Raw genomic sequence first — 57,671 nt, 5'->3', positions numbered from 1 at the left:
TCAAATGCAGCATGGGGAGTCATGATCGCTTCAGGTAGGGTTTCATACGCGGCATTAAGCACTTCACCTGGGTTATGTTGTTTCAGGTAGCCAAATATCTTGTCTCCAAGCTCTTTCAAACCCATATTTCCGTATACCTCTGGGAAATCCGCAACGAGATCTGGCAATGCTTCTTCAAGCGGTGTGTCATCGTCGTAATGGCGCTTAAATGCCATCAAGGTGTTCACCAAGGTTGCCCACTTACCTTTAGTGATACCCATGGAGAACAGGAACATCACTTGGAAGTCTGTGGTACGCGTTGGCACGATACCAAAGCGACCAAGGTACAAGGTCACCAAGGCTGCCGGAACCCCTGTATCGAGAAGATGACCATCGTCGCCCATACCTGGAGCTAGAATGCTAACCTTGATCGGATCGAGCATACACCAATCGGCTGGCATATCTTTGAAGCCGTGCCAATTGTCATTGGGGTGCATGACCCATGCGTCTTGGTTTTCGCACAGTAGGTCCGCTGGCGCATCTTCAAATGCGTAGCTCTGACCGGACTTCGGATCTTTAACCGTTTCCGCATTCCACGGTTTGAAGAACCAATCACCGCCTTGATTAAATTCACGATTGAGTCGACCCATCGCTTGGCGGAAATCCACCGCCTCACGAATCACTTCCAGCGTCAGAGAATGCCCACGGTTACCATCCATCATAGATACAGCAATGTCATTCGAGGCGCATATTGCATATAGCGGAGAGGTCGTAGCATGCAGCATGTAGGCTTGATTAAATCGTTCGAAGTTAATCGAATTCTTACCATTTCGAACATGCAGGAAGGAAGCCTGAGACAACGCATTCAAGAGTTTGTGGGTTGAGTGCGTTGCAAACACCGTTGGTCCATCAGGATCTTCCACCGGGTCGCCACGCATGGCGAAGTGATCTTCGTAGATAGGATTGAAGCGCGCATAACCATACCATGCTTCATCAAAGTGAATACGATCACTGCTCTCTGCAAGAATGTCCTGTGCTTTTTTGGCGTTGTAGCAAAGCCCATCGTAGGTACAGTTGGTCAATACCGCATACACCGCGCGTTGGTCGGCATAATCTTTGGTCAGTGGTTCCGCTTTTGCGCGTTGCTGCAACACACTCTTCGACAATTGATCCGGGTAAATAGGTCCTATGATGCCGTAACGGTTACGCGTTGGCACCAGATAAACAGGTCTAGCACCGGAAATCATGAGTCCCTGCTCGATAGATTTGTGACAGTTACGATCACAAATGACCAAGTCATCCGCTTTCATACAAGCTGACATAATGGTGCGATTAGAACCCGATGTACCCGTGACTAAGGAGTAAGATTGGTGTGCGCCAAACACGCGAGCTGCATAACGCTCACTTTCACCGAATGCACCCGTATGGTCTAGCAAAGAGCCTAAACTGCCGCGCTCGATCCCCATGTCTGTACGAAACAGACCCTCTCCGTAGTAATTATAAAACCGCTGACCTGCTGGCGTTTTAGTGAACCCCACGCCACCTTGGTGCCCAGGGGCTGCCCACGAATACTCATGAATATCATCATAATTCATCAATGCTGCCATCAGTGGCGGCAGAAGCTGTGCACGATAGCGAGTGATTGCGGCCACTGCACGACCTGCAATGAAATCGGGCGTATCTTCAAGTATCCATGCGAATTCATCAACATTCTCCATCATCTCACGAGTGACATGAAGGGTGATTTTTTTACGCTCCGCCAGCAAGAAAACAGGGACGTTTTCCTGTCTTTTATTGAGTTTTTCAATCAGCACATAGAAACGTTCGTTTTCTTCACTTTGTGAACCGCTCATGGCCGATGTCAGCATGAGGCAATCTAGCGCTGTGTTGGAATTAATCATGGAATAACAATCATCGAAACTGTTTGCGACCATGACTCGGGCACCACTGTTTTCGAGTTCAGCAATCAGCCTTTCAATAGCGTTGCCGACGACACCCTCTCTATGGGCCTCTTCTAGGATCAATACGTTAAATTTCTTTCCATAGGTTTTCATAGCCCTGCTCCGGCACTGTACTTGAAGAAGAGTTGACTCAATTGTCGATAAGACATCTTCAACATAGAAGAGCGCGGGATAAGACAAAGTCGCAAAATAGACATTTTAAGTAAAAAGGTGAATAACAGCTTTTTGGGCATGGTCAGTTCAGAAATCTAGCACGCGATGGAACCTGAACGATCCGAGGATAAATTGTCCTCCCAATCGTTTTATCGCTGATCTGTCTTGTAAAAGAATCAATTTGTCATGATGACAACATCTACTTTCAATTCGACGGTAATCACGTTTTCACATGGTTTCTAACTCAGTTCTCGTTAACGTAGCAATGCTATGACCGTCCGGAAAATGATTAGAAAATAGAGTGTTACCGTATTTCGCACCAAAAATCACGAGGTGGAGAATTAGCATGGCATCTGAAAAAAATAAAATGGGATTGGTTGGTCTCACAACAATCGTGACCGTCAATATGATGGGGTCAGGCATCATCATGCTGCCTGCCAGTCTGGCCCAAACTGGGGCCATATCGCTGTTGTCGTGGATTGTGACTGCAATAGGCGCAATGTGTATTGCCTATGCTTTTGCTAAATGCGGCATGTACTGCAATAGAGATGGAGGGATGTCTGCATATGCTGATGAAGCACATGGAAAGTCAGCATTCTTCATTGCGTCATACACTTACTACGTCTGTTTGGTTATCAGTGCAGTAGCAATTGCCGTGTCTGCGGCAGGTTATTTGGTGCCCTTCTTTCCTTGGATCAAAACCACCCCCTATCACACTTTTATTGCTGTCGTGGGCATCCTTGTTGTCACTATGGTTGCTAATTTTTGGGGTCCAAAGCTCACCGGTCAAATCTCAGCCGTAACGGTCTGGGGGATTATCATCCCAGTGGTAGGTCTGTCTGTCGCAGGTTGGTTTTGGTTTGAGCCTAAGGTGTTTGCAGAAGCGTGGAACCCTCACCAAGATACGACGGTCACCGCGATATCTTCCGGTATAGCGTTAACACTCTGGGCCTTTTTGGGCATTGAATCAGCAGGGGCAAACTCTGGGGCGGTAGAAAACCCCAAAAAGAATGTCCCCTTAGCCTGTATGCTCGCCACCAGCTTTACAGCCATCGTTTACATTGCATCAACGTCGGTTATTCAGGGCATTATTCCCAATGAAGAATTGGCAAAATCTGACGCCCCGTTTGGGCTTGTCTACACCTACATGTTTAATGAAACAGTTGGACAAGTTATTACTGCCCTTGCGGTGATCGCATGTATTGGTTCATTGCTTGGTTGGCAATTTACCAATGCCCAAGTGTCAAAGGCTGCAGCAGATATTCGTCTTTTCCCTAAAATCTTTGGTGAAGTAAGCAAATCAAATGCCCCAATCAAAGGCATGTTGATCATGCTGGGTTTAGAGCTCGTACTCGCCATCATGACGATTTCGCCAAACTTGGTCAGTCAATTCAATATCCTGCTAAATCTGGCCGTGTTTATTAATATGGTGCCTTACATCTTGTCGCTCACTGGGCTTGAAGTCATTCTGCGCAAGCAAAATTTAAGTGCTAAAGAATACAAAACTGGGGCTGCTATCGGGACTTTCGCTGTCATCTACAGCATCTACGGTGTGTATGCCTGTGGTCAATCTGCCGTATTCTATGGCGCAATATTGACGCTGATTGGTTACATTTTCTATGGCTTTATTGCCGCGCGCGACACCAAAGATGGTTCAGTCGCCTAGGAGGTGCATTATGAATGACATGGCAAACCTCACTAAAACCAGTACACGATTGGCATTATTGAGCCTGTCGTTATTTCTGATGGGTGGCGTTTTTTCAGCGCACGCAGCTGAAGAAGTGGATGTGAGCGAAGTGGTTGAAGTGGAATCCGGCCCAATGACGGCAATCGAAGTTATCATTGGAAAACGAATTCCTGATACCGTAATAGAAGGCGAGCGACCGCCGCATGTTTATCGGCCTCGCACCCCGATCTTTCATCACCATCATCCTGAAAATGAGCCGGTTCCACCTAAGATCACCAAGCATTTGCTCGTCGACCATCCGGAACTGAACAACAATCAGGGAAGGATCATCCGTACCCCGCCAGACAGCGGTTCTACGGATTCAAACTCAGGTGATAGCTCGAATAACTAACGTTTTACGCGCTATGGTCACTAGATGACTATCTAATAAAAAACGCCAGCGTCTAACCGCTGGCGTTTTTGTTTCTTGTATGGCTTTTCACTATCGATGTTTCTGCTCGCTAACAGTAACAACTCGCTAGCCTTTCGCGGCTAGGTTTCGTTATCAGTAAACGGGCAATTCAAGGCCTTCAAACAACTTATCGACCTTCTCGCTACTGTTTTGCATCAACACACTTTCCATTAATATCTTGGTTAAGTGCGGCGAGAACGACAACAAGAAATCATACATATAGTTTTGCAGCAAAATATCTTTAGAAAAGCAGATCCATGCGCTCGATGGCTCAAACAAATGATCAAGGTTGATGTATGTCAGCCCGGTATTTTCGATGTCTCGAGCCGCTAACGTAGAAACGATACCAATACCAAAACCGAGCTGGACATATCGTTTGATGACATCGGCATCCATCACCGTCATAAAGTAGTTCGGAGAAATACCAAGACGGCCAAAGGCTTCATCTTGCGTTCTGCGCCCTGTTGAGCCCGGTTCATAACTCAAGATAGGATATTCCGCCAATTGCTTTAATGTTGGCTTGCGTACATGCGCCAGAGGGTGCTCATCCGGCACCACCAGCCCCAACGTCCAAAGGTACGCTGGCAACACAATCAAATCGTTATCCGCACCCACATCGTGGGCAACAATTGAAAAGTCAGAATGCCCTTTACTGATAATCCCTTTGGTTTGCAAAGGCAGAGTCGGATGCAGATGGAAATTGATATTTGGGTACTTTTGCGTGAAGTAAGAAACACTGTTTGGCAGTAAATATCGAGCTATCGTATGCGTGGTGTAAATATTCAGTGTGCCAACACTGGGATCAAGATGCTCATTCGCCAGCGCCTTTATTTTTTGCTCAAGTGCCAGCATGCGCTCAACTTGCTCGAGAATTCGCTCACCTATAGGTGTCACACCACTTAAGTTTTTACCACGTCGCTCAAAAATCCGAACACCCAATTCTTTTTCTAACAACCCGACTTGTTTACTCACACCCGGTTGCGTCGTGAACATCGACTGCGATGCAGCGGACACGTTTAAATTGTTGTCCTTTATCGCTTTTAGATATTTGAGCTGTTGAAGTTTCAATCCCTTACCTCACACAAAGACATTCGCTTTAGATCTTAAATTTATAAGAGCCGCCTATTTTAAACAAGCAGCATCCCCTAAAAATGATCTATTTATGGCAAATATTTCGCTTTTCTTGACTAGATCAGGCATAAAAAAGCCCGTATTTCACGGGCTTCAAATCTGTTAGTAACAAAAAGTGTCGATGGTTTTATTCAAAGTTGTCGAGAATGCAGTCACTCGCTTGCTCAATTAAATCCAGCGCATGTTCAAAACCGCGCTTACCGCCAAAGTAAGGATCAGGAATTTCATTTAATTCGCACTCACCATGACTGAGAAACAGAGATACTTTATGACGATACTCAGGCGGACAAATATCGATTAAATCAGCCAGATTCGCTTTATCGGCGGCAAGGATCAGATCAAAGCGTTCAAAATCTGCGACTTCAACCTGGCGTGATGAAATACCCGAAAAGTCATATCCCCTCGCCTCCCCAGCTTCACGACTGCGAGGATCTGGCTTTGCGCCAGTGTGGTATCCAATAGTCCCAGCCGAATCGACAATCACATCTAAACCACGAGCCGTCGCTTTAGCCCTTAAAACAGCTTCTCCAGTGGGCGAACGACAAATATTGCCCATACAGACGACGAGAATTTCCGGTTTATTATCATTGCTTACAGACATTAGCGACCCATTCCTTCATCACATTGCAAACACTGTAACGAATGAAGGAACGGAGAGCAAAGCAGGTCATGACTTGATATCAGAAATTTTGATCTAAGAATGTGCCAAATGTTGCCCATGAGCGTGAGTCTGCTGCCTCACGATAACGCGGTGACTCAAACACGGTAAATGCATGAGGTGCACCAGAGTAGACTTCTATCAGGTAAGGCACTTTTGCGGTTTCGAGTTGCACAGAAAGATCGGCCACATCCGTCATTGGGATTCCCGTATCTGCACCACCGTGCGCTATAAAAATCGGTGCCGTATTTTCAGGATAACTTTGCTGGGCTGGCGTTTTTAGCCCACCGTGAAATGTCGCATACCCATTAACACCTGCAGCTTTGCCAGAACGAGCGAGTTCTAGTGTTGCTGCCCCACCAAAGCAATAGCCCGCCACCACCACCTCTTCGACACCCATTTCACGTGCTTTGTCTAAGCCCGCTAAAATGAGCGTGCGCATTTTTTCCCTATCTTTGTAGAGCTTTCCTGTTTCGGCTTTCTTAGCGTTGGTATCAACAGGGCGATTACCTTTGCCGTATAGATCAACCGCAAACGCGTTGTAGCCCATTTCGGACAGCATGTTTACGCGCTTTAGCTCGTATTCTGTCAAACCATCCCAATCGTGAATCAGGATCACCGAACCTTTCGGTGTGCCCTGTGCTTTCGCGTAATAGCCCTCCAGATCCATGCCATCAGATTGATAGTCAATACTTTGACCTGCAAACGCATTGAACGATAATCCCAATATCACCAGTGCTAGTCGTTTCATCTCTTGATCCTCCATGCGTGCCTATCTCAATCGTAGTCGTTCAGCTTCTGTACGATGCAGAAAAGCAAACCGTTCAGTTACATGAGACATCATTTGCAACCGACAGCATTTCAACACTTCCAAATACGGTGAGGTTTGTTATGTTGTGATCCAAATTTCGAGGGTACTCATACTGTTTGAGCCAAATAAAAAACCGGCGATTTAAGAAAGGAATGTGAAATGAGCGACGAGCGCTATAAAGCCCGACAACAAAAAGTGAAAGAGAAAGTGGACGAGCGTGTTGCTGCTGCACAAATTGAAAAAGGCTTGTTCCTCGTTATCACAGGTAACGGAAAAGGAAAATCGACCTCAGGTTTTGGCATGATCACTCGCGCAACAGGCCACGGTCAGAAATGTGGCGTGGCGCAATTTATCAAAGGCACATGGGAATGCGGCGAACGTAATCTGCTGCAAAAATGTGGCGTTGAGTTCCATGTAATGGCAACTGGATTTACCTGGGATACACAAGATAAAGAAAACGACACCCGCGTTGCTCAAGAAATTTGGGCTGAGTGCAAACGCATGCTGGCTGACCCAAGCTACGATGTGGTCTTGCTTGACGAAATGACTTACATGGTGACGTATGGCTATATCGACCTTGATGAGGTCGTGACGGCATTGGAAAACCGCCCAAGCGAGCAGTCTGTGGTTATCACAGGCCGAGCAGCGCACCGAACGCTAACTGATATGGCAGATACCGTATCAGAAGTTCGAAACGTGAAACACGCTTTCGATTCAGGCGTTAAAGTGCGCAAAGGCATCGACTGGTAACACAAACAAATCACTAAAAAAACGCCCCGCAAATGCGGGGCGTTTTCATGTGAATCCAAACCTGTTTAGCGGGTTCGTTAGCCACTAACTGTTGATCATGATTTCGTCATATCAACCAATTCATCATGATAACAGTCGAATTCATTGCAAAGCAAAGCATCAATGTGCTGCCCGCCTAACAGTCGCATCCAAAGGGCAGGAATCTGTCTTGGTAGCAATGGGCCGGGGTCTAGCTGCTCTGGCTCAACTAACTGCCAAACCTGTTGAGCACTCTTTTCCGCCATCACAAAACGGAAGGGATGATACATCGCCATGCCCAAACGAAGGTCGGTCACCGTCAGTTTATCCCCCTCTTGTTTGAACTGAACAAAACCACGACTAAAGGCATTGAATTGTGACAGCAGCTCGGGCTCACTCGGAAACGGCCATTCTCCTCGAACCATTGGCATCCAATCAATGGTTGGGTCTTCATCATGTAATGACGCTAATCCTTCCCAATATTTATCATCATCAAGCACCACCACACGCCACAAGACAGTATTAAACGGGGTAGGTGAAATAAACACAGGTTGACCTTCCAGATGCGTGCCCGCCACGTTCTCTTCGACGCGATCTTGGATTTGCCCAAGCGCAACTAACGACCACATCAAATAAAGGCTTGATAGCGCCAAACCTGCCCCACACAGCTTGGCTGCACGGCTTCGCCAGATAAACGCGGCCAACACCGGAACAAGCAGTGGCAAGGTATAAAGGGGATCGATGATGAACATACTGGAAATCGCAACAGGTGCCACATCTAACGGCCAGAATAGTTGCGTACCGTAAGAGGTAAAAGAATCCAAGAGAGGATGGGTAATCAACGCCGCTGAGATGAGCGTCAGCAATTGTACAAAAGGCCATGACGGGACAAAGAATCGCTTCCAAACCAGAGTAAGCAGCAGCGCAAATGGGAAAAGCACAAACAAAGAGTGGCTAAAGCCACGATGTTTGATCATATTGGAAACAGGGTCACCATAGTCCAGCAGCACATCCAGATCAGGAAGTGTGCCCAAAGCTGCCCCTGCTATCAGTACTTTCGGTGTACACCGCTTGCCAGCGACTAAGCCTGCAACTGCAGCGCCTAAAGCTGCTTGAGAGATTGAATCCATTTCCGCTGATATTCCTTGTTGTTTTGGTTTTCGGGAACAGAACCCACGATTCTAGCGATCCCTGACGAGAGTGAAAGTCATTCCGTGCGATGAAACCGTTAATTATTGTTTCCGCCACATATACCCGAGCAACCTCAAGATGCTCAGGTATAAGTTCTGCGTTACGGCTCTCAACATCATCACTATACATTCTGTAGGTTTATATTGGTGTCACCTTAAATCACCCTATGGAGGATTCAATACGATGCCAGGAAAAGTTTCGGATTACATGACGCGAAAGCTGATCACCGTCAGCGCAGAGATGGGCGTGCGTGAAGCATACTTTCTTATGCGAGATAGCGACATTCGCCATTTACCTGTCACTCAAAATAAGCAACTGGTCGGTATTATCAGCGATAGGCAGTTACGTCGTCCAAACTGGGCCGATGAGGCACCCGATATTGAACACCCCTACCTTCTGTCAGACGACCTGACCGTCGGTGATGTGATGATTAAAGACGTCATTACGTGCAGAACGTATGAAACGTTGTCGAAAGCCAATCAAGCATTGTTAGATCACAATGTGGGTGCGCTGCCTGTTTTAGATAAAACCGACGAGCTAGTGGGTATCCTTTCTGCTGTTGACCTGCTTGAAGCACTTCAAGACATGCTCAAAAAAGAAAAAAGTGGCAAGAAACAACGAGCCTAAATGACGAGGACTCAGGCAAGTCACGTCGTGTGTGAGTCGGGATTGAGTAATAAAGGTAAACCAGTGGCGGTTATAGCGTTTTGTTAGCTGCCATTTCCATATATCTGCTGTCAAAACGAAGCTTCACATTATCAGCGTCTCCCATCACCTTCCCATCAGGAAAAGCAATACCAACCGTACTCTTACTTTCCACATCACCAATTAAGCCGTGCTGTTGGCAGAAGCCCAGCATTTTCTCCATCGCAATAGTTAACGATTTACTGCGTGTAATTTTGGCGGCTCTTCTGGGATTATGGAACATTTGTGTGGTCGAAAGTTGCTTGAGAATAGAAACGCGCGATGTTCCCGCACTTTCTGCCATGTTAGCTAAAAGTTTCGGGTCGTCTTTTGTTAGCATAGCCATCACTTCATACCATGCGCCTGTTAGTGCTTTCTTCAATCGTATATCTGATTCAGTTTGTGTCACCATCACATCAAGAATTTCACCTTGCAACTCAGATGAATTAAACAGCACCTTGGTGTTGGGTTGCTTAATAACATCTTGAAGTATTGGATTCCAAGTGACGATATTTCCTTGGGATAAAGCAGAAAATTCGTTATAAATAATGGTATCTGGCGTATCGATAATACGTATGTCCTTTTCAGAGAGGCCTACGTTATCAAGCGCTCTTGCCAATAAATAATGGGACACTGAGTATTTTACAAGAAGTACGTCTTTACCTTTTAGGTCTTGTACGCTTTTCACTTCACTGCTGACAATCCCATCATTACCGTTACTGTAATCGCCGATAATAATGATGCTGGTGTCCACGCCTTGAGCGGCAGGAATGGTTAATGCGTCCATTTGCGTCATGGTACAAGCATCGAACTCGCCAGCGGTAAATCGTTCAATGGAATCAACATAGCCATCCACTCTTTGAAGACTAATATCAATGCCGTACTTGCCTGCCCAGCGATCCAAAATACCGCTAGTATCGGCATAATGCCAAGGCTCCCACCCCACATAATGACTCCAGCAGACATTAAAACTATCACGTGCATTTGCCGTGTTTATCGACAAACAACACAACAAAAAAATGAAGTACTTTTTCATTTATTCGACCCTAAAAATGATAAATTGGTACTCTAAACATCGAGGAAGTTAAAAACTAATGCTTCAAAAAAACAATTTTAAACAAGGAGTTCTCGATAATTTTTGTTATTTCAATGGAGTATAGTTGAAGGTACTAACACCGAAGGATAAATCCACTGTTGATTTCAAAGAAGCGGCTTTCAAGGAGATTGCGTCAACACCCATGTGGACATCAAGTCAAAGAAGCATGAAAAAGCCGCACGAGGCGGCTTTGGATTCGAATCGATTATTATAGAAAGTAATATCAGTTAAACAGACCCTTTAACAGTTTGTCTGCCGCCTGCTTCACTTTGTCGTCTCCTGCTTTATCACCCAACAGTTTTTCCAAACCACGTTGAGCTTCTTTGCGCACTTTGTCTTCTAATACCTTGTTGTTGGTCAGCAATGCTTTAACGTCAAGGTTATAGCTAGGCGCTTGCCAAGTGCCACCAATTTCGACAGGAATGGTGACATCTTTTAGCTCATCGATATCTTTACCACCTTGTCCTTTACTGGTACCGACAACAGAAACAAACACGTCAAAATCCAGATCTTCTTTGACCAAGTTTGTTTGACCTTCACTGCGGATACGCAATGCTGGTGCTTCCATCTTCATATTGCGGGTCGAAGCAATGCCTTTGCCGAGGTTGAACGTGGCGGTTAATCCGCTGAAATCTGTTTTACGAGTTTCTTCAACGTAGTCTGCACGTTTACCTTTTAATGCTGCTTTGGCTTCACGGATCATTTCTGGGATGTTGATGCCGTCAACTGAGCCATCAGCAAAGTCGATAGCAACCGTACCGGCAATGCCCGTGCGAAGACGTTTTTCTGACAAGCCAACACCATTGACGTTAACATCAATACTGCCTCGACCAGATAACATGTCTTCATTGGCGGCATCCATCAGCAATGGTTGAACATTGATGTTCTTAATACCTTTTGTGACGTTATAACGCGCAGGTGACACGGTTGCATCCAATGAACCCTGTGCCGCTATCGTGCCGCCATAAAGCTTGGCATCAAATTGACTCAGCGTCACTTTGCCGCGATTCACTGCAAACGTTGTGATCACATCGCTGACTTTGACGTTGTTGGCCACAAATTGGTCAATCGCAATTTTGCCTGCTACATCCAGTCCTTTCAAGGCTGACAAATCCGGCTCTACATCACTCAATGGGGCTTTCTGTCCGGTTGGAGCTTGCTCAGCTGAACCAGATTCTGAAGGCTTGCTCGGTGTTGAATCTGTAGGTTTAGCCACCGCTTGTTTGTTACCAAGAAATGCATCGACATTAATGATTGGACTATGCAGTTCAAAACGCACGGCAGGAATATCGGCCAAAGCAACCGACGCACTGCCATCGACCACCAGCTCATCAAGGTTGGCAACAAGCTGACTTAACGTCAGTTTTTGTGCCTTGTTATCAAAGACAGCATCACCTTTTAACCCTACTTTCATCTCTGGACGTGGCAGTGTTGAACCTGCCAGCGTCGTGGCAACATCAATACCAGAGGCACGGATAATTTCGATGGCTTTATCAACCGTCACAGTCACCTTGCCTGACGTATCAAACGCCAAGTCACTCGCCTGACCTTTGGCTGAGAATTCAATAGCCGCTGGCATCGCCAAAGCCACTTGATCCGCAGTAAGCGAAACGCTTTCCAGTTTCATGCTCGCATCATCTAACGACGCCGAGAGCGAAAGCTTGCGAAGCTGAGAGTCCATCACCACTTTGTCCAGCATGGCTTCGGTACTGCCCTTGGCCGTGAACGCCATCGCGTTTTGCTTACCCTCAACATTAAATTCTACGGGTACCCAAAGGCCCGTTTCAAGCTTCCCAATATTCAGACTCAGCTTACTGATTTCACTCACTGCATGAGTTTGGTCATCGCGCACAATAGCGCTGGCATCGACCAAATCTACACCACCAATTGCGATCGTCCATGCGGTTGCTGTTCCAGTGTCTTTTATTGGTTCAGAAGCAGAAGAAGAAGCAGGCTCTTGAGCAGCCGTGTCCGTGTCTTTTTGCGCGGGTTGTGCGTCACCCGATAAACCGTCGAGGTTACTTTTGCCATTCGGCAACGTTTGAATGAATACATGCGCGCCATACAGACTGACCACACCAATATCGAGGGTGTCGGACATAAGGGGCATCACGGCGACTGACATATCGGCGCGATCAAGCTTGAGCATATCGGGCTCGGCGAAACCTTGTGGGTTCTTAAATGCCAGCTTTTCAACTGATAAACCCAGACTTGGCCAGAAGCGCCAGCTAATATCACCGTCGATCACCAGTTCGCGACCCGTTGCTTTTTTGACTTCATCAGCAATCAGCGGCTTAAAATCATTGGGGTTAATAACAGCAACAAGCACGCCTATCGCTACTACCACCAACAGCACCAGTCCTAAAAGGATGTAGAGAAGCTTTTTCATGATGACAATCAGTTCCTTGTGAGATGCATTTTAGATAACAGTAAAAGCCTAACGAATTATGAAGCAAAATGCTGCATCACATACTCTCGTTTCCGCTTTTTCGCATTACAAAACGCATAAAATCAATCTTATTGAAGCCATTAAGCCACAGAGCCCAGCTGATCTTAGTGGTTCACTTTTGTCATTTACGATTGGAGAGGCACTGCGGGAGAGCAGGATTTAAAACTCGATGCATTCTATCCGTTGAATACCCAAACGATTCGCTTAAAGTCACATTTTTCCGGCGCGTTGACACAGAGTCGTGTCATTACGTTTATCTCAGTAACAGATAGCAAAAAGCCGGACTTCGCCGGCTTCTTGATTATGATTTTAGCAGTTTCGCAATGTGTGCTTTCAGCACATCAATGGCAATGCGGTTCTTACCGCCGCGTGGGACAATAATGTCCGCATACTGTTTGGAGGGCTCAATGAACTGCATGAACATTGGACGTACTGTCTTCTGATACTGAGCCAGCACAGATTCCATGGTACGGCCTCTTTCTGCCACATCACGCTTAACACGACGCAGCAAACAAATATCTAATGGGGTATCCATAAAGATGCTTGCATGCATCAACTCGCGAAGACGAGGGTCTGTCAGCAACAAAATCCCTTCCAAAATGATCACCTTCTTTGGCGTCAATGTGGTGGTCTCGTTCAGTCGGGTATGCTCACCATAACTATATTGTGGCACTTCTACCGCTTTGCCTTCCATGAGGGTTTGAAGGTGCTTACAAAGCAAATCATGGTCAAGCGCTTGTGGATGGTCGTAGTTTGTTTTAACACGATCTTCCATGCTTAGATGGCTTTGATCGCGATAGTAGCGGTCTTCCGTGATAACACCGATCTGATGATCGCCGACTTTTTCCTTTAATTCCTGATAAATGGTGCTGGCGATCAGACTTTTACCGGATGCAGATGCGCCTGCAATACCGATAATGACACATTGGTTGTTGTCACTCATATATGAATACCCGGAAGTTTGGCGAGAAATAAACCGCCTGATTATAGGGAGTTGGATGCACGGATGCCATCTAAATATGTGATGAACATCTCAATTAAAAGTAATCCGTACAATGTTTCATCAACTCTCAAGTGATTTGCGCATCAATTCACTCTTTATTTACAGCCCTAATCCTTCAAGGTGGTAATCGAGATCTGCTCTGCGATGGGCTCACCGCTCCAGTAAAGATGGCACGCGATTCTTAGTGCAAGTTGACGATATACCTCAGCGTGTTCGCTTTCCGGTTTAGAAACGACTGTCGGGCACCCTGCATCGATGTCTTCGCGAATACTCATGTGTAGTGGCACTTGTGCGAGTATCGACAAGTCGAGGTTCTTCGCCATCTTTTCTGCACCACCCTGACCAAATATTGCTTCATGGTGTCCACATTGGCTGCAGATGTGATAACTCATATTTTCTATTACACCGAGCACCGGAACCGCCACTTTATCAAACATGGTCACACCTTTGATCGCATCAGCTAACGCTAAATCCTGAGGCGTTGTCACCACCACTGCGGCAGTGATTGGGAATTGTTGCGCCATGCTCAATGCAATGTCCCCTGTGCCTGGAGGCATATCTACGACGAGATAATCCAAATCTGGCCATCGCGTTTCATTGACCAATTGGGCAAAGGCTTTAGACGCCATAGGGCCGCGCCAGACCATGGCATTTTCGTCGGGCACGAGATAGCCAATAGAATTGCTAAACAGACCGTGCGATTCAACCGGCTCCATGTTTTTGCCGTCAAGCGTCACGGGCTGCTTGCCTTTTGTCCCCAGCATTATCGGTACGGATGGGCCGTAAATATCTGCATCCAAGATGCCGACTTTTGCACCCTGTGCGCTCAGTGCCAATGCAAGGTTCACTGAAGTCGTCGATTTCCCCACCCCGCCTTTTGCAGAACTGACAACAATCACGTTCTTCACACCCTTTATCGGGGATTTATCACCGGCCTTCAGTGGAACAACGCGCTGTTGAATCGAGATAGGAGGAATCACATGCCCATTGGCTTTTTGCGCCTCTAACCAAGCGTCTAATTCGGCAATCAGTTCTTTGGCAGCAAAGGGGAAAGTCAGCGTCATCTCTCCCTGTTTTGATTCGGTCACAATACCGGTGTGGCTAGCCCAGTCGGGGATCAATGCGGGGTGTTGAAACTGGTTAAGCAAAGCAATGACGTCAGACATATCAATCCCTCTATATATTGTTACGACCCCCACTCAAGGCAGTCGCGTTCTCCGTGTTCGAAGCGTAATTCATTCGTGTTCGTTGTTAGCCTAATGAAATTCAAACCAAATCGCACGGTTTTCGTTGCTTAAACCTACTGTCGATCTGCCGCATTCAAACCGCCTCTATAGAAGCGGCAAACTTAATGTGCGCTAGGCATTCCAACGTGTATCAGGTAATATTTGCGCCATTCTTTCGATTCATTTATCAAAAGCGAACTAACTAAATTATGGCTGCAAACCAACGTAAAATTCTGGTTACCTGTGCCCTGCCTTACGCGAATGGCTCTATCCATTTAGGTCATATGCTTGAGCATATTCAGGCAGACGTATGGGTGCGTTATCAGCGCCTACGTGGCAACATTGTCAACTTCATTTGTGCCGACGATGCACACGGTACTCCGATCATGCTGAAAGCACAGCAATTGGGTATTGAACCGGAAGCCATGATTGCGGCAATGCAGAAAGAGCATGAAACAGACTTCGCAGGCTTTGACATCAGTTTTGACAACTACCATAGCACTCACAGTGACGAAAACCGTGAGCTGGCTTCGTACATCTATACTGAGCTGAAAAACAAAGGCTTCATCAACAGTCGCACCATTTCGCAACTGTTCGACCCTGAAAAAGAAATGTTCCTGCCTGACCGTTTCGTTAAAGGCACTTGCCCGAAATGTGGCGCTGAAGATCAGTACGGTGACAACTGTGATAACTGCGGTGAAACCTACAGCCCAACCGATTTGATCAATCCTAAATCGGCGGTTAGCGGCGCGACTCCAGTCATGAAAGACTCGGTACATTTCTTCTTCGATTTACCGCAATTCGCAGACATGTTGAAAGCATGGACTACTTCTGGTGCGCTACAAGACGAAACCGCCAACAAAATGGCTGAGTGGTTTGAAACGGGCTTACAACAGTGGGATATCTCACGTGATGCCCCTTACTTCGGTTTCGAGATCCCAGGTGAACCTGGTAAATATTTCTACGTTTGGCTAGACGCACCAATTGGTTACATGGGTTCGTTCAAGAACTACTGTGACAAAAATAGCAACGTGGACTTTAACGAATATTGGAAGAAAGACAGCACCACGGAGCTGTATCACTTCATCGGTAAAGACATTGTCTATTTCCACAGCCTTTTCTGGCCAGCGATGCTTGAAGGCTCAGGTTTCCGTAAACCAACCAATGTGTTCGTTCATGGTTACGTCACCGTGAATGGCGCCAAAATGTCTAAATCAAAAGGAACGTTCGTGAAAGCGAGCACCTATTTGAAGCATTTGGATCCAGAGTGTCTGCGCTACTACTACACGGCAAAACTCAATAACCGTATTGATGACCTAGATTTGAATCTGGACGATTTCGTTCAGCGCGTAAACTCAGACATCGTGAACAAAGTGGTTAACCTTGCTTCACGTAACGCGGGCTTCATCGCTAAACGTTTCGACGGTAAGTTATCAGCAGAATGCGCAGAGCCTGAGCTTTACGCTGAGTTTGCTGGTGCGGTAGAACGCATCGGTGACATGTACGAGAAACGTGAGTTTAGCCGTGCAGTCCGTGAAATCATGGCGCTGGCTGACAAAGCGAATCAGTACGTTGATGAAAAAGCGCCATGGGTTGTCGCGAAAGAAGAAGGCAAAGATGCCGAGCTTCAAGCGATCTGCTCTATGGGCATTAACTTGTTCCGTGTGCTGATGGCATACTTGAAACCTGTGATGCCTGAGCTGGCGTTGCGTACTGAAGCGTTCTTGAATGAAACACTGACATGGGAAGGCATCGCACAGCCGCTGACTGACCATACCGTCAGCCCGTTCAAAGCGCTGTTCAGTCGTATCGATCCAAAGCATGTAGAGGCAATGGTTGAAGCATCAAAAGAAGATGCTGCAGCAGAGAAAGCGCTCGCGGAAAAAGCAGAGGCTGCAAAAACAAAAAGTCCGCTAGCAGATGAGCCTATCGCAGCTGAAATCGAGTTTGATGACTTTGCCAAAGTAGACCTTCGCATCGCGAAAATCATCTCGTGTGAATCTGTGCCTAAAGCAGATAAGTTGCTGAAATTCCAACTGGACCTCGGTGGTGAGACACGCCAAGTATTCTCTGGCATCAAATCTGCTTATAACCCTGAAGATTTGGTCGGTAAATACACCGTCGTCGTTGCTAACCTCAAGCCACGCAAAATGAAGTTCGGTATGTCCGAAGGTATGATTCTGGCTGCTGGCCCTGGTGGTAAAGACTTGTGGTTACTTGAACCACATGAAGGTGCACAAGCTGGCATGCGTGTGATGTAATCACACCGTCATTTGTCACGAATACAAAAACAAAGAGGGAGCCCGTTTGGCTCCCTCTTTTTATCTGTCATATCGCTTGATTCGGTAATAAGAACCAAGCCCTCTATACCCGAGTAATTCCAATCAGATTAAGCAAGCGGTCATAAATTTTCACGGGAAAAATCGTCAAGAACAAGGAAGAAATTGCAGTAACTGGTTATTCTACTTATAAAATCTCTGACGGAGCTATTGTCGATTTTGACCAGCAAGAATGGCTGAATACTTCTTTCTATTGGTATAATCTCACAAGGCGATTTGCCTATTTTTTCACACATTTATTGCACTGTATTGGTTCAATGATGCATCAGCGATGTTCAGAAAACAACCGCACCAAAAATAACTCGTTGTTTTTATTGATGCTAATAATTGGCATATCCCCTGCACTATCTGTACAGGCTCTCAATGTGAGGAAAAAGATATGTCTCTATTACGCACAATCACTCCAACTTGGTTAATACAGCTCGGCAAAAGTGTCTCTAGCACAAAAGATACACGTCGCGAACATTACCGTTCTCAGATCAATAGTCTTCGCTCTTTATTGTGGATGCTTCATGAGCACAATACGCGCTATGTTCGCTGCCCTCAGTCGCCGCAAGCATCAAAAGCGAGAGATGAGATCCGCGAATTTTGTGAAGAACTGCAAGCGTCTTGCAATAACCCACAGCGCCCTCTTTTTCGCGTTCTGAGTGCTCGGGTGGAGCAGGCTCTTTCGTCACTGCCCAGCCAATCAAAGGCAGGTTGGTATGCGATACATCACCGCACTTCTGACCACCTTATTTATATCATCGATGAAATTGCTCGTTCATACATTGCAGAGAGCAAACATGATGCAATGTATGAAGAGTATCAGGCATTTTGGCAAACATGGATTGATACGAAAGAGTCTCAACTGCGCTTTGAGCAAGCCACTATGCGCTTGGTCGAAGGTAAAACCGCGGCATGGCAATCTGTCAGCTTACATAGTCGAATTCTGCAAAAGCGCCTGTATCAACTGTCGCTGATATCGAGCGCTGAAGCGTCGCTTGCTTTTGACCGTATCGACAGCCGTTTTGACTCGGTGATTGGTTCTGAAAATGGGGATATTCCAGCGTCTTCTTTGGTCAAAATCTCCCAGGATCTTAGTGTTGTATTGCTCCACCTTTTTGATCGCGAACTGACGATACGCACCGACGATGCCTTGGTAGAAAAGATGCACGAAGCGAAGAACACAATACATCCATTACCAAGCCCTCGCCAAACTGCGTAATTCTCACTATCGTTTGGCGGCGACGACTGAATCAACAGAAACAAAAAAAGGCCAGCAATGCTGGCCTATATATTCTTTAACAAAAGTCCCGCTAAGATGTACGACGGAACTGCATCACTAATCGCTTCTGATCACCCAGCGCATCAAACAAATTTTGCGCTTCCACCACAGATTCTCGCGCAATATTAATGGTTTCCTGCGACAGCTCTGAGACCGACTGAATGTTACCATTCATTTCGTTAGACACAGCAGCCTGTTCTTGCACCGCAGTCGCGATTTGATGGTTTCGGTCATTAATGTCTGTGACTAGCTCTTGTGAACGACGAAGTACATCCCCCGCTTGCTCTGCGCTAGCGACACAATCTTCTGACAAGGTTGTTCCTCGTGCCATCGCATCAACAGCCAGTTGCGTACCGTTTTGGATTTTCGAGATAACATCTTGGATCTCTGATGTCGATTCTTGCGTACGCTGAGCCAGTGCCCGCACTTCATCAGCAACCACCGCAAAGCCCCGACCTTGCTCACCGGCACGTGCCGCTTCGATCGCAGCGTTCAATGCCAACAAGTTGGTCTGTTCTGCAATTCCTTGAATCACGTCCGATACTGCACCGATTCGCTTGCCGTGCTCTTCAAGTTCAGAAATAACACTGGATGCAGAGCTCAGCTGCTTCGCAAGATTTTGAATCGCATCAACAGTTTTACCAACAGTTTCCATACCTGCTAACGTCGCGTCTTGAGCTTCGGTCGCTGCATCAGAGGCACTTTGCGTGTTACCAGACATGTCATTCGCAGTCGCTGACATTTCATTGATCGCCGCGGCTATTTGATCGGTCTCAGCATTTTGCTTGTCAAGATTATCCGCCGTTCTTTGACCATTGCCTTTTGCTGTATTAGCAGCATCAAGAACCTGATCACTACCGTCCATGATTCGACCGACCACAGCATTCAATTCAGCTGCACGCATCTTCAATGCAAGCTCTACTTCTGACACATCATCAATCGCCCCATTGTAGATATATTCCATCAATGGGTTGTCATAGGCTTCTCTCGCCAACTTGGTAACCCTTTCTAATCGGCGAGTCAGCATGTAAATCGCCACCATCGAAAAGACCAATTGCACGGCAACTGACGCGGCGAAACCAGCAAAGAAACCCGCAGCCCCCGCTAAAATAGCCCCGGGAATAAACCACATGGCGGCTCGCTGCCAAAGGCGAGTACGTGGCATTTTCAATGCCGATGGTGTCTTCCCGGCTAGGAGAAGTGGGTAAACTTTTTCTGCGCGATCAACAGCTATCCGATCAGGTACCATACGCACAGACTGGAATTCGACAATCTGGCCGTTTTGTTTGATGGGGGAAGCAAACGCGTTGACCCAATAGTGATCACCATTTTGGGAACGGTTTTTCACCATGCCCATCCACGACTGACCATTTTTTATGAAGTCCCACATGTTCTGGAATGCAGCTGGGGGCATTGATGGATGGCGAACCTTATTATGGGGTTGCCCAATCAACTCTTCTTGAGTATATCCAGCGACTTCGCAGAACTCTTTACTTACATATTTAATGATACCGCGCGTGTCGGTGGTAGAGAGCAGGTTGTAATCAGCAGGAAAGCGTATTTCCTTGTCTGTTACCGGATTGTTGACTCGCATACAACGCTACCTTTTTTGTGAGTGATACATATCTCTAATAAGTAATATTAGTCCAATAATTTGGAATGAAATGATAAGGTTGCGCCTAATTGATGACTTACGTCGTACTTGAAGTGATAGTGTTTATTTTTCAATCATTTAAAAAATGCCATGTCCGGAAAGTTTGTTTACATCAATTCCATAGAACATGTGATTGCATGGAAAAATAAGAAAATAGTGCCCAACCCAAAAGGCATTCTATTGAATAACAAAATGGAGGTATAAAAAAACCGGCAATGATATGCCGGTTTTTTTAAGTGGATTTATTAATCAGCCAATCTGAGTCAAACCACCCATATATGGGCGCAGCACTTCTGGTACTTCAATTCGACCATCTTCTAACTGATAATTCTCTAGAATCGCAACCATGGTGCGACCAACCGCCAAACCTGAACCATTCAACGTATGAAGCAGTTCTGGCTTCTTCTCTGCTTTGCGACGGAAACGCGCTTGCATGCGGCGAGCTTGGAAGTCAGTCATGTTTGAACATGATGAAATCTCGCGATACGTGTTTTGAGCAGGAACCCAGACTTCTAAGTCATATGTTTTCGCAGCACCAAAGCCCATATCACCTGTACACAGGATCACTTTACGGTAAGGCAAGTTCAGAAGCTGAAGAACTTTCTCAGCATGACCGGTCAGTTCTTCCAGTGCTGCCATTGAATCTTCTGGCTTCACGATTTGAACCAACTCAACTTTGTCGAATTGGTGCATGCGGATCAAACCGCGTGTATCACGACCATAAGATCCTGCTTCAGAACGGAAACAAGGTGTATGTGCTGTCATTCGAATTGGCAAATCTGCTTCGTCAACAATCGTATCGCGTACCATGTTAGTCAGCGGCACTTCAGCAGTCGGGATCAGCGACATGCCAACGCCTTCTTCTGTCGCAGGCTGAGTATGGAACAGGTCTTCACCAAACTTAGGTAGCTGACCCGTACCGAACAAGCTATCTGCATTCACCAAATACGGCACATACATTTCTGTGTAGCCGTGCTCAGTAGTATGAAGATCAAGCATGAATTGCGCGATGGCACGGTGCAAACGTGCCATTTGGCCTTTCATGACGATAAAGCGAGATCCTGACAGTTTCACGGCACTTGCGAAATCAAGGCCACCAGACATTTCGCCTAGATCAACGTGATCTTTCACTTCAAAATCGTAAGTTTTAGGTTCGCCCCAAACAGAAATCTCAACGTTTTCAGACTCATCTTTACCAACAGGCACAGCATCATCTGCAACGTTTGGTACCATTTGTACAATCGTATTCAGTTCATTTTGAAGCTCAGACAATTCCGCTTTTGCTTTGTTTAGCTCATCGCCTAGGTTTTCAACTTCCGCCAGCAAAGGCTGGATATCTTCGCCTTTCGCCTTCGCCTGACCAATGGACTTAGAACGCGAATTACGCTCAGCCTGCAGCTCTTCAGTGCGAACTTGTAGCGATTTACGCTTTTCTTCTAAGTCGCGAAGTGTGTCAACGTCAAGCTTAAAGCCACGACGCGCTAGCTTTTCAGCGGTTGCGTCCAACTCGGTACGAAGTAGTTTAGAATCCAGCATGTTAATCCTGTGAATCGTTATCTAACAGTGCCTGAAAAAATTTAACGCTGCCACGCACTACTATGACAGCGCCAATATGAAAGGTGCTTAGCCCGCTATTGGATGATATTACTATCGAAAACAGAGGGTATTAATTGGCTTAAACAATACCCAAAATACCCTCTTTTTCCTAGCGTTTTTGCGGGCTATTTGCATCTAACTGGTCAAGAAATGCCAACTTTTCGGCGATTTTAATTTCAAGCCCACGATTTACGGGTTGGTAGTATCGCGTGCCTTTCATCTCTTGAGGGAAATAGCTCTCACCAGCTGCGTAAGCATTTGGCTCATCATGGGCGTAGCGATACCCTTCGCCATAGCCCAAACCTTTCATCAGTTCCGTCGGTGCATTACGTAAATGGTCAGGCACTTCAAAATCAGGGTGCATTTTCGCATCGCGAAGCGCTTGTTTCCACGCGGTATATACCGCATTACTTTTCGGCGCGCAGGCCAAATAAACCGTCGCTTGTGCAATGGCTCGCTCGCCTTCCGACGGGCCCACGCGCGTGAAACAATCCCACGCACTGATGGCAATTTGCATCGCTCTTGGGTCGGCATTCCCTATGTCTTCCGAGGCTATCGCGAGCAAACGTCTTGCCACGTATAGAGGATCACCACCTGCAGTAATAATTCGCGCATACCAATACAATGCAGCGTCAGGATCAGAGCCTCGAACAGATTTATGAAACGCCGAAATCAAGTCGTACCAAAGATCGCCTTTGTTATCGAACCTTGCAACTTTCTCTCCGGCCACTTCCGCCAGTAGTTCTAACGTAATGAGCTTGTCGCCTTTGGCATCGACCTCCGCCATGTCAGACAACATTTCAAGGTAGTTGAGCGTCATCCGCGCATCACCCGAGGTAAAGTTGGCCAACTGTTCTTTAACATCTGACGGAAAACTCAATTTTTCATTGCCCAAGCCACGGGTTTTGTCCGTCAGGGCTTGTTCAATGACATCAAGAATATCTTCTTTGTCGAGCGACTTGAGTTTGTAAACCCGTGCACGCGAAAGCAGTGCATTATTCAGTTCAAACGAAGGGTTTTCCGTTGTTGCACCAATAAAGGTGACGGTGCCATCTTCTATATGTGGCAGAAATGCATCTTGCTGGCTTTTGTTAAAGCGATGCACCTCATCAACAAACAGTATGGTCCTGCGCCCGACCAGCCTGCTTTCTTTGGCCTTATCAATCGCAATACGTATGTCTTTGACCCCAGAGGTCACAGCCGAAACACGCTCGATTTCCGCATCGGCATAACCCGCAGCGACTTCCGCTAACGTGGTTTTTCCGGTACCTGGCGGTCCCCATAAAATCATAGAATGCAGTTGACCGCTTTCGAGTGCGCGACGCAACGGCTTACCTTCGCTTAAAAGGTGTTTTTGACCAATGTATTCGGAAAGGTTGGTTGGTCGCATACGGGCAGCGAGGGGGCGAAAATCGTCCGCAAATTCCAGACTGAAATTACTCACAAACAGGACTCTCGGTTAGGGGGTGCAAGGTGTTAACTTAGCATGGCTAAGGCAAACACCTCACTCAATAATAAAAATGCGATTGGGTGCAAAAGGCGCTAAGAGGACCAGCGCCTGTCGAGATTATTGACGTTGATCGTCCAGCTCTACCCCTTCAGGAACAGTAAAGCTGAAAAGTGAAGCACTTGGCGACACATTCTTGATATTTTCAAGTTCAAAACGACTGGTTTGGCCATCTTGTTCTACAACAGCAAACTCTGTGATACGCCCATCTGTGCGCACATCGACGATAAACTCACCCAGATTACTGGCTTGCTTTGGCGACAAAACGAAAGTATCTCCGTCTTGCTTCACGTTGTAATTGTTCCAGTCTTTCGGGTCATTACGCGTTAGCAGAACAAACGGTGTTTGCGACGTTGCATCTTCCAACCACATGGCAGTGACTTGCTCAATAAACGGGCTGTAATACCACAAGGTTTTACCGTCTGAAACAAGGATGTTTTCATCCGGTAGCACCGTTTCCCAGTTGAACAAGTTAGGACGTTTCATGGCAAGTTTGCCTTCGCCTTCACTGATCAGCTCTCCTTCAGGGCTCGTCACTTTCTGCTCGAAGCTAGCCGTAAAGTTGTTTAATTTACCTAAGCGAGTGTTCAATTCTTGCTGGGGTGTTGCAAATACTGCTGGCGCTGCCAGCAGTAAGGACATCAACATCTTTCTCATTCTATTTTTCCAATCAATCTCTTGGCGGTGGTGGCGGAGCCAACACCTCTCGATTTGAGTTATGGCCTGGTGCGCTGACAATGCCCTGCACTTCCAGTTGTTCTACGATTCGTGCAGCACGGTTGTAACCAATTTTAAAGCGACGCTGTACGCCAGAGACTGACGCACGGCGAGATTCAGTCACAAATTCAACCACCTGATCGAACAGTTGATCCAACTCTTCACCACCTTCGGCAGCTTCGCCCGGTAACAAGCCTTCTGAGCCTTGGTCACCATTGGTAATGTCGGTAATGTATTGCGGTTTACCCCGTGCTTTCCAGTTACTCACAACACGGTGAACTTCATCATCATTGACGAAAGCACCATGGACACGCGCTGGATGGTTCGAGCCGTTTGGCATAAAGAGCATGTCACCCATACCCAGTAATGATTCAGCGCCACCTTGGTCAAGAATGGTGCGTGAGTCAGTTTTGGTTGATACCGTAAAGGCCACACGTGTTGGAATATTGGCTTTGATAAGACCCGTGATCACATCCACTGACGGGCGCTGCGTAGCCAACACAAGGTGGATACCTGCGGCACGCGCTTTTTGCGCCAGACGAGCAATCAGCTCTTCAACCTTCTTGCCCACGACCATCATCAGATCAGCGAACTCATCGACAATTACAACGATATAAGGCAGTTTTTCCAGTGAAGGCGCCGTCTCGTCCATGCTGTCACCCGGACTCCACAGTGGATCGGGAATAGGATGATTGGCATCAGCAGCTTCTTTCACTTTTTCGTTGAAACCACCGATGTTTCTCACACCGAGCATAGACATGAGTTTGTAGCGGCGTTCCATCTCGGCCACACACCAACGTAACGCGTTGCCCGCGTCTTTCATGTCAGTAACCACTTCGGTTAGCAGATGCGGGATACCTTCATAGACGGACAATTCGAGCATTTTCGGGTCAATCATGATAAAGCGGACATCTTCTGGGCCCGCTTTGTACAACATGCTGACGATCATGACATTCACACCGACCGATTTACCTGAACCTGTGGTACCTGCCACCAGCATGTGAGGCGCTTTGGCAAGGTCAGTCACAATCGCTTCGCCTGCAATATCTTTACCCAATACCACAGAAAGCGGTGATTTCGACGATTGGAAGCGCTCGCTCGCCACCACATCTGACATAAACACAGTTTCACGACTGGTGTTCGGTAACTCTAGACCGATATAGGGTTTGCCTGGGATCACATCGACAACACGCACGGCGCTCGTCGAAAGAGAGCGGGCGATGTCTTTTGATAGTCCCATGATGCGGCTGACTTTGACGCCTGGTGCAAGTTCTAATTCGAAACGTGTGATAACTGGGCCAGGGAATATACCCATCACGGTCACTTTAATCTTGTACTCTTCCAATCGCGTTTCGATAAGACGCGCTTGGTACTGAAGTTCTTCGTCTGTTGCACGTGTCGCGGTGTTACGCGGCGGGTCCAACAAATCAAGGGTTGGCAGAGGTTCTTTAGGTCTGGGTACGTTCGGCTCATCTTTGACCAAGAATGGGTGTAACGCACCAGCGGCATTCTTCTGAGCTTCACGGATAGTCTGCTGGAATGGGTCTTCATCATCAGGGATCACGGACATGGCTTGTGCCCTATCTAGTTCTGATAGACCATCTGTGTTGCCAATAGCAACGTCAGGACGAGACTCGTCGTTAAGTTCGACAACATCGACATTCATCGACGTTCCTTTCACTGTCTCGGCTTCAATAGCACTCTCACCAAGATCAAAAGGCGGTGTTTCAACTATCGATTCAGAAGGCGTAGGTGCATCCATCATCAAGGCATCGATGTCTCCGCTAGGCTGAACAGATGTCTCCACGTCATCATTGCTGATGTCGTCATGACTAACTTCAACGTCAACGTTATTATCAACAACGCTTTCAAAGACCGGAGCTGGTGACGGGGCAATCACAACCTCAGGGCTGGATTCCATCGTCATGCTTGGTTCTTTACGTTCGACAATCACTGGTGCTGGTGAATGGATTACTGGCATGCCACTGCGCGCACTTGAATCAACCGGTTCATTCACACGCTGGACTTTGCTCAGCGCTGCAATGTCTACCAGCTCACGCTGGTCGCCATCTATCGTTGGATCAGCAAACAGTGGATCAGACACGTCGACATTTGTTGTATCTACCGTGGCACCCAATGTTTGAGGTTTATCACCGCGAATACGATTCACAACCCATGTGATAGAACAGAGGGTTTTCTCCCCCAGCGTATCGACGATGGTTAACCATGATATACCTGTAAACAAGGTAAAACCGGCCGCCCACAGAAACATCAAAATCAGTGTGGAACCTAGTAGGTTAAACAACGGCAAAGAGAGTGCCGTCAGTACATCACCCACAACGCCACCGGAAGAAAAATACCAGAAGTCATCGAAATTCAGATCTGCCAACGCGGTACTCGTTAATAGAAGCAGAGCAACACCCAAGATTTTGGTGGCCAAGATGGTGTAGTTCAGTGGCTCCGATTCGCCACGACGACGAAATACAACCCAACCACCAAGAAGAAGCAAGAATGGCATGGGATACGCCAACGTACCCAGTGCAAAGAAAAAAGTGTCTGCAACCCATGCGCCTGTACTGCCTGCTGCGTTTTGCACAGGTCCATCCCAAGCGGTCTGTGACCATGAAGGATCGGAGGAGTCGTAACTAAGAAGGGACACTAACATGAACACAGCAGACAAGAGCGCGAGAATAAGTGCGCTTTCTTTTAAACGTTGTTTCCCGTTTAAACGACGTGAGGTGTCTGTCTGTTTCTGCTCCTGACGCAAGAAGAACTCCATTATCACCTATCTTTCTAAATTTAAGCCCCAAAATGGACGCGATAGCTTTGTAATTATTCATTATTTGCCGAAGACACGAAGGAAGAAATAGCCTTATTTCCTCTTTCAACGCCCTTTACTTGCAAAAGTGTACACCAAACAAAAAAACAAACCGAGCAGCAAGCTACTCGGTTTATCGAATATAACACTAATGTCAGCCCTCTTTGTTTGAGGGATGTGAGCTTTTTAACGCGTTTTGATGACCAAATGGTTAGTTTGCTTCACTTCTTCCATGACGACATACGTACGAGTGTCGTTCACACCTGGCAGACGAAGTAACGTCTCACCCAAAAGTTTACGATACGCCGACATGTCCGATACGCGGGTTTTAAGCAAATAGTCGAAATCGCCCGATACCAAATGACACTCCTGGATATCTTCGAGCTGCTGAACGGCCTTGTTAAACTGTTCGAACACATCCGGTGCACCACGGTTAAGTGTGATTTCTACAAATACCAACAGTGATGCATCGAGGAACTGAGGGTTCAACAACGCAGTGTAACCACTGATATAACCTTGTCTTTCTAGGCGACGAACGCGCTCAAGACAGGGTGTTGGCGACAGTCCTACTCGCTTAGACAGTTCAACGTTTGATACGCGACCATCTTTTTGAAGCTCATTAAGGATATTTCTGTCAATGCGATCCAATTCCTTGGAGGGTTTCTTTTTGGCGTCAACCATTTTTTATTCCACCTTCTTACGTCCTTGCAATGTAAAATGCCATTTTCATTAACATAACTTATATTTTTAGCATCAAATCTGGCTTTCCGCGAACTATACTAGCTCTAAATACAATAATACTACAAAACAACAGCTAATAACTCTATAAAGAAGCGAGGAATCAGGATGATCATTGGTGTACCTAAAGAGATTAAGAACCACGAGTATCGAGTCGGCATGGTTCCTGCCAGCGTACGCGAGCTTGTTTCCCGTGGCCACGCTGTGTACGTCCAGTCACAGGCAGGCATGGGCATTGGCTTTAGCGATGACGATTACATCAATGCTGGTGCTTCTATTCTTCCAAGCGCAGAAGAAGTGTTTGCCACTGCTGAAATGATTGTCAAAGTTAAAGAGCCGCAGGCCGTTGAGCGAGCCTTACTTCGCGAAGGGCAAATTTTGTTTACCTATTTGCACCTTGCACCAGATTTTCCACAGACACAAGACCTTATCAAGAGCAAAGCTGTCTGTATAGCCTATGAAACCGTAACAGATTCTAAAGGTCGACTACCACTTTTGGCGCCGATGTCAGAAGTTGCTGGTCGCATGTCGATTCAGGCAGGTGCACAGGCACTAGAAAAATCTCGTGGGGGCGCAGGAATGCTTCTAGGCGGCGTACCAGGCGTAGAACCCGCGAAAATTGTGGTCTTGGGTGGTGGCGTTGTTGGCTCCAATGCAGCGCGTATGGCGGTGGGTATGCGCGCTGATGTTTCCATCTTAGATCGCAACATTGATACGCTAAGATCATTAGATGAAGAGTTTCAGGGACGCGCGAAAGTACTCTATTCCACAGAAGAAATTCTTGAAAAACACGTTCTCGCCGCAGATTTGGTCATCGGAGCAGTACTAATTCCCGGTGCAGCAGCACCAAAATTGGTGACGGCCGATCACATCGCAAGAATGAAACCGGGCTCTGCCGTTGTCGACGTTGCGATTGACCAAGGTGGTTGTTTCGAGACTTCGCATGCAACAACCCACGCGGATCCGACATATATCGTGGACGATGTCGTTCATTATTGCGTAGCAAACATGCCAGGAGCTGTAGCACGAACTTCTACCTTTGCATTGAATAACGCTACCTTGCCCTACATTGTGAAACTGGCAAATATGGGATATCGAGATGCACTGCTTAGTGATGAAGGTCTGCTGAAAGGTCTAAATGTGATTAACGGCAACGTCACCATCCAAGAAGTTGCAGAAGCCTTTGATCTCGATTACCTCGATCCAAGAGCTGCGCTCGCATAATCTTTAAGTAATAACAGATAACACAATTCCATGAAGGGCACCGCAAGGTGCTCTTTCTTTAGCAACACATTTTCCCTACAATCTCTCTCATTACATAACACTCAATCCATCCGGAGAAATAATGAGCAACGTAAAGCATTCAAGCCTTCTTATCTTAGGTTCAGGTCCTGCAGGTTACACCGCTGCAGTCTATGCTGCGCGCGCTAACCTTACGCCAGTCATGGTGACAGGGATGCAACAGGGCGGTCAGCTAACGACCACCACAGAGGTCGAGAACTGGCCAGGGGATGCTGAAGGGTTAACTGGTCCCGCTCTGATGGAGCGCATGAAAGAGCATGCGGAAAAATTTGATACCGAAATCATTTTCGATCACATCAATGAAACCGATCTGACTCAGCGTCCTTTTCGCCTAAAAGGCGACAGTGCCGAATACACCTGTGATGCACTAATCATTGCAACCGGCGCTTCTGCTCAATACTTGGGTATGGAGTCTGAGGAAAAATTCAAAGGTCGCGGCGTTTCAGCGTGCGCAACGTGTGATGGCTTCTTTTATCGCAATCAAAAAGTCGCGGTCATCGGTGGTGGTAACACGGCCGTTGAAGAAGCACTGTACTTGTCTAATATTGCTTCTGAAGTACACCTTATTCACCGTCGTGACACTTTCCGTGCCGAAAAGATCTTGGTTAGTCGCCTGATGGATAAAGTCGAGAACGGTAACATTACTCTTCACACCGATCGTGTCCTTGACGAAGTCTTGGGTGACGACATGGGCGTGACTGGCGTTCGAATCAAAGAAACCCAATCTGACGTAACACAAGATCTGGAAGTCATGGGCTTGTTCGTGGCCATTGGTCATAAACCAAATACCAGCATCTTTGAAGGCCAACTGGACATGCACAATGGTTACATCAAAGTGCAATCAGGCCTTGAAGGCAACGCGACTCAAACTAGCGTTGACGGTGTTTTTGCGTCGGGTGACGTCATGGATCACATCTATCGCCAAGCCATCACCTCTGCAGGTACAGGTTGCATGGCTGCACTGGATGCAGAACGCTTCCTTGATGCGTTAGAAAGCAATAAGTAATTCGCGTTTCTAGGCTCATTTATGGGCCTATATTTTTGCCAATTTAGCCTTCCTATACTCCGCGGTGACTATTGATGTTGCATCACCTTAGCAATGCCAGCGCGCCATGGAATAATAAAACCAAGAAGTACTATGGATAAAAAGAAACAACGCTCGCTTGTCCAGTGGCTCAAAGGGCAAAGTAAGCTTGGCAAAACCTGGCTCATCGCAGCGATTGGCTTGGCATTTCTGTCTGGTCTTTTTTTGATCGCCCAAGCCGCATTACTTGCCAATATTCTTCACGAACTCATCATAGAGAAAACCGACAAATCCGATATTTGGCTTTCTTTCGTCGGATTGGCGATCATTGTTTGTCTTCGTGCAGTTTGCAGTTGGGGGAAAGAACAAGCCGGCTATCGCGCAGGGGAAGCCGTGCGTCTTCACGTTCGTCACCTTATTCTCGATAAGCTCCAAACACTGGGACCTGCAACTATCCAAGGTAAACCTGCCGGTTCTTGGGCAAGCTTGGTGCTAGAGCAAGTCGAAGATATGCAAGATTTCTTTGCGCGTTATTTACCGCAAATGGCAATCGCAGGTCTCATACCTTTTGTCATCCTGCTCGTCGTCTTCCCACTTAACTGGGCCGCTGGGCTTATCTTCATGCTTACAGCGCCATTAGTGCCGTTTTTCATGGCACTGGTTGGTATGGGGGCTGCTGACGCAAACCGACGCAACTTTAAGGCACTACAACGCCTTTCTGGCCACTTTTATGATCGTCTACGAGGTCTCGCTACCATCAGACTATTTGATCAGGCTGAAGCTGAAAGTAACTATCTCAAGGTCGCCTCTGAAGATTTTCGCAAACGCACAATGGAAGTATTGCGCTTGGCGTTTCTCTCATCAGCAGTACTAGAGTTCTTTACATCACTGTCCATTGCTATCACGGCTGTTTACTTTGGTTTTAGTTACATTGGCGAGCTGAATTTCGGTCACTATGGCTTAGGCATTTCACTGTTTGTTGGTGTTTTCGTTCTGGTTCTCGCCCCTGAGTTTTACCAGCCTTTGCGCGATCTCGGTACGTATTACCACGCGAAAGCGCAAGCTATTGGTGCAGCAGAATCTATTGTTAATTTCCTCGACGCCGAGCCAGAGCATCAAGCATCAGGTACAGCAAAAATCCCCGCAAATATCGTCGCAATCAAAGCAACAGATCTTGAAGTACTCAGTCCTGATGGCGTGATATTGGCCGGCCCGCTTAGCTTTGACATCAAAGCTGGCGAGCGCGTGGCTTTAGTTGGCCAAAGCGGTGCCGGTAAAACCAGCCTTATTAACGCCCTACTTGGCTTTTTGCCTTATCGTGGTAGCCTGAAAATCAACGGTATAGAACTTAATCAGGCTGATTTAGCGCATTGGCGTAAACAAGTCAGCTGGGTCGGTCAAAACCCTCAACTTTTCCATGGCAGTATCAAGGACAATATCTGTCTTCCTGCACCATTGGCGACCGATGATCAGATCCAACGTGCAACGAAAGCCGCCTATGCTGATGAGTTCATTCAACACCTCGACCAAGGCTACTTGCACCACGTGGGCGATCGCGCAAGTGGTTTGTCCGTCGGCCAAGCGCAACGTATTGCGGTGGCACGTGCGCTGCTACAAGATAGTCAGTTCTGGTTATTAGATGAACCGACAGCGAGTCTTGATGCGTCGAGCGAGCGATTAGTGATGGACAGTCTGAACAAAGCCACGAAAGACACCACCACATTGCTCGTGAGCCATCGTATCGATCAGCTTGGTACCACAGATAACATTTTGGTGATGAGCAAAGGTAAGTTGGTACAACAAGGCCCATTTGAAGCGCTTAAACACGAAGGTACATTTGCTGAAATGATCCAAGCGGTTGACAGGAGTGACCTTGATGCGTGATCTCATTCCTTTTCTTAAACTCTACAAAAAGCATTGGTTTGGTTTGCTGTTAGGCATGCTACTTTCGTTTGCGACCCTGGCCTCTGCGATCAGTCTACTCACTCTGTCCGGTTGGTTTATTGCCGCGTCGGCGGTAGCGGGACTTGCGGCGGCGAGCAATTTTAATTACATGTTACCCGCTGCGGGTGTTCGTGGTTTTTCGATTGCACGTACTGCTGGGCGATGGGGCGAACGCGTTGTCAGCCACAACGCCACATTTAAACTGCTCGCAGATCTTCGTATTTTCTTCTTCGACAAACTCACACCGCTGATCCCTGGCAAAGTGGGTAACTTACGTGATGCCGATATTCTCAATCGATTGGTTGCCGATGTGGATGCGATGGACCATGTCTATCTTCGCCTTATCAGCCCATTGTTTGTCGGCGTGCTCGGCATATTTTGTGTTAGCGGCTTCCTATATTGGTTCGATCCAAAACTGGGACTCACGCTCGGTGTGATTCTTCTGTCGCTCATGTTAATACTGCCCGTGGTGTTTTACCGTCTTGGTGGCCCACATGGGGAAGAAATTACACGTGCAAAGTCTGAGCTTCGAATTTCACTCGTTGATTGGCTCCAAGGGCACGCTGAACTGCAAATCTTTGGTGCAGCAGATAGGTTCCGCGAACGCGCGCATGATGCTGAAAAGCGGCTACTTGGCGCGCAACGTCAAATGGCAGGCGTGACGGGTTTAGCGAATGGGATATTGCTCGCCGCAAATGGATTAACCTTGGTGTTGATGCTTTGGATAGCTGCTGATGGTGTAGGCGGGAACTTCCCGAACCCGATGGTGGCGATGGTGGCGTTTACGACGATGGCAAGCTTTGAGTTGATGATGCCCGTTGCCGGTGCATTCCAGTATTTAAGCCAAACAATGACCTCTGCTAAACGATTGAACGAGATCATCGAAGCAACGCCTGAAACTCAATTCGACCCAATGGGTTACAACAATACGGCTAAGGGGAAAATTGAGTTCCAAGACGTAAGCTATTCTTACCATGGCGCAGATAAGCCTGCGGTTGATTCCGTATCGCTTACCATCAAAGTCGGTGAGAAAGTGGCGCTGCTTGGTCGCACCGGGTGTGGTAAGTCAACCCTGCTGCAGCTCCTCACACGCTCTTGGGACCCCTCACAAGGAACGGTTAGCATAGATGGTCAACCTCTAACTGCGTGGCGTGAGTCGGCGCTTAGAGCGTCCATCGCTGTTGTTAGCCAACGTGTCGACATCTTTAATGGTGCATTGCGTAACAACCTCTCTATGGCAAAGCCAACTGCAACAGACGAAGAATTGATCTCTGTGATTGAGCAAGTCGGACTTTCCGATCTTTTGGATGGTCCTGGCTTGGACGTTTGGCTTGGCGACGGCGGTCGACAATTATCAGGGGGAGAACGCCGCCGCTTAGGGATTGCGCGTGCACTATTACGTGATGCACCTATCTTGCTGCTGGACGAGCCAACCGAAGGGCTTGATGTCAAAACCGAGCAGCAGATTCTGTCTTTGCTTCTTGAGCATGCAAAAGGCAAAACAGTTCTGTTTATCACCCATCGCTTAGTTGACCTCAAAGAAATGGACACTGTGTGTTTAATGGATGAAGGCCGAATTATTGAGCAAGGTGACCATCAAAGCTTGAAGGCTGCCGGTGGGCGTTACACTAACCTGCTTCAACGTATTCAGTAATCGGCATGAGTTTGTATAATTAAGGGAGCCTCGGCTCCCTTTTTTGCAACCGGGAACAGGAACCCATACTAGTTATGACCATATATTTACCGCCACTGGATGACAACGACCCAGAGCTATTTCCGCCTGTGAGCAGCGCGTTGGATGATCCTGATGGACTTCTTGCCATTGGTGGTGATCTGTCACCACAGCGCCTTAGGGCGGCTTATGAGCATGGAATCTTTCCATGGTTTGGCAATGAAGAACCTTATCTTTGGTGGTCACCGTCTGAGCGGGCAGTCATCGACCCGACAACGTTCGTCCCTAGCAAAAGCCTGAGGAAGTTTGCTCGTAAGCAAGGCTTTCGTGTTTCGATCAATCATCGATTTGACGACGTTATCGAGCAATGCGCGCTGATCCGTGGAGCCCATCAAGTTTGGATCACGCACGAAATGCGCGAAGCCTACAAAAAACTCCATCGACTTGGTGGTGCACACAGTGTCGAAGTTTGGCAATGTGACACATTGGTGGGCGGCTTATACGGTGTGGGAATAGGAGGACTGTTTTGCGGAGAATCTATGTTCTCCCTACAAACCAACGCATCTAAAACAGCACTTTGGCGTTTCTGCGAACACTTCAAACAACATGGCGGCCGATTGATCGACTGCCAAATGATGACTGAGCACCTCGCCTCTTTAGGCGCACAACCTCTGCCACGTGCTGATTTTATCCAACGACTTAACCAGCTGAAACATCGCATTACTGATGCCACGCTTTTTCAGTCTCAGTGGATTAGTGGTGATCTCAATGGACAATAACACCATGGTGAAACGATCGTTTCGTGTTGGAGTCATGGCGCCGTCGTCGTGTTCCTATCTGCCGGACAGGCAAGAGTCCATCGCGGTTGTGCTAGATCCCGAACTTCACAACATGGATGGCTACAATGCCCTCATTCAGTCCGGCTTTCGCCGCAGTGGCAGCAACATCTATCGTCCTCACTGCGGTGAATGCAGTGCATGCCATTCACTGCGCGTAGACACGTTTGGTTTCACACCGTCCAAAAGCCAGAAACGTCAAATTAACCAGCTCTCTCGCCTTGATGTTCGTCTTCAAGACACGTTAGATGATGAATGGTTCTCATTGTACGAACGCTACATCAACAAGCGTCATCAGCAGGGCTCTATGTATCCTGCAAACAAACATGATTTTCTTTCTTTTGTGCAAAGTGACTGGCAAGACTCAAAATTCCTTCACCTTTTTGACCAAGGGAAATTAATAGCGATTGCCGTCACGGATGTTCTGGAGCAAGGATACAGCGCTATCTACAGCTTTTTTGACCCAGACCACCCTTGGTCACTTGGCTCACTGTGCGTGTTAGCGCAAATAAAAGTGGCCATAGAAAACAAAACGCCTTGGCTTTATTTAGGTTTTCAAATAGATGAATGCGATGCAATGCGTTATAAACAAAAATTCAAACCCCATCAGCGTTTTGTCGCGGGACAATGGCAACAAACTCCCTAGGGTTTAAAGTAAACATCACCCCAACGTCAATCGGCCAGAATGCCCACTTTGGCTTTCACAGAATGAAGTATTTAGCCCAAACCGCAACCGATAGCCGATTTTTACTGGTCAGCCAGAGAGCAAAAGAGTAAAATTTCGGCCTTGAACTTTACAGACTTAACGAATCAAGGCATTATCTGCCAGTCAAAAATTGGCTGATTGATAGCCTAAGAGGATTAAATGGCAAAAGAAGACGTAATTGAATTGCAAGGTACCGTACTGGACACCCTGCCAAACACCATGTTTCGCGTAGAACTAGAGAACGGCCACGTAGTAACTGCTCACATCTCTGGTAAGATGCGCAAAAACTACATCCGTATCCTTACCGGTGACAAAGTTACCGTTGAAATGACGCCTTACGATCTGTCGAAGGGACGCATTATCTTCCGCGCGCGCTAATCATCACGTCTCGCGAACACGAAAAACCCGGCTTTCAGGCCGGGTTTTGTCATATTTATAATCTGTAAATCTACCTAGTTGTATCAGGCAGGTTCCATCTCATCGCTGAAGCTAAATGTCAGTGCATCGCTTTTCACGTCCACTTTCACCGTGCCACCATTGACCAGACACCCAAACAACAACTCGTTGGCCAGATTTTTCTTAACGTGTTCTTGCATCACACGAGCCATTGGACGTGCGCCCATAGACTTGTCATAGCCCTTCTCTGCTAACCAGAATTTCGCTTTGTCTGTGACTTCCAAAGACACGCCGCGAACATCCAGCTGAGCTTGCAGTTCGACCACAAATTTATCAACCACTTGAAGAATGACTTCTTTATCAAGATGATTGAACCAGATGATGTTATCGAGACGGTTACGGAACTCTGGTGAGAACATTTTCTTGATCTCAGCCATAGCATCAAGGCTATGATCTTGCTGAATCAGACCAATCGATTTACGAACCGTTTCGGTTACGCCCGCATTCGTCGTCATCACAAGGATCACATTTCGGAAATCTGCTTTTCGGCCATTGTTGTCCGTCAGCGTACCGTTATCCATCACCTGCAAAAGCAAGTTAAACACATCAGGGTGCGCTTTCTCGATTTCATCAAGCAGCACAACACTGTGAGGGTGTTTGATCACAGCATCGGTCAATAAGCCGCCTTGATCGTAGCCAACATAGCCAGGGGGCGCACCAATCAAACGACTGACAGTATGACGCTCCATGTACTCAGACATATCAAAACGCTGAAGCTCAATGCCCATGGCGCGAGCCAGTTGCACCGTCACTTCGGTTTTACCTACCCCTGTCGGGCCCGCAAACAAAAATGAACCTACTGGTTTGTTTTCTGCACCCAGACCGGCTCTGCTTAGCTTAATAGCTTCACACAGCGCACCAATGGCATCGTCTTGCCCAAACACCAGCATTTTCAATTTATGCTCAAGCGATTGAAGCACTTCGCGATCCGATGAAGAAATAGACTTCTCAGGGATACGCGCCATTCTGGCGATCATGGATTCAATATCACCCACACCTACCGTCTTCTTACGCTTGTTTGCAGGCGCCAAACGGCAGCGAGCTCCCGCTTCATCAATCACATCAATGGCTTTATCCGGCAAATGACGGTCATTAATGTATTTCGCTGATAGCTCAACTGCAGCGCGAATCGCTTTGTTGGTATAACGCACTTCGTGGTGAGCTTCGTATTTCGATTTCAGACCCATCAAAATTTTAGTGGTGTCATCAATCGAAGGCTCAATCACATCAATCTTTTGGAAGCGACGCGCAAGTGCTCGCTCTTTTTCAAAAATACTGCTGTATTCCTGATAAGTGGTCGAACCGATGCAACGAAGTTTGCCGCTAGAAAGCAGTGGCTTAATTAGGTTAGCGGCGTCTACCTGACCACCTGATGCTGCGCCAGCACCAATGATGGTATGAATTTCATCAATAAATAGTACCGCATGCTCTTCTTTTTCAAGCTGCTTCAAAATGCCTTTGAAACGCTTTTCGAAGTCGCCACGGTACTTAGTACCCGCCAACAAAGAGCCTATATCGAGCGAGTAAATGACGCAGTTTTGAATAATCTCCGGCACTTGGCCTTCAACAATCCGCCATGCTAGCCCCTCAGCAATCGCCGTCTTACCGACGCCAGCTTCACCGACGAGTAGCGGGTTGTTTTTACGGCGACGACAAAGTACTTGAATTGTTCGCTCAAGTTCTTTGTCTCGACCAATCAAAGGATCAATGCCACCGACACGGGCAAGTTGGTTTAGATTAGTCGCGAAATTTTCAAGACGCTCTTCACCACCTTCAACAGCCGCTTCTTCTGATGACAAATCAGCACCAGGCAATTCATCATCACTGCTAGAAGATTTTGTCGTGCCATGGGAAATGTAGTTAACAACATCGAGTCGGCTAATATCGTTTTTCTTCAGCAAATAGGCCGCATGGGACTCTTGTTCGCTAAAGATAGCAACCAACACGTTAGCACCACTTACTTCGCTGCGGCCTGAAGATTGAACATGGAAGACAGCACGCTGAAGCACGCGCTGGAAACTCAGGGTTGGCTGAGTCTCGCGATTGTCGTCATCGACAGGGATGAGCGGTGTTGTTTGTTCAATAAATGCTTCTAGCTCTTTACGCAAAGCATCAAGGTCAGCGCGGCACGCAAGCAAAGCTTCGCGAGCAGCCACATTTTCCAGAAGCGCCAATAGCAAATGTTCCACTGTCATAAACTCATGACGTTTTTCACGTGCTCTAGCAAAAGCCCCGTTCAGGCTTGCTTCGAGTTCTTTATTTAGCATAAGGCACCTCCCTCAAAAACCACATTATGGTGTGCCGGAGAAAACCAAGTTCTCCTTCTTAGGCTTTCTCCATTGTGCACAACAATGGGTGTTGATGTTCTTTTGCGTACATCATTACCTGGGCGACTTTCATCTCGGCAACTTCCGCACTGTAAACGCCACAAACAGCCTTTCCTTCGTAATGAACTGCTAACATCACTTGCGTTGCTTTCTCTATGTCCATGGTGAAAAAACGCTGCAAAATCTCTACAACAAACTCCATGGGGGTGTAATCATCATTATTCAACATCACTTTATATAAGGATGGCGGCTTTACTTTCGTTTCTTCCGCTTCTTTTACATCAGAATCCGGAACTATCCATTCGTACTTTTTGCTCATAACTGCTTACAATCTTTAAGGTAGCTCAAGTGTTCTTTACAAAACAAGGTTTTATACGTCAGGTTTGTAGATTGAGATATCAAACACAAGATTTGCTACCACTACTTAAAACGTAATCCACAGATTGTATTCCAGCAACCATAACAATGCCATGTTGCTCGAACCCTCTCACTGAAATTCACCTTGTCTCACCCAATATGAAGCGACACCACTCGCATTGCAAATTTTGCAATTCGTATGTAAGCCACGGCAGCACTACAAAGCGAACTCACCTGGCATGTCAAAAATTCCATACAAAAACACATTACATCTCAATGCCTCAAAAATGATAAAATGTCTCGATAAATATAAAGTTAATTTTCGGAATTAATGTTTCAGCATGAGTTATTCGCCCTAGGAATATATCTGAACTGGTGTATTTAGTCATTAAGCCACTAAAGCACACTTCCAAGTTTAAATTTATATTTTTCATGCCATTAACTATACCCCTCAAGAGCATAGATGTCGTCATGGTAGTGTTTTCAACTGATGGGTTTGTAAATTATACCCCTAGAACAAAGTATTATATGTAAAACGTGGTCGTATTAATGAAACAAATCCTACCAAAATGATACTCATATCATCCTTCCGTCACATCACTGGTTATTTTTATTAAAATGTTGTTATATAGACGTTCAGACGCTTGACTGTCTAAATCTTTCTACTAGAGTGGGAATTGAAGTAAAAACATACAGCATCAATTACGATTGAGTAACATGATTGCAAATGTTGGTTTTACTCATAGTTATGCAATTTGAATGCAAGAGGGATGTTTCGCATGGCAACTGGTACGGTTAAATGGTTTAACAATGCTAAAGGGTTTGGTTTTATCTGCCCTGATGAGGGTGACGGTGATATCTTCGCGCACTACTCAACAATCCAGATGGATGGATATCGCACTTTGAAAGCTGGTCAAACAGTGAACTATGAAGTGCAAGAGGGCCCCAAAGGCTATCACGCAAGTGAAATTGTTCCAGTAGAAAACGAAGCCCTAAAATAAAATAGTGTTGCTACAATCTTTTTGCTGCCCGAAGGTCGACATTTAAAGAGCGAACTCAAGTTCGCTCTTTTTACTTTCAAAGCCCCCTAAAACGACTCTCTCGCCATTGATCTCTCATCACCCACATCTATACCCAAGACTCCCACGCTGCACGCCTAGCGCTTCATATGAGTCTGCATATCCCAGAGTAACCTTCAATCTAGTCTTCAAAGTCAGTCTGCTTACAAGAGATAGTATTACTTTCCTGTTTTGTTGATGATTTTCAACGTATATAAATCATGATGTTTTAGGGCAGCGACACGCTTTCACGCACCTATTTAAAAGCCAACAAATACTGGTTGAACAAACAATCTTTAGTTGGCGAGTACACAGAGACAAAAAAACCCAGCCGAGGCTGGGTTTGTTCAATCAAAACGCTCACTCAATAAATGAATGAATGAATGAATGAATGATGGATTACATTTGATCGACCATGTCTTGTGCGAACTCAGAACACTTACGCAGTGTTGCACCGTCCATCAAACGCTCAAAGTCATAAGTCACAGTCTTGTTGCTGATCGCTTTTTCCATTGAACTGATGATGAGGTCAGCCGCTTCTGTCCAACCCATGTGGCGAAGCATCATTTCAGCAGAAAGGATCAAAGAACCAGGGTTTACTTTGTCCTGGCCTGCATACTTAGGAGCCGTACCGTGCGTTGCTTCGAACAATGCAATGCCGTCACCGATGTTTGCACCAGGTGCAATACCGATACCACCAACTTGAGCAGCCAATGCATCAGAGATGTAATCGCCGTTTAGGTTCATGGTTGCAATGACATCATACTCTGCAGGGCGCAGAAGGATTTGCTGTAGGAACGCATCAGCAATGACATCTTTAATGATAATTTCTTTGCCAGTGTTTGGGTTTTTCAGCGTCATCCATGGACCACCGTCCAACAACTCTGCACCAAACTCTTCTTTTGCTACTTCATAGCCCCAATCTTTGAAGGCACCTTCGGTGAACTTCATGATGTTGCCTTTGTGAACTAGCGTCATTGAATCACGATCGTTGTCAATCGTGTATTGAATCGCCGCGCGAACCAAACGCTTAGTGCCTTGCTCAGAAACAGGCTTGATACCGATACCACATTCTTCGTCAAAACGGATTTTCGTTGCACCCATTTCTTCTTTCAGGAATTTGATAACTTTATCGGCTTCTGCAGTGCCTGCTTTAAACTCAACACCTGCGTAGATGTCTTCTGAGTTCTCACGGTAAATAACCATGTCAGTCAGTTCAGGTTGCTTCACTGGACTTGGTACACCAGAGAAGTAACGAACTGGACGAACACAAATGTACAGATCAAGCTCTTGGCGCAGTGCCACGTTCAAAGAACGAATGCCGCCGCCTACTGGCGTAGTCAGAGGGCCTTTGATTGATACTTTATATTCACGAACAAAATCCAGTGTTTCAGTAGGCAACCACTGGTCTTCACCGTACACCTGCGTTGATTTCTCACCGGTGTAGATTTCCATCCAGGAGATCTTACGGTCACCGCCGTAAGCTTTTTCTACTGCCGCATCAACAACTTTGATCATTGCAGGGCTAACATCAATACCAATACCGTCACCCTCGATGTAAGGGATGATTGGATTGTTAGGAACGACTAATTTGCCGTTTTCAACTGCAATTTTCTCACCTGCTGGTACGACTACTTTGCTTTCCATTTAATTCTCCTAGCGTCCATTTTCTATTTAGCGCTTACCAAACAGAACAATTTGCCGTCGTGCTGCGATTTTCCCAACAGGCTGAGATTGAGCTAACAGTCTGATGTAGCACGTCAGGTAATTGTTCTGTTTGGTATAACATGCGAGCAAAAGAATACTGTAAATCATGCAACACGCCAATCACATTATTCCATGTATAATACCAAGGTCTCATTTGTTACCAGACCTGATTGACAGTACTTCATGACGTTTAAAACTACATCGAAAAGAAGCGTGAATAAGCCCGCTTCAAACCCTGATTTCCGACGCACTTCACGTCGTCGGTCCGATAAACCTGCAAGGCCAAAAGGGCCAACAAAGGTCATCATATTCAATAAACCTTTCAACACCCTGACACAATTCACCGGCGAGCCTAGTGATTCGACGTTGGCAGACTATATTTCTGTCAAAGATGTGTATGCAGCCGGCCGCTTGGACAAAGACAGCGAAGGGCTACTTGTGCTTACTAATGACGGCATTTTGCAAGCACGTCTTACTCAGCCAAAATCCAAGTCACCCAAAGTCTACTGGGTACAAGTTGAAGGCATTCCTTCAGATGAAGCAATAACACAGCTTCGTGAAGGCGTGGAACTGAATGACGGTTGGACGTTGCCAGCAGGCGTTGAAGTGATGGAAGAGCCTGAATTGTGGCCTCGAAACCCGCCCATTCGTCACCGCCCTTCCGTGCCAACCACTTGGCTTGCTATCACGTTAGAAGAAGGACGAAACCGTCAGGTTCGTCGAATGACCGCAGCCATTGGACACCCGACGTTACGTTTGGTGCGTTATCAAATGGCAGGATGGACCGTTGAAGGTCTGCAACCTGGTGAATGGCGAGAAGTTTCACCGCCTTCGCGCGAGTGAAACTGTGACTAACATCCCATCTGTAACCGCGTAAAGGATTCTGGTAAACTCTGCCACCGATTTAATTGGAGCTAGAAATTTCGTCATGTCAGATAACAGCAGCAAAAAAGTTATTGTCGGTATGTCCGGCGGCGTCGACTCCTCAGTGTCCGCCTATTTACTGAAGCAACAAGGCTATCAGGTAGAAGGCCTTTTCATGAAAAACTGGGAAGAAGACGATAACGACGAGTACTGCTCGGCAGCGGAAGATCTGGCCGATGCACAAGCCGTTTGTGACAAGCTTGGTATTGAGATGCACACCATCAACTTTGCAGCTGAATACTGGGATAACGTCTTCGAGCACTTCCTGACTGAATACAAAGCCGGGCGCACGCCAAACCCAGACATTCTTTGTAACAAAGAAATCAAGTTCAAAGCCTTCTTGGAATTTGCCGACGAAGTGCTAGAAGCTGATTACATTGCAATGGGTCACTATGTCCGCCGCACCTTCCCTACACAGGAAGGTGAAACGGCACAGATGCTTCGCGGCGTCGATAACAACAAAGACCAGAGCTACTTCTTGTATACGCTGAGCCACGAGCAAGTTGCACGCAGCCTGTTTCCTGTTGGCGAGCTAGAGAAACCGGAAGTACGCCGTATTGCAGAAGAGCAAGATCTGATCACCGCGAAGAAGAAAGATTCAACCGGTATCTGCTTTATCGGTGAGCGCAAATTCACTGACTTTTTGGCGAAATATTTACCCGCACAACCGGGTGTTATCGAAACCACTGAAGGTCAAGCAATAGGCGAGCACCAAGGCTTGATGTACCACACATTGGGTCAACGTAAAGGCTTGCATATTGGCGGGCAAAAAGGCGGTGGTGGTCTAGAAGCGGCTTGGTATGTCGTTGATAAAGATGTCGAGCGTAACGTGCTTATTGTTGCACAAGGTCATGATCACCCACGTCTATTTTCAGATGGGTTGATTGCTGGTCAACTGCATTGGGTCGATCGTCATACGATGACCGAACCATTGAAGTGCACCGTAAAAACGCGATACCGCCAACAAGACATATCATGTACCATCGAGCCCATTGATGGAGACCAAATCAAAGTCATCTTTGATGAGCCGCAAGCGGCGGTAACTCCAGGTCAATCAGCGGTATTTTATTCCGGTGATGTTTGCCTAGGCGGTGGCATCATTGAGCAGCGAATTTAAGGAGCAATCGTCAGTGGCTAATACTTTATTTGATCGAACCATCGCGTTCGCAAGTATCTGTCAATCCGTCAAACTGGTGCAGGAAATATCACGTACAGGCAGCTGCGACCCAGATGCACTCAGCGCCAGCTTGAAGAGTATTATTGTCACTAACCCTGCTTCCACACTGGAGGTTTTCGGCAATGAAGAAAACCTCACAGTGGGTTTAAACACGCTCATTAGCGAACTAGATAACAGCCCTGGTGGCAGCGAACTTACGCGTTATCTCATTAACCTGCTCGCACTGGAACGTAAGCTTTCAGGCCGTCGTGATAGCCTCGCGCAATTGTCTGATCGCCTGGAAAACGTCCAGCGTCAGGTGCAACATTTTGACCTGCTTGATGATCAAATGATCAGCAACCTTGCCAGTGTATATTTGGATACGATTAGTCCGTTAGGTCCTCGAATTCAGGTCACTGGTAACCCAGCTCAATTGCAGCAAACGGGCGTGCAACATAAAGTCCGTGCCTTACTGCTATCTGGGATCCGCAGCGCCGTATTATGGCGTCAGGTCGGCGGCAAGCGCCGTCATCTTATCTTTGGCCGCAAACAAATGATTGAGCAGGCCAAAATCATCTTAGCCCGAAATTCGTAATAATAATTCAGGAGAGAGACCATGGAACTGTCAGCGCTGACAGCTGTTTCACCGGTGGATGGCCGTTACGGAGCGAAAACGATTGCGTTGCGTTCAATCTTCAGTGAGTTTGGCTTATTGAAGTACCGCACAATCGTCGAAGTTCGTTGGTTACAAAAACTGGCAGCAACAGATGCTATCAAGGAAGTACCGGCATTCAGCCCAGAAGCAAACGCCATTCTGGACAAAATCGCAGCCGAATTTAGCGAAGCCGACGCGATGCGCATTAAAGACATTGAGCGCACGACCAACCACGACGTTAAGGCGGTTGAGTATTTCCTGAAAGAAAAAGTGGCTGACAATGCCGAATTGCATGCAGTGAATGAGTTTATTCACTTCGCCTGTACTTCAGAAGATATCAACAACACGTCTCATGCTCTGATGCTTCAAGAAGCGCGCGAGCAAGTGCTGTTGCCAGAAATTCGCAACGTTATTGATGCAATTAAATCACTGGCGGCTGAATATCGCGATGTCCCTCTTCTGTCTCGCACCCACGGCCAACCCGCCTCTCCTTCTACCATGGGTAAAGAGATGGCTAACGTTGCATACCGTATGGAGCGTCAGTACAAGCAAATCGAAAACGTTGAAATTCTGGCGAAAATCAATGGTGCTGTAGGCAACTACAACGCTCACCTCTCTGCTTACCCAGAAATCGACTGGCACGCATTCAGCGAAGAATTCATTACTGAATCACTGGGCGTGACGTGGAACCCGTATACCACGCAAATCGAACCGCATGACTACATTGCTGAGTTATTCGATGCGATTGCACGATTCAACACCATCCTTCTTGATTTCGATCGTGACGTTTGGGGCTACATCGCACTGGGTCACTTCAAACAAAAAACGATTGCAGGCGAAATTGGTTCTTCAACCATGCCGCATAAAGTTAACCCAATCGACTTTGAAAACTCAGAAGGTAACCTAGGTCTTGCTAACGCTATCTTTAGCCACCTAGCACAAAAATTGCCGGTATCTCGCTGGCAGCGTGACCTAACCGATTCTACGGTTTTGCGTAACCTCGGTGTGGGTTGTGGCTATGCGATCATTGCATACACGTCGACGCTAAAAGGCATCAGCAAATTAGAAATAAACCAAGCTGCGCTTGAAGCTGAGTTAGACAAAAACTGGGAAGTATTGGCAGAACCTGTACAAACTGTTATGCGTCGTTATGGCATTGAAAAGCCATACGAAAAGCTAAAAGAGCTAACGCGTGGTAAGCGTGTTGACGGCGAAGGCATGCGCGTCTTCATCGATGGTCTGGCTCTTCCTGAAGAAGAAAAAGTACGTCTGAAGAAAATGACCCCAGCTAACTACATTGGTGAAGCGATCAAGCTGACTGATCAGCTGTAAGCAAACACCCTGAGAAAGAAGCCCGCTGACTAGGCGGGCTTTTTATTTCTTGCAATCCTGCCCCTCTATGGCTCATGGGTATATAATCGCCCCCTCACTTAAAGAAACCGTGCATCTCCTATGTATCAGCTAAATTTTGACTTAAACGAATTCCTTACCACCTACTGGCACAAACAGCCGGTTGTGATCAAAAAAGGCTTTGTCGACTTTGAAGATCCGATTAGCCCAGATGAACTTGCAGGTCTGGCAATGGAAGAGGAAATCGATTCTCGCTTTGTGACGAATCTGGATGGCAATTGGAAGGCGCAGCACGGTCCATTCGAAAGCTTTGACGAATTTCCCGACACACATTCTCAGTTAATCGTTCAAGCGGCTAACCATTGGCACCCAGGGCTTCGCGAATTGGCTCAACCTTTCCGTGTTCTGCCAAATTGGTTGTTTGACGATGTGATGATTTGCCTTTCAATGCCTAATGGCGGCGTAGGCCCTCATATTGACCAATACGATGTATTCATCATTCAAGGCATGGGTAAGCGTCGCTGGCGTGTGGGTGAAAAAGGCGAATACAAAGACGCCAACCATGACTCAGGTCTGCGCCAAATCGAAGGCTTTGACCCTATCATCGATGACGTTTTAGAACCGGGAGATATTCTTTATATCCCACCTGGTTTCCCGCACGAAGGGAATACCATCGACGTATCGATGAGCTACTCAATTGGCTACCGTTCACCGAAGAAGCAAGAACTGCTAAGTACTCTTGCGGATTATGTGTTGACCAATGAGCTGGGTGACGTTCACTTCTATGACCCTAACCTACAAACTCGTGATGAGCACGGCATGATCCCAACGTCTGAATCCGAGGCGCTCAATGACATGCTAATGAAACTAGTCAACGATCCGAAAATCAAAGCTCGCTGGTTAGGTGAGCAATTGAGTCAGTCTCGTCACGAACTGGACATCATGGCAGCAGAGCCACCATGGCAGGCAGATGAATTATTCCAATTCGTCGAAGATAACATGGTGCTGGAAAAAGTGTCTGGTATGAAAGCGCTGTATCACGAGAATGATTTATCCGTCATTTACGTCAACGGCGAAGCGATTGAATTACCCGAAGGCTGCGAGGCTGCAGCGAGACTCCTTTGCGATCAGGAAGCGTTTACTGGTGAAGACTTGGGTGAGATGGCTAGCAATCCTGCGCTGCTCGCGCTTCTGCTTGATCTGTGTAACCAAGGTTACTGGTACCCTCAAGCCTAATCGCAACAAAAAACCAGATTAAAAATGAAAGCCTTCCGATTGGAAGGCTTTTTTGTGGATTCGTTCTGGTTGGTTAAGTTCTACGGTTATAGATGAACTTGCAAACAAGCCGCTGAGTGGTAATCCGTGCCTTCTAGCATTGGCTTTTTCTGCGCACACGCTTCTGTTGCCTGAGGGCAACGCGTACGGAATACACAACCTGATGGTGGATTCATTGGCGAGGGTAATTCACCTTCCAACAACTGGATCTTCTTGTTACGTTCTTTGATCGGATCAGGAACCGGCACTGCTGACATCAACGCACGCGTATATGGGTGCTGTGGGTTATCAAACAGTGCTTTCCCTTCGGCCAATTCAACCGCATTCCCTAGATACATCACCAATACCCGATCAGAGATGTGTTTTACCACGGACAAGTCATGCGCAATGAAGATGAGGCTTAGGCCCATCTCTTGTTGCAGTTCTTTTAGTAGATTCACTACCTGCGCTTGAATAGACACGTCCAGTGCCGATACAGGCTCATCACAAATCACCAGCTTTGGCTTTAAGATAAGCGCACGCGCAATACCAATACGCTGACACTGACCACCGGAAAATTCATGCGGATAACGGTTAATCACATTAGGCAATAAACCAACACGCGTCATCATGGTTTGCACCTGCTGCTTCACTTCATCCTTAGATAGCTCGGGATAGAAAGTTTTCAGCGGTTCAGCAATGATATCGCCAATGGTCATACGCGGATTAAGCGATGCCAGCGGATCCTGAAAAATCATCTGGATTTCTTTGCGTTTCTCTCGCAAATCATTGACGCCCAGTTTTGTGAGATCTTGACCCAACCACACAACTTGGCCTTCTGTTGCTTCCACCAAACCAATCACAGCGCGAGCAAAGGTCGATTTTCCGCATCCTGATTCACCAACGACACCAAGGGTTTCCCCTTCGTACAGTTTGATGTTCACACCATCAACCGCTTTGAGTACCGAAGGTTTTGCCCACGGTAGCAGTGATTTCGATGCGATATTGAAATAGACTTTTAGATCTTCAATATCCAGCAGTAAGTTCTTGTTCATTGCACCCATTACCACGTCCCCTGATCAGAAAAACACGCACGAAGACGACCGTCAGAAAATGGCGTCAGAATCGGTGACTCGCTCTTACAGCGGACAGAAACACGATGGCAACGATCTTGATATGGACAGCCCGGTGGTAGCTTCAACAAGTTCGGTGGATTACCCGGAATGGTTGGTAACACATCGCCTTCCACATCCAAGCGAGGAATGGCTCTTAGCAAGCCCTCAGTGTAGGGGTGGCTAGGTTTGTAAAAGATATCATCCACATTGCCGTATTCCATCGTACGGCCTGCGTACATTACCAGCACTTTGTCACACGAACCTGCAACCACACCCAGATCGTGCGTGATCATGATAATGGCGGTGTTGAATTCTGATTTCAGTTCGTTCAGCAGATCCATGATCTGCGCCTGAACCGTCACGTCCAATGCCGTTGTTGGCTCATCAGCAATCAAGAGCTTTGGACGACACAACAGCGCCATTGCAATCATCACACGTTGGCGCATACCGCCTGAAAACTCGTGCGGGTACATGGTAATGCGCTTGCGTGCTTCAGGGATTTTCACCGCTTCCAGCATGCGAACAGATTCTTCAAATGCTTCTGTTTTACCCATGCCCTTATGGTGCATCAATACTTCCATCAGCTGATCGCTGACTTTCATATACGGATTAAGCGACGTCATGGGATCTTGGAAAATCATCGCAATCTGCTCAGCACGAATCTTGTTCAGTGCTTTTTCTGGCAGATTAAGAATTTCATTTCCTTCAAATTTTGCGCTGCCTTTAATAACACCGTTTTTCGCAAGCAGACCCATGATCGCAAACACAGTCTGACTTTTACCAGACCCAGATTCACCCACAATGCCCAGCGTTTCGCCACGCTCGAGTGAAAAGTTCAGGTCGTTAACTGCGGTAACAGAACCATCTTGGGTTTTGAATTCTACACGTAGATCTTTAACATCTAATAGGCTCATACTTCCTCCTTATCGATCCTTAGGATCTAGCGCGTCACGCAGACCATCACCCACATAGTTGAAACACAACAATGTGGTTACCATGAACAGGGTTGGGAATGCCAACTGCCAAATAGCCAGTTCCATGGTTTGAGAACCTTCTTGCAGCAATGCTCCCCAACTTGTCATTGGCTCTTGTACACCCAAGCCCAAGAAGCTGAGGAAGGATTCAATCAAAATCATACTTGGGATAAGCAGCGTTGAATAAACGGCAACGATACCTAGCACGTTCGGAATGATATGACGGAGGATAATGTTTCGTGTACTGACACCACTCACGTGGGCAGCTTCGATGAACTCCTTGTTTCGTAAACTCAACGTTTGACCGCGCACAATACGTGCCATATCGAGCCAAGCAATCGCGCCGATAGCGACGAAGATCAGCACGATATTTCGTCCGAAGAAGGTCACCAATACAATCACTAAGAACATGAATGGAATTGCGTTCAATATTTCCAGAATACGCATCATGACACGGTCTGTACGACCACCAATGTAACCAGATGCAGCCCCGTAAACTGTGCCAATCAGTACTGCAACAAAGGCGCCCATTAGGCCAACCATCAGCGAGATTTGGCCACCAACCAAGGTACGAACATAAATGTCTCGGCCTAGTGCGTCAGTACCAAAAATGTGTCCTTCTGCACCCAATGAAGGAGCCGCATGCATGGCATACCAATCCGTATCATCAAACGCATAAGTCGCGAACAATGGACCGACTATCACCCACAAGGTGATACAGAGCAAAATGGCTAGACTCGTCATTGCGGCTTTATTACGCATAAAACGAATGCGCGCGTCTTGCCACAAGCTGCGACCTTCTACTTCAAGTTGTGCCGAAAAATTCTCGAGAGCTTCGTTATTTTCTTCTTTTTTTAATAGCATATTTCAAACCTCAATAACGAATCTTTGGATCAAGCCACGCCAGCAAAATATCCACAACGGCGTTAAAAATAATGAACAGCGTACCAATCAAGATGGTGACACCCATGACCAATGAGTAATCACGGTTGAAAGCGGCGTTAACGAAAAGCTTACCAATCCCAGGAAGGCCGAATATTGTTTCGATAACCACTGAGCCGGTAATAATGCCGACAAACGCTGGGCCCATGTAGGACACTACCGGCAGCATTGCAGGACGAAGCGCATGCTTCACTACGATGTAGCTCATGCTCAACCCTTTCGCTTTCGCGGTACGGATGAAATTGCTGTTCAACGTTTCAATCATGCTGCCACGCGTAATACGGGCAAATGTCGCGATATAAAGGAAAGACATGGCAAGGATTGGCAGGACCATAAATTCAATTGCGCCGCCATTCCAACCGCCCGCAGGCAGCCATCCCAAGCCGATGGAGAAGACATAAATCAGTACCGGCGCCAAAACAAAGGAAGGCAGCACCACCCCGAACATGGACGTAGACATAATGAGATAGTCGACCCAACTGTTTTGCCGCAACGCAGCAATGGTGCCGATAGTGACACCTACAATCACCGTCAGAATAAAGGCGTAGAAACCCACTTTTGCCGAAACAGGCAAGGCCGTAGCAACCAGCTCATTCACTGTATAGTCTTTGTATTTGAATGACGGTCCGAAATCGCCTTGCAGAATATTACCTAGATACGTTGTGTACTGTTCGAATACGGGCTTATCAAGACCATATTTCGCATTGATGTTTTCCATTACCTGAGGAGGCAGTGTTTTTTCAGAAGAGAATGGATTTCCCGGTGCGAAACGCATCAAGAAAAAGGAGATGGTGATCAATACCAACAATGTTGGTATTGCTTCCAGTGTTCGAGTAAAAATCAATCTAAACATAAAGCATCTCACATATGCTCAAAAAAACATGCGCTCGCAGCCAAGCCACGGGCGCATGGAGTGACCCTGTTATTATTCTGCGATAATGAACATATCTTTGGTGTAGATATTGTCTTGAGGGTTTTTATCTGGGTAGCCGCCTACGGATGTCGCAACCAGACGTGGTTGGACATACTGATAGATAGGAGCAATTGGCATGTCTTTGGCAAGTTGCGCTTCAGCAATTGCGTAGTAGCTATTACGCTCAGCTTCCGTTTTTGCAACGGTCACTGCATCGTTCATCGCTTTATCAAAGATTGCACTCGAGTACTTCTGGTCGTTAGAACCATTCTCTGTCATCGCAATCGCCAAGAACGTAGACGCTTCGTTGTAGTCTGCACACCAGCCTGCACGACGAACATCAAAGTCGCCTTGCTTACTGCTATCCAGATAGGTCTTCCACTCTTGGTTTTCCAAGGTCACATTGACGAAGTCACCCAGTGATTTTTTCCACATTGACTGAATCGCAACTGCAATTTTCTTGTGGTTTTCATTGGTGTTATAAAGCAGCGTAAAATCAAGCGGATTGCCTTTACCGAAGCCTGCTTCTGTGAGCAATACCTTCGCTTCTGCAATGCGCTCTTTTTGATTCATCGTTGCATATTCAGGTGTCTCAGGGTTAAAGCCAGTAATGCCGCTGTGAGTGAGTGCATACGCTGGTTTTTGACCTTGACCCAAGATAGCCTTGGCGATGATATCGCGGTCGATGGTGTAAGACAGTGCACTGCGAACCCGGTTGTCATCAAACGGTGCGCGCTGCGTGTTGAAACCATAGTAGTAAGTACAAAGGTTTGGTGAAACAACAACGTTATCAGGATATTGTTTCTCAAGACGACGGAATTGCTCATTAGGCACTTCATACGTGATGTCGATTTCACCAGATAAGAAACGGTTCATTTCGGCATTCTGGTTTTCGATAGGCAAGAAACTCACCTTGTCGATCACTGTGTCTTCGTTATCCCAATAGCTTCCATTTCGCTCTAGAACGATCTTCTCGTTCACCACCCAGTCACTCAGTTTATATGCACCGTTGCCGATAAAATTATCAGGCTTAGTCCATGAGTCACCATGCTTCTCAACTGAAGCCTTGTGAACCGGATACATAGTAGTGTGCGCTAACATTTTCACGAAGTACGGCAATGCCACTTCGGTTTCTAGTACGAGGGTGTGATCGTCGACAGCTTTAACCGCTAACTCATCTACTGACTTCTTACCAGCAATGACATCTTTTGCGTTTTTAAGCTTGGTGTATTCAATATACCAAGCATATGGCGACGCTGTTGCAGGATCGGCTGCACGCTTGAAGCTGTACTCAAAATCCTGAGCCGTTACCGGGTCACCGTTCGACCACTTGGCATCTTTGCGAATTTTAAACGTGAAAGTTTGATTATCTTCTGTTGTCCAAGACTCTGCGGCACCTGGAATGGTATTACCCAATGCGTCTTGAATAACCAGACCTTCCATCAGATCACGCAGAACATGAGCCTCTGGCACACCTTCGACTTTGTGCGGGTCAAGCGAAGCAACTTCAGTGCCGTTACCACGAACCAACTCTTGAACCGGTGCGAGTTTTACATCCGCGGGGACTTCTGCTGCCACAGAAGTGAAAGACGTTGCCGATACGGCCATTCCTGCGCCCAACAACAGGGCCTGAGTGATTTTGTTCTTATACATGCAGATACTCCAATTTATCCTGTGCTTGCATCCATGACACTCTCCGGCACTCTTAAATCGAGAAGAAAACTAAGTCGTATTTCATCTAAAAACTTGAGTGGACGACGGAGAATTGCTTGGAACATTACCAAGCATCAAAGTAATTTGCCACAAAATCGACAGAAAAAGTCACATGTATCTAACAAATAGTAGAAAACTAGCATGTTCAACCAACCCTATGAGATAAGTTGAACGGATACTTCAACGCAGACTCAATAAAAAGTGAAAAATTGTATAAAAAACCCTAAAAGGGCAATTTTTAAGCATTTAAATTGGAAGTTATGGGTAACTTTCATCATATAAATCGATTAAAAACGTTAGATTAGAGATATATGACTGCGTAATAACTCACTGAAAGTGCATAGGTAGCCACAATTTGAAAGGGGTCATTTAATGCATGCCTTTGTTCTCAGGCACTGTACGGGCAGTTAATGCGACAATTTACATTTACTTAAGCTTTTCATTGCGCTCTTTTATGTAATTAAATCATCCATCAACGATTAATACGCGAACACAAAAAAGCCAGCGATATCAAAGCTGGCTTTTAATTCACACTATTATTCAGCATCGGTTAAAAAGAACCACCATGCCTGATAATCAACAAACTCTCGCTCTAAAGCATCTGAGGTTGCTTGGGTGTAAAACGTTCGCGTTATTTTTGCTCGTTTTCAAGTTTAAGGGGAGCCTCAGCACTACCTTTAGGCGTTTTCCCTTCCACGAGCGAATCATTTTTGGACTGCTGCGCGTCGTCCGGCATGATGTCGTGCATCATTTGCTTCATTTTTTTATTGCTAATACGTCTATGTCCCATTGGAATCCTCCTGATTGATATTACCGCTCAGGCACAGATACAGCTTGTGCATATACGAAATGATCGTATCTGACGTTTCATTGAGCTTTGTGATTTCACTTAAAAGTGTAGCAAAGCTTTAGAGGCCACCCGACGCAGTTTTGACACAATGAGACACCAACCACCCCTAGTCCCTTTTTCTCACCAAGAAACAATCTATTGGCGTGTTTTAATAACAATATGGAATAAAAAAAATGCTGGTTAGAATTTATTCATTCTGACTGTAAATGTGACAGAGATTCAATTGTGAAAGTCATAAATATTGCGCACTATGTCTCTGTACCGATGTAATGATTCGTTGTTTTTCGGCGCTGAGGTGCAAACAGCTACGCAACAAACCAATTTATGTCCAACAAACAATTAAAGAGACGATCATCAATGAGACCCGCTGGCTCACAATCTAGACCTCTGTGCTCTCGCGTCCGACATGGCTTTATTCCGGCTGGAAAACAAAAACCAGCAAACGAAGAAAAAGCACAAGAACGCCGTTAAACCACAGTTTATTGCATAAATAAATGGCCTTTCATTTGAGAGGCCATTTTTTTATCTATAACCATTTCAATTTCCATTGAAATATTTATCACTTAGTTTCCAAAGAAGAATAAGTGCAACTTTTTGTGACATGCTATCTAAAAAATAACCGTAATGTAACGTAAGTGTTACTGCATTACCTCTTCTACCTCTAAAACATTCCCTCTCAATTTTGCCTAATTTACCTTTAAGAACAAATATCTGAATAGGGTTAACGAAGATTGACTCACATTCATGCGCTGAATAGTTAATTCTCGCAATAAATTTTCGAGGTATATTAAGATGAACAAATCGGCTTTTCTAAAGGGGCTCCTTGCCGCCTCTGTCGCGGGGGCGCTATCTACACCCGCCTTCGCTGCGCCCGGTGCGCCCGTCATTTCATGGATGGAAACGAATTTCTCCATTATTGAAGTGAATGACGCTGCCACCGCATACAAAGACTTGGTCACAGTGAAACCGTATGCAGAAGTCCCAGTGACTTGGGATCGCTGGTCTGGTGAACCCGCCGATTCTTGGCGTGTTCTTCTCAACGGCGACGTTGTGTATCAAGCTAACGTGACACCGTCTGCTAGCCAAAAAGAATCGGCCATCCTGGAGGTCGCTAAAGGCGGTAAGTACAGCATGGTTGTTGAACTGTGTAGTGGTGAAGGCGCGACACAGACGTGCACGCCTAGCGCACCAAAAGACATCGTTGTGGCTGATACAGATGGAAGTCATTTAGACCCACTTCCTATGAACGTTGACCCTAACAACGGTAATTACACGACACCAACGGATACAGTCGTCGGTGCATACTTTGTAGAATGGGGTGTTTATGGCCGTAAGTTTGCCGTTGACAAAATCCCAGCACAAAACTTGACTCACATTATCTATGGTTTTGTGCCTATTTGTGGCAACAACCCATCTCTTGATGACGGACCTCTTGCTGCTTTGAAGCGTGCTTGTGTTGGAACCCCGGACTACGAAGTTGTTATCCACGACCCTTGGGCCGCAGTTCAAATGCCACATCCACAGTCTGGTCAGAGCCACTCTTCTTCTTATAAAGGCACCTATGGTCAAATCATGGCGCTTAAACAACGCTATCCTGACCTGAAAATACTTCCTTCTATCGGGGGCTGGACACTTTCTGACCCTTTTTATGATTTCGGTGTAAAAGCCAACCGTGATGTGTTCGTTACCTCAGTGAAGAGTTTCCTACAAACGTGGAAATTCTACGATGGTGTCGACATTGATTGGGAGTACCCAGGAGGTCAAGGTGCGAATCCGGATCTCGGCGACTCTGTAAATGACGGCAATACTTATGCTTTGCTCATGCAAGAGTTACGTACCATGCTGGACGAACTGTCGGCAGAAACAAGTCGTACCTATGAACTCACGTCAGCGGTTGGTGTTGGTTACGACAAAATCGAAGACGTAAACTACGCAGATGCTGTGCCACACATGGACTACATCTTCGCAATGACGTACGACTACTATGGTGGTTGGAACAACGTTGTTGGGCATCAAACAGCACTCAATTGCGGTAGCCATCTTTCGGCGGATGAATGCGCAGGTAAAGGCCTTGATGACGAAGGAAAACCACGTAAAGGCCCAGCTTATTCAACTGTAAATGGTATTAATCTTTTATTGGATAAAGGCGTTCCAGCAGAGAAACTCGTTGTTGGTGCAGCCATGTATGCACGTGGTTGGACGGGTGTAACAGAGGCGAGCATGAGTGATCCTACTAATCCGATGACGGGTGTGGGTAACGGAAAAGTCGCGGGTTCTTGGGAAGCAGGGATCCTTGATTACAAGGACGTTGTCACTCAGTTCGAAAACAAGGCTGGTGTGGTTCTTGGCTATGATGAACAAGCTGAAGCACCTTGGGCTTGGGACCCATCAAACGGTGATTTAATCACTTATGACAACAAACGCTCAGTGATGGCGAAAGGGGCATATGTTCGTCAAAACAACTTTGCAGGGCTATTTGCTTGGGAAATCGATGCAGACAACGGTGATATCTTGAACGCAATGCAAGAATCCCTCGCAAGTGATGTCACACAACCACCACGTAACAAAGATCCCGTCGCTAACGCTGGCGTAGATGTTACGGTTAACATTGCTGGCTTAGTCGCATTAGATGGCTCGGCATCTTCTGACGTAGATGGCCAAGTCGTTGCGTATAGCTGGAAACAAACCAGCGGTCCAGCAGTGACCCTTGCGAGTGCAGATACTTCTTCTGCTTCTGCTGACATTCCTGCCGTTACAGTCGATACCCAGTTTGTATTCATACTAACTGTGACAGATGACAAAGGCGCTACTGCGGTTGATGCTGTTTCTATCACGGCAAAAGCACAAGGTGGAACTGTTCCAACGAACCAAGCCCCTGTTGCCGCATTGACAGTGCAAGCAACAGCCAATGCGGGTGATATTGTATTGGTTAACGCAAGTGGTTCAAGCGATCCGGACAGCGATACGCTCACATACACGTGGAACATTCCAGCGGGTGTTCAAGCTACGCCAAACGGTGCTAGCCTGACATTCACAGCAGACAGTTACACTGTCGATACAACGCTGACGTTCTCAGTGACAGTGTCTGATGGGAAACTGACTGACAGTGTGAGCGCGTCGGTTGTCGTAGCAAAAGACGCACCGGTTGTGAATTGTCCAAATGGGTGGAAGGAAGGCGTAGTTTACAACTCGGGTGATGTTGTCACTCAAAATGGCAAAGAGTACTCAGCCAAGTGGTGGACAACCAACGAAGAACCTGGAACCACAGGACAATGGGGTGTATGGAAAGAACTTGGCGCAGCAGTCTGCGAATAGTCCTTCTATTTAACCTACTGAGCTAACGGTTCAAACGTAAAAGGGATGCTTACGCATCCCTTTTTTTTATCGTGTTGCTCTGGTTTACCACCGTTGAGGCTTTACCAACGATTAGCTGCCGTATCATCACTTTCACGCGCTTCCACCCACCGCTCGTCATCATTTAGACGCTCTTTCTTCCAAAAAGGTGCGCGAGTTTTTAGGTAATCCATAATGAACTCACAGGCTTCAAATGCCGCATTGCGGTGAGCACTGGTTACGCCAACAAACACTATCTGATCACCAATGTTCAACGCACCAACACGGTGGATAACACGAATATGAGTCAAGGGCCAACGTTGCTTCGCTTGAAGCACAATCTCGTTCAGCGACTTTTCTGTCATTCCCGGATAATGCTCAAGCGTCAATCCAGTCACATTGTCACCGAGGTTCATGTCACGTACTTTGCCAATAAAAGTCACGATAGCGCCATCACTGTCGCTATCATTTAGACGCTGGTATTCCTCGGCGAGGGAAAAATCTTCGTGCTGAACAGATATCACGCTTAGCCCCCTGTAACCGGTGGGAAAAAAGCCACCTCATCACCATCTTTTACCGGCGATGACAGTTCAGAAATGGTTTGATTAATTGCCACCAGCAACTTTCCAGACTCTAACGCTAATGACCACTTGTCTCCTTTCGCCGCAAGGTGTTGGCGAATATCTTCAGCAGAAGTGAATTTCGCATCAAGAGCCAAAGATCCGGTTCCCACCAGCTCTTTAACCTGAGCAAAGAAAAGCACTTGGATCATTGTTCCACCTTAAAATGTCCTGATTTTCCGCCGGTTTTCTCAAGCAAACGTACTTGCCCAATCACCATGTCCTTTTGCACCGCTTTACACATATCGTAAATGGTTAGCGCAGCCACAGACGCCGCAGTTAACGCCTCCATTTCTACGCCTGTCTTTCCGGTGAGTTTACAAAGCGATTCAATACGTACCTGTGATGTTTCCGGTAACGCTTGAAGTGATACCTCCACTTTAGAAAGCATCAGAGGGTGACACAACGGGATCAGATCCCATGTGCGTTTCGCGGCTTGAATGCCTGCAATGCGAGCCGTCGCAAATACATCACCTTTGTGGTGCTTTCCGGAAACAATCAATTCGAGGGTCCCTGGTGCCATATCGACATAAGCTTCAGCTCGTGCTTCACGTACGGTCTCAGTTTTACCAGACACATCCACCATGTTTGCTTCGCCC

Annotated in this window: 47 protein-coding genes (2 of these 47 only partly in view); 20 read left to right on the top strand and 27 right to left on the bottom strand. The window is 46.7% G+C overall.

The features are described from left to right. On the bottom strand, positions 1-2,033 hold the 5' portion of the coding sequence (gene adiA, locus AC3CIC_RS05035) for an arginine decarboxylase (protein ID WP_488515510.1). The gene continues 262 nt to the left of window position 1, outside the view; the window shows 2,033 of its 2,295 coding nt (coding positions 1-2,033); the start codon lies at positions 2,031-2,033; its stop codon lies off the left edge, out of view. A 406-nt stretch (positions 2,034-2,439) separates the two neighbouring features. Here adiA and potE point away from each other — a divergent pair, with 406 nt between their 5' ends. After that, positions 2,440-3,759: a putrescine-ornithine antiporter gene (gene potE, locus AC3CIC_RS05030; protein WP_016960529.1), complete on the top strand. Its 1,320-nt coding sequence runs from the start codon at positions 2,440-2,442 to the stop codon at positions 3,757-3,759. A 10-nt stretch (positions 3,760-3,769) separates the two neighbouring features. Then, positions 3,770-4,171: a hypothetical protein gene (locus AC3CIC_RS05025; protein WP_488515509.1), complete on the top strand. Its 402-nt coding sequence runs from the start codon at positions 3,770-3,772 to the stop codon at positions 4,169-4,171. A 153-nt stretch (positions 4,172-4,324) separates the two neighbouring features. Here AC3CIC_RS05025 and AC3CIC_RS05020 read toward each other — a convergent pair whose 3' ends face one another. From AC3CIC_RS05020 to AC3CIC_RS05010, 3 genes are all read right to left on the bottom strand, one after another. Continuing rightward, positions 4,325-5,299, bottom strand: a complete 975-nt coding sequence (locus AC3CIC_RS05020) for a LysR substrate-binding domain-containing protein (protein ID WP_488515508.1) — start codon at positions 5,297-5,299, stop codon at positions 4,325-4,327. Between the two features lie 190 nt (positions 5,300-5,489). Further along, a complete protein-coding gene (locus AC3CIC_RS05015) occupies positions 5,490-5,963 on the bottom strand; it encodes a low molecular weight protein-tyrosine-phosphatase (protein WP_488515507.1) in 474 nt (157 codons plus the stop codon). Positions 5,964-6,042: 79 nt separating this feature from the next. Then, positions 6,043-6,771 (bottom strand): dienelactone hydrolase family protein, encoded by a 729-nt coding sequence (locus tag AC3CIC_RS05010; protein ID WP_488515506.1) that lies wholly within the window; start codon positions 6,769-6,771, stop codon positions 6,043-6,045. A gap of 219 nt (positions 6,772-6,990) precedes the next feature. Here AC3CIC_RS05010 and cobO point away from each other — a divergent pair, with 219 nt between their 5' ends. Beyond that, complete coding sequence (gene cobO, locus AC3CIC_RS05005; RefSeq protein ID WP_017004829.1) at positions 6,991-7,581, top strand: cob(I)yrinic acid a,c-diamide adenosyltransferase; 591 nt, start codon at positions 6,991-6,993, stop codon at positions 7,579-7,581. Positions 7,582-7,676: 95 nt separating this feature from the next. Here cobO and AC3CIC_RS05000 read toward each other — a convergent pair whose 3' ends face one another. Next, positions 7,677-8,729: a metal-dependent hydrolase gene (locus AC3CIC_RS05000; protein ID WP_488515505.1), complete on the bottom strand. Its 1,053-nt coding sequence runs from the start codon at positions 8,727-8,729 to the stop codon at positions 7,677-7,679. Between the two features lie 244 nt (positions 8,730-8,973). On the opposite strand from AC3CIC_RS05000, the gene AC3CIC_RS04995 reads away from it, so the two are divergent. Next, entirely contained in the window at positions 8,974-9,417 is a 444-nt protein-coding gene (locus AC3CIC_RS04995) for a CBS domain-containing protein (protein WP_488515504.1), read from the top strand. A 70-nt stretch (positions 9,418-9,487) separates the two neighbouring features. On the opposite strand, the gene AC3CIC_RS04990 is transcribed toward AC3CIC_RS04995, so the two are convergent. The 4 genes from AC3CIC_RS04990 to apbC all read right to left on the bottom strand — a co-directional run bounded on the left by AC3CIC_RS04990 (position 9,488) and on the right by apbC (position 15,188). Beyond that, complete coding sequence (locus tag AC3CIC_RS04990) at positions 9,488-10,510, bottom strand: putative urea ABC transporter substrate-binding protein (protein ID WP_488515503.1); 1,023 nt, start codon at positions 10,508-10,510, stop codon at positions 9,488-9,490. Between the two features lie 283 nt (positions 10,511-10,793). Further along, positions 10,794-12,959 carry an AsmA family protein gene (locus AC3CIC_RS04985; protein WP_488515502.1) on the bottom strand — a complete coding sequence of 722 codons (2,166 nt, stop codon included), beginning with the start codon at positions 12,957-12,959 and terminating at the stop codon, positions 10,794-10,796. Between the two features lie 361 nt (positions 12,960-13,320). Beyond that, positions 13,321-13,962, bottom strand: a complete 642-nt coding sequence (gene udk, locus AC3CIC_RS04980) for a uridine kinase (protein ID WP_017004824.1) — start codon at positions 13,960-13,962, stop codon at positions 13,321-13,323. 167 nt (positions 13,963-14,129) lie between these two features. Then, entirely contained in the window at positions 14,130-15,188 is a 1,059-nt protein-coding gene (gene apbC / locus AC3CIC_RS04975) for an iron-sulfur cluster carrier protein ApbC (protein WP_488515501.1), read from the bottom strand. A gap of 269 nt (positions 15,189-15,457) precedes the next feature. On the opposite strand from apbC, the gene metG reads away from it, so the two are divergent. Continuing rightward, positions 15,458-17,509 carry a methionine--tRNA ligase gene (gene metG / locus AC3CIC_RS04970; RefSeq protein WP_488515500.1) on the top strand — a complete coding sequence of 684 codons (2,052 nt, stop codon included), beginning with the start codon at positions 15,458-15,460 and terminating at the stop codon, positions 17,507-17,509. A 457-nt stretch (positions 17,510-17,966) separates the two neighbouring features. Continuing rightward, positions 17,967-18,794 carry a hypothetical protein gene (locus AC3CIC_RS04965; protein WP_488515499.1) on the top strand — a complete coding sequence of 276 codons (828 nt, stop codon included), beginning with the start codon at positions 17,967-17,969 and terminating at the stop codon, positions 18,792-18,794. A gap of 91 nt (positions 18,795-18,885) precedes the next feature. Here the strand turns inward: AC3CIC_RS04965 and AC3CIC_RS04960 are convergent, their stop codons facing one another. From AC3CIC_RS04960 to lrp, 6 genes are all read right to left on the bottom strand, one after another. Beyond that, entirely contained in the window at positions 18,886-20,448 is a 1,563-nt protein-coding gene (locus AC3CIC_RS04960) for a methyl-accepting chemotaxis protein (RefSeq protein ID WP_488515498.1), read from the bottom strand. A 309-nt stretch (positions 20,449-20,757) separates the two neighbouring features. Then, the gene (gene serS, locus AC3CIC_RS04955; protein ID WP_016961528.1) at positions 20,758-22,044 is read right to left on the bottom strand and encodes a serine--tRNA ligase; all 1,287 of its coding nucleotides are present in this window, start codon (positions 22,042-22,044) and stop codon (positions 20,758-20,760) included. 169 nt (positions 22,045-22,213) lie between these two features. Next, the gene (locus AC3CIC_RS04950) at positions 22,214-23,548 is read right to left on the bottom strand and encodes a replication-associated recombination protein A (RefSeq protein ID WP_488515497.1); all 1,335 of its coding nucleotides are present in this window, start codon (positions 23,546-23,548) and stop codon (positions 22,214-22,216) included. A gap of 123 nt (positions 23,549-23,671) precedes the next feature. Further along, positions 23,672-24,268: an outer membrane lipoprotein periplasmic chaperone LolA gene (gene lolA, locus AC3CIC_RS04945; protein ID WP_488515496.1), complete on the bottom strand. Its 597-nt coding sequence runs from the start codon at positions 24,266-24,268 to the stop codon at positions 23,672-23,674. A 13-nt stretch (positions 24,269-24,281) separates the two neighbouring features. Next, positions 24,282-27,107 (bottom strand): DNA translocase FtsK, encoded by a 2,826-nt coding sequence (locus AC3CIC_RS04940; protein WP_488515495.1) that lies wholly within the window; start codon positions 27,105-27,107, stop codon positions 24,282-24,284. A gap of 225 nt (positions 27,108-27,332) precedes the next feature. Further along, positions 27,333-27,827 carry a leucine-responsive transcriptional regulator Lrp gene (gene lrp, locus AC3CIC_RS04935; protein ID WP_016961524.1) on the bottom strand — a complete coding sequence of 165 codons (495 nt, stop codon included), beginning with the start codon at positions 27,825-27,827 and terminating at the stop codon, positions 27,333-27,335. A gap of 165 nt (positions 27,828-27,992) precedes the next feature. On the opposite strand from lrp, the gene ald reads away from it, so the two are divergent. From ald to infA, 7 genes are all read left to right on the top strand, one after another. Next, positions 27,993-29,108, top strand: coding sequence for an alanine dehydrogenase (ald, locus tag AC3CIC_RS04930; protein WP_394212840.1), 1,116 nt, complete (start codon positions 27,993-27,995; stop codon positions 29,106-29,108). 121 nt (positions 29,109-29,229) lie between these two features. Then, positions 29,230-30,192, top strand: a complete 963-nt coding sequence (trxB, locus tag AC3CIC_RS04925) for a thioredoxin-disulfide reductase (RefSeq protein WP_488515494.1) — start codon at positions 29,230-29,232, stop codon at positions 30,190-30,192. A gap of 132 nt (positions 30,193-30,324) precedes the next feature. Then, a complete protein-coding gene (cydD, locus tag AC3CIC_RS04920; RefSeq protein ID WP_488515493.1) occupies positions 30,325-32,094 on the top strand; it encodes a heme ABC transporter permease/ATP-binding protein CydD in 1,770 nt (589 codons plus the stop codon). Beyond that, positions 32,087-33,808: a heme ABC transporter ATP-binding protein/permease CydC gene (cydC, locus tag AC3CIC_RS04915; protein WP_488515492.1), complete on the top strand. Its 1,722-nt coding sequence runs from the start codon at positions 32,087-32,089 to the stop codon at positions 33,806-33,808. Before cydD ends, cydC begins: the two co-directional genes overlap by 8 nt. Positions 33,809-33,882: 74 nt before the next feature. Beyond that, positions 33,883-34,605, top strand: coding sequence for a leucyl/phenylalanyl-tRNA--protein transferase (aat, locus tag AC3CIC_RS04910; RefSeq protein ID WP_488515491.1), 723 nt, complete (start codon positions 33,883-33,885; stop codon positions 34,603-34,605). Continuing rightward, entirely contained in the window at positions 34,595-35,308 is a 714-nt protein-coding gene (locus AC3CIC_RS04905; protein ID WP_016961518.1) for an arginyltransferase, read from the top strand. Before aat ends, AC3CIC_RS04905 begins: the two co-directional genes overlap by 11 nt. A gap of 219 nt (positions 35,309-35,527) precedes the next feature. Then, a complete protein-coding gene (gene infA, locus AC3CIC_RS04900; protein WP_016961517.1) occupies positions 35,528-35,746 on the top strand; it encodes a translation initiation factor IF-1 in 219 nt (72 codons plus the stop codon). 83 nt (positions 35,747-35,829) lie between these two features. Here infA and clpA read toward each other — a convergent pair whose 3' ends face one another. Both clpA and clpS read right to left on the bottom strand, forming a co-directional pair. Further along, on the bottom strand, positions 35,830-38,091 hold the full coding sequence (clpA, locus tag AC3CIC_RS04895) for an ATP-dependent Clp protease ATP-binding subunit ClpA (protein WP_016961516.1): 2,262 nt from the start codon (positions 38,089-38,091) through the stop codon (positions 35,830-35,832). Between the two features lie 58 nt (positions 38,092-38,149). Continuing rightward, a complete protein-coding gene (gene clpS, locus AC3CIC_RS04890) occupies positions 38,150-38,470 on the bottom strand; it encodes an ATP-dependent Clp protease adapter ClpS (protein WP_016961515.1) in 321 nt (106 codons plus the stop codon). Between the two features lie 817 nt (positions 38,471-39,287). Here clpS and cspD point away from each other — a divergent pair. After that, positions 39,288-39,509, top strand: a complete 222-nt coding sequence (gene cspD / locus AC3CIC_RS04885; protein WP_016961514.1) for a cold shock domain-containing protein CspD — start codon at positions 39,288-39,290, stop codon at positions 39,507-39,509. 456 nt (positions 39,510-39,965) lie between these two features. On the opposite strand, the gene icd is transcribed toward cspD, so the two are convergent. Beyond that, on the bottom strand, positions 39,966-41,213 hold the full coding sequence (gene icd, locus AC3CIC_RS04880) for an NADP-dependent isocitrate dehydrogenase (RefSeq protein ID WP_016961513.1): 1,248 nt from the start codon (positions 41,211-41,213) through the stop codon (positions 39,966-39,968). Positions 41,214-41,456: 243 nt separating this feature from the next. Here icd and AC3CIC_RS04875 point away from each other — a divergent pair, with 243 nt between their 5' ends. The 5 genes from AC3CIC_RS04875 to AC3CIC_RS04855 all read left to right on the top strand — a co-directional run bounded on the left by AC3CIC_RS04875 (position 41,457) and on the right by AC3CIC_RS04855 (position 46,594). After that, positions 41,457-42,116: a pseudouridine synthase gene (locus AC3CIC_RS04875; RefSeq protein ID WP_488515490.1), complete on the top strand. Its 660-nt coding sequence runs from the start codon at positions 41,457-41,459 to the stop codon at positions 42,114-42,116. Between the two features lie 85 nt (positions 42,117-42,201). Continuing rightward, a complete protein-coding gene (gene mnmA / locus AC3CIC_RS04870) occupies positions 42,202-43,314 on the top strand; it encodes a tRNA 2-thiouridine(34) synthase MnmA (RefSeq protein WP_016961511.1) in 1,113 nt (370 codons plus the stop codon). A 13-nt stretch (positions 43,315-43,327) separates the two neighbouring features. Further along, entirely contained in the window at positions 43,328-43,948 is a 621-nt protein-coding gene (hflD, locus tag AC3CIC_RS04865; RefSeq protein WP_016961510.1) for a high frequency lysogenization protein HflD, read from the top strand. 21 nt (positions 43,949-43,969) lie between these two features. After that, entirely contained in the window at positions 43,970-45,340 is a 1,371-nt protein-coding gene (purB, locus tag AC3CIC_RS04860; protein ID WP_488515489.1) for an adenylosuccinate lyase, read from the top strand. Between the two features lie 120 nt (positions 45,341-45,460). Beyond that, positions 45,461-46,594, top strand: a complete 1,134-nt coding sequence (locus tag AC3CIC_RS04855; protein WP_488515488.1) for a ribosomal protein uL16 3-hydroxylase — start codon at positions 45,461-45,463, stop codon at positions 46,592-46,594. 86 nt (positions 46,595-46,680) lie between these two features. On the opposite strand, the gene oppF is transcribed toward AC3CIC_RS04855, so the two are convergent. The 6 genes from oppF to AC3CIC_RS04825 form a co-directional block, all read right to left on the bottom strand. Continuing rightward, a complete protein-coding gene (oppF, locus tag AC3CIC_RS04850; RefSeq protein WP_016961507.1) occupies positions 46,681-47,676 on the bottom strand; it encodes a murein tripeptide/oligopeptide ABC transporter ATP binding protein OppF in 996 nt (331 codons plus the stop codon). Beyond that, positions 47,676-48,641 (bottom strand): oligopeptide ABC transporter ATP-binding protein OppD, encoded by a 966-nt coding sequence (gene oppD / locus AC3CIC_RS04845; RefSeq protein ID WP_488515487.1) that lies wholly within the window; start codon positions 48,639-48,641, stop codon positions 47,676-47,678. The genes oppF and oppD overlap by 1 nt, the downstream gene beginning before the upstream one ends. Before the next feature lie 9 nt (positions 48,642-48,650). Next, a complete protein-coding gene (oppC, locus tag AC3CIC_RS04840) occupies positions 48,651-49,565 on the bottom strand; it encodes an oligopeptide ABC transporter permease OppC (protein ID WP_016961505.1) in 915 nt (304 codons plus the stop codon). Positions 49,566-49,575: 10 nt separating this feature from the next. Beyond that, a complete protein-coding gene (oppB, locus tag AC3CIC_RS04835) occupies positions 49,576-50,496 on the bottom strand; it encodes an oligopeptide ABC transporter permease OppB (RefSeq protein ID WP_016961504.1) in 921 nt (306 codons plus the stop codon). A gap of 72 nt (positions 50,497-50,568) precedes the next feature. Then, a complete protein-coding gene (locus AC3CIC_RS04830; RefSeq protein ID WP_488515486.1) occupies positions 50,569-52,209 on the bottom strand; it encodes an ABC transporter substrate-binding protein in 1,641 nt (546 codons plus the stop codon). 691 nt (positions 52,210-52,900) lie between these two features. Next, entirely contained in the window at positions 52,901-53,059 is a 159-nt protein-coding gene (locus tag AC3CIC_RS04825) for a hypothetical protein (protein ID WP_488515485.1), read from the bottom strand. Between the two features lie 852 nt (positions 53,060-53,911). On the opposite strand from AC3CIC_RS04825, the gene AC3CIC_RS04820 reads away from it, so the two are divergent. Further along, positions 53,912-56,434, top strand: coding sequence for a glycosyl hydrolase family 18 protein (locus AC3CIC_RS04820; protein WP_488515484.1), 2,523 nt, complete (start codon positions 53,912-53,914; stop codon positions 56,432-56,434). Between the two features lie 101 nt (positions 56,435-56,535). Here AC3CIC_RS04820 and moaE read toward each other — a convergent pair whose 3' ends face one another. The 3 genes in view from moaE to moaC are tightly spaced (at most 2 nt apart) and all read right to left on the bottom strand, a layout consistent with a single transcriptional unit that may run on beyond the window. Then, positions 56,536-56,976, bottom strand: a complete 441-nt coding sequence (gene moaE, locus AC3CIC_RS04815; RefSeq protein ID WP_016961500.1) for a molybdopterin synthase catalytic subunit MoaE — start codon at positions 56,974-56,976, stop codon at positions 56,536-56,538. Between the two features lie 2 nt (positions 56,977-56,978). After that, on the bottom strand, positions 56,979-57,224 hold the full coding sequence (gene moaD, locus AC3CIC_RS04810) for a molybdopterin synthase sulfur carrier subunit (RefSeq protein ID WP_394212854.1): 246 nt from the start codon (positions 57,222-57,224) through the stop codon (positions 56,979-56,981). Beyond that, positions 57,221-57,671, bottom strand: partial view of a cyclic pyranopterin monophosphate synthase MoaC gene (moaC, locus tag AC3CIC_RS04805; RefSeq protein WP_488515483.1) — the 3' portion only. It continues 29 nt past the right edge of the window; the window shows 451 of its 480 coding nt (coding positions 30-480); its start codon lies off the right edge, out of view — the gene reads right to left on this strand; the stop codon is at positions 57,221-57,223. The genes moaD and moaC overlap by 4 nt, the downstream gene beginning before the upstream one ends.

This window comes from Enterovibrio sp. QJM3NY_24 (genome assembly GCF_057786035.1).
This window is presented reverse-complemented; position numbering and strand designations above follow the sequence as displayed.

Coding starts and splice junctions, on each gene's coding strand:
- purB (WP_488515489.1), top strand. CDS start 43,970: ATGGAACTGTCAGCGCTGACAGCTGTTTCACCGGTGGATGGCCGTTAC.
- clpS (WP_016961515.1), bottom strand. CDS start 38,470: ATGAGCAAAAAGTACGAATGGATAGTTCCGGATTCTGATGTAAAAGAA.
- apbC (WP_488515501.1), bottom strand. CDS start 15,188: ATGTCTGACGTCATTGCTTTGCTTAACCAGTTTCAACACCCCGCATTG.
- AC3CIC_RS05025 (WP_488515509.1), top strand. CDS start 3,770: ATGAATGACATGGCAAACCTCACTAAAACCAGTACACGATTGGCATTA.
- clpA (WP_016961516.1), bottom strand. CDS start 38,091: ATGCTAAATAAAGAACTCGAAGCAAGCCTGAACGGGGCTTTTGCTAGA.
- udk (WP_017004824.1), bottom strand. CDS start 13,962: ATGAGTGACAACAACCAATGTGTCATTATCGGTATTGCAGGCGCATCT.
- ald (WP_394212840.1), top strand. CDS start 27,993: ATGATCATTGGTGTACCTAAAGAGATTAAGAACCACGAGTATCGAGTC.
- infA (WP_016961517.1), top strand. CDS start 35,528: ATGGCAAAAGAAGACGTAATTGAATTGCAAGGTACCGTACTGGACACC.
- metG (WP_488515500.1), top strand. CDS start 15,458: ATGGCTGCAAACCAACGTAAAATTCTGGTTACCTGTGCCCTGCCTTAC.
- AC3CIC_RS04875 (WP_488515490.1), top strand. CDS start 41,457: ATGACGTTTAAAACTACATCGAAAAGAAGCGTGAATAAGCCCGCTTCA.
- AC3CIC_RS04905 (WP_016961518.1), top strand. CDS start 34,595: ATGGACAATAACACCATGGTGAAACGATCGTTTCGTGTTGGAGTCATG.
- oppB (WP_016961504.1), bottom strand. CDS start 50,496: ATGTTTAGATTGATTTTTACTCGAACACTGGAAGCAATACCAACATTG.
- AC3CIC_RS04990 (WP_488515503.1), bottom strand. CDS start 10,510: ATGAAAAAGTACTTCATTTTTTTGTTGTGTTGTTTGTCGATAAACACG.
- potE (WP_016960529.1), top strand. CDS start 2,440: ATGGCATCTGAAAAAAATAAAATGGGATTGGTTGGTCTCACAACAATC.
- AC3CIC_RS05000 (WP_488515505.1), bottom strand. CDS start 8,729: ATGGATTCAATCTCTCAAGCAGCTTTAGGCGCTGCAGTTGCAGGCTTA.
- AC3CIC_RS04995 (WP_488515504.1), top strand. CDS start 8,974: ATGCCAGGAAAAGTTTCGGATTACATGACGCGAAAGCTGATCACCGTC.
- AC3CIC_RS04965 (WP_488515499.1), top strand. CDS start 17,967: ATGTCTCTATTACGCACAATCACTCCAACTTGGTTAATACAGCTCGGC.
- cspD (WP_016961514.1), top strand. CDS start 39,288: ATGGCAACTGGTACGGTTAAATGGTTTAACAATGCTAAAGGGTTTGGT.
- AC3CIC_RS05015 (WP_488515507.1), bottom strand. CDS start 5,963: ATGTCTGTAAGCAATGATAATAAACCGGAAATTCTCGTCGTCTGTATG.
- lolA (WP_488515496.1), bottom strand. CDS start 24,268: ATGAGAAAGATGTTGATGTCCTTACTGCTGGCAGCGCCAGCAGTATTT.
- icd (WP_016961513.1), bottom strand. CDS start 41,213: ATGGAAAGCAAAGTAGTCGTACCAGCAGGTGAGAAAATTGCAGTTGAA.
- trxB (WP_488515494.1), top strand. CDS start 29,230: ATGAGCAACGTAAAGCATTCAAGCCTTCTTATCTTAGGTTCAGGTCCT.
- AC3CIC_RS04940 (WP_488515495.1), bottom strand. CDS start 27,107: ATGGAGTTCTTCTTGCGTCAGGAGCAGAAACAGACAGACACCTCACGT.
- moaD (WP_394212854.1), bottom strand. CDS start 57,224: ATGATCCAAGTGCTTTTCTTTGCTCAGGTTAAAGAGCTGGTGGGAACC.
- AC3CIC_RS04855 (WP_488515488.1), top strand. CDS start 45,461: ATGTATCAGCTAAATTTTGACTTAAACGAATTCCTTACCACCTACTGG.
- mnmA (WP_016961511.1), top strand. CDS start 42,202: ATGTCAGATAACAGCAGCAAAAAAGTTATTGTCGGTATGTCCGGCGGC.
- AC3CIC_RS05010 (WP_488515506.1), bottom strand. CDS start 6,771: ATGAAACGACTAGCACTGGTGATATTGGGATTATCGTTCAATGCGTTT.
- AC3CIC_RS04820 (WP_488515484.1), top strand. CDS start 53,912: ATGAACAAATCGGCTTTTCTAAAGGGGCTCCTTGCCGCCTCTGTCGCG.
- cobO (WP_017004829.1), top strand. CDS start 6,991: ATGAGCGACGAGCGCTATAAAGCCCGACAACAAAAAGTGAAAGAGAAA.
- oppD (WP_488515487.1), bottom strand. CDS start 48,641: ATGAGCCTATTAGATGTTAAAGATCTACGTGTAGAATTCAAAACCCAA.
- AC3CIC_RS04825 (WP_488515485.1), bottom strand. CDS start 53,059: ATGGGACATAGACGTATTAGCAATAAAAAAATGAAGCAAATGATGCAC.
- lrp (WP_016961524.1), bottom strand. CDS start 27,827: ATGGTTGACGCCAAAAAGAAACCCTCCAAGGAATTGGATCGCATTGAC.
- AC3CIC_RS04960 (WP_488515498.1), bottom strand. CDS start 20,448: ATGCGAGTCAACAATCCGGTAACAGACAAGGAAATACGCTTTCCTGCT.
- AC3CIC_RS04830 (WP_488515486.1), bottom strand. CDS start 52,209: ATGTATAAGAACAAAATCACTCAGGCCCTGTTGTTGGGCGCAGGAATG.
- AC3CIC_RS04985 (WP_488515502.1), bottom strand. CDS start 12,959: ATGAAAAAGCTTCTCTACATCCTTTTAGGACTGGTGCTGTTGGTGGTA.
- oppC (WP_016961505.1), bottom strand. CDS start 49,565: ATGCTATTAAAAAAAGAAGAAAATAACGAAGCTCTCGAGAATTTTTCG.
- serS (WP_016961528.1), bottom strand. CDS start 22,044: ATGCTGGATTCTAAACTACTTCGTACCGAGTTGGACGCAACCGCTGAA.
- cydC (WP_488515492.1), top strand. CDS start 32,087: ATGCGTGATCTCATTCCTTTTCTTAAACTCTACAAAAAGCATTGGTTT.
- aat (WP_488515491.1), top strand. CDS start 33,883: ATGACCATATATTTACCGCCACTGGATGACAACGACCCAGAGCTATTT.
- cydD (WP_488515493.1), top strand. CDS start 30,325: ATGGATAAAAAGAAACAACGCTCGCTTGTCCAGTGGCTCAAAGGGCAA.
- oppF (WP_016961507.1), bottom strand. CDS start 47,676: ATGGGTGCAATGAACAAGAACTTACTGCTGGATATTGAAGATCTAAAA.